At 70.2% G+C, this 57671-nt stretch carries 46 protein-coding genes (1 of these 46 running past the window's edge); 29 read left to right on the forward strand and 17 right to left on the reverse strand.

The window, feature by feature from the left end:
• Positions 1 to 96 precede the first annotated feature (96 nt).
• Positions 97 to 774: a DUF4190 domain-containing protein gene (locus tag O2L01_RS19310; RefSeq protein ID WP_270123650.1), complete on the reverse strand. Its 678-nt coding sequence runs from the start codon at positions 772 to 774 to the stop codon at positions 97 to 99.
• 521 nt (positions 775 to 1295) lie between these two features.
• On the opposite strand from O2L01_RS19310, the gene O2L01_RS19315 reads away from it, so the two are divergent.
• Complete coding sequence (locus O2L01_RS19315; RefSeq protein ID WP_270123651.1) at positions 1296 to 2168, forward strand: RDD family protein; 873 nt, start codon at positions 1296 to 1298, stop codon at positions 2166 to 2168.
• Positions 2165 to 3220, forward strand: a complete 1056-nt coding sequence (gene hisC, locus O2L01_RS19320; RefSeq protein ID WP_270123652.1) for a histidinol-phosphate transaminase — start codon at positions 2165 to 2167, stop codon at positions 3218 to 3220. The genes O2L01_RS19315 and hisC overlap by 4 nt, the downstream gene beginning before the upstream one ends.
• Positions 3221 to 3264: 44 nt before the next feature.
• Here hisC and O2L01_RS19325 read toward each other — a convergent pair whose 3' ends face one another.
• Entirely contained in the window at positions 3265 to 3606 is a 342-nt protein-coding gene (locus O2L01_RS19325; RefSeq protein WP_270123653.1) for a helix-turn-helix domain-containing protein, read from the reverse strand.
• Positions 3607 to 3845: 239 nt separating this feature from the next.
• Here O2L01_RS19325 and O2L01_RS19330 point away from each other — a divergent pair, with 239 nt between their 5' ends.
• The 7 genes from O2L01_RS19330 (at position 3846) to pknB (ending at position 13766) form a co-directional block, all read left to right on the forward strand.
• Entirely contained in the window at positions 3846 to 4559 is a 714-nt protein-coding gene (locus O2L01_RS19330; protein WP_205325867.1) for an FhaA domain-containing protein, read from the forward strand.
• 277 nt (positions 4560 to 4836) lie between these two features.
• Positions 4837 to 5322 carry an FHA domain-containing protein FhaB/FipA gene (locus tag O2L01_RS19335; protein ID WP_270123655.1) on the forward strand — a complete coding sequence of 162 codons (486 nt, stop codon included), beginning with the start codon at positions 4837 to 4839 and terminating at the stop codon, positions 5320 to 5322.
• 107 nt (positions 5323 to 5429) lie between these two features.
• Positions 5430 to 6695: a PP2C family protein-serine/threonine phosphatase gene (locus tag O2L01_RS19340; protein WP_270123656.1), complete on the forward strand. Its 1266-nt coding sequence runs from the start codon at positions 5430 to 5432 to the stop codon at positions 6693 to 6695.
• Between the two features lie 54 nt (positions 6696 to 6749).
• The gene (locus O2L01_RS19345) at positions 6750 to 8762 is read left to right on the forward strand and encodes an FtsW/RodA/SpoVE family cell cycle protein (protein ID WP_270123657.1); all 2013 of its coding nucleotides are present in this window, start codon (positions 6750 to 6752) and stop codon (positions 8760 to 8762) included.
• Positions 8759 to 10213 (forward strand): penicillin-binding transpeptidase domain-containing protein, encoded by a 1455-nt coding sequence (locus tag O2L01_RS19350; RefSeq protein ID WP_270123658.1) that lies wholly within the window; start codon positions 8759 to 8761, stop codon positions 10211 to 10213. The genes O2L01_RS19345 and O2L01_RS19350 overlap by 4 nt, the downstream gene beginning before the upstream one ends.
• Positions 10214 to 10435: 222 nt before the next feature.
• Positions 10436 to 11779 carry a serine/threonine-protein kinase gene (locus O2L01_RS19355; RefSeq protein WP_270123659.1) on the forward strand — a complete coding sequence of 448 codons (1344 nt, stop codon included), beginning with the start codon at positions 10436 to 10438 and terminating at the stop codon, positions 11777 to 11779.
• A gap of 70 nt (positions 11780 to 11849) precedes the next feature.
• On the forward strand, positions 11850 to 13766 hold the full coding sequence (gene pknB / locus O2L01_RS19360) for a Stk1 family PASTA domain-containing Ser/Thr kinase (protein WP_270123660.1): 1917 nt from the start codon (positions 11850 to 11852) through the stop codon (positions 13764 to 13766).
• Positions 13767 to 13826: 60 nt separating this feature from the next.
• On the opposite strand, the gene O2L01_RS19365 is transcribed toward pknB, so the two are convergent.
• The 3 genes from O2L01_RS19365 to O2L01_RS19375 are packed head-to-tail and all read right to left on the reverse strand — an operon-like array spanning position 13827 to position 14810.
• Positions 13827 to 14120, reverse strand: coding sequence for a hypothetical protein (locus tag O2L01_RS19365; protein ID WP_270123661.1), 294 nt, complete (start codon positions 14118 to 14120; stop codon positions 13827 to 13829).
• Entirely contained in the window at positions 14104 to 14448 is a 345-nt protein-coding gene (locus tag O2L01_RS19370) for a hypothetical protein (RefSeq protein ID WP_270123662.1), read from the reverse strand. The genes O2L01_RS19365 and O2L01_RS19370 overlap by 17 nt, the downstream gene beginning before the upstream one ends.
• Entirely contained in the window at positions 14445 to 14810 is a 366-nt protein-coding gene (locus O2L01_RS19375) for a hypothetical protein (RefSeq protein ID WP_270123663.1), read from the reverse strand. Before O2L01_RS19375 ends, O2L01_RS19370 begins: the two co-directional genes overlap by 4 nt.
• Before the next feature lie 182 nt (positions 14811 to 14992).
• Between O2L01_RS19375 and O2L01_RS19380 the strand changes: the two genes are divergently transcribed.
• Together O2L01_RS19380 and O2L01_RS19385 are read left to right on the forward strand one after the other, a co-directional pair.
• Positions 14993 to 15841 (forward strand): helix-turn-helix domain-containing protein, encoded by an 849-nt coding sequence (locus O2L01_RS19380; RefSeq protein WP_270123664.1) that lies wholly within the window; start codon positions 14993 to 14995, stop codon positions 15839 to 15841.
• A 32-nt stretch (positions 15842 to 15873) separates the two neighbouring features.
• The gene (locus O2L01_RS19385) at positions 15874 to 16137 is read left to right on the forward strand and encodes a DUF397 domain-containing protein (RefSeq protein WP_270123665.1); all 264 of its coding nucleotides are present in this window, start codon (positions 15874 to 15876) and stop codon (positions 16135 to 16137) included.
• Between the two features lie 244 nt (positions 16138 to 16381).
• Here the strand turns inward: O2L01_RS19385 and O2L01_RS19390 are convergent, their stop codons facing one another.
• From O2L01_RS19390 to O2L01_RS19410, 5 genes are all read right to left on the reverse strand, one after another.
• Entirely contained in the window at positions 16382 to 18169 is a 1788-nt protein-coding gene (locus O2L01_RS19390) for an ABC transporter substrate-binding protein (RefSeq protein WP_270123666.1), read from the reverse strand.
• A gap of 112 nt (positions 18170 to 18281) precedes the next feature.
• Positions 18282 to 19349, reverse strand: a complete 1068-nt coding sequence (locus tag O2L01_RS19395) for an ABC transporter ATP-binding protein (protein WP_270123667.1) — start codon at positions 19347 to 19349, stop codon at positions 18282 to 18284.
• Positions 19342 to 20415: an ABC transporter ATP-binding protein gene (locus O2L01_RS19400; RefSeq protein ID WP_270123668.1), complete on the reverse strand. Its 1074-nt coding sequence runs from the start codon at positions 20413 to 20415 to the stop codon at positions 19342 to 19344. The genes O2L01_RS19395 and O2L01_RS19400 overlap by 8 nt, the downstream gene beginning before the upstream one ends.
• A 4-nt stretch (positions 20416 to 20419) precedes the next feature.
• On the reverse strand, positions 20420 to 21319 hold the full coding sequence (locus tag O2L01_RS19405) for an ABC transporter permease (protein WP_270123669.1): 900 nt from the start codon (positions 21317 to 21319) through the stop codon (positions 20420 to 20422).
• Complete coding sequence (locus tag O2L01_RS19410) at positions 21319 to 22374, reverse strand: ABC transporter permease (RefSeq protein ID WP_270123670.1); 1056 nt, start codon at positions 22372 to 22374, stop codon at positions 21319 to 21321. Before O2L01_RS19410 ends, O2L01_RS19405 begins: the two co-directional genes overlap by 1 nt.
• A gap of 376 nt (positions 22375 to 22750) precedes the next feature.
• On the opposite strand from O2L01_RS19410, the gene O2L01_RS19415 reads away from it, so the two are divergent.
• From O2L01_RS19415 to O2L01_RS19445, 7 genes are all read left to right on the forward strand, one after another.
• Positions 22751 to 24007: an NADP-dependent isocitrate dehydrogenase gene (locus O2L01_RS19415; protein ID WP_270123671.1), complete on the forward strand. Its 1257-nt coding sequence runs from the start codon at positions 22751 to 22753 to the stop codon at positions 24005 to 24007.
• A gap of 184 nt (positions 24008 to 24191) precedes the next feature.
• Complete coding sequence (locus O2L01_RS19420; protein WP_270123672.1) at positions 24192 to 24953, forward strand: phosphocholine cytidylyltransferase family protein; 762 nt, start codon at positions 24192 to 24194, stop codon at positions 24951 to 24953.
• A 1-nt stretch (position 24954) separates the two neighbouring features.
• Entirely contained in the window at positions 24955 to 26010 is a 1056-nt protein-coding gene (locus tag O2L01_RS19425) for an iron-containing alcohol dehydrogenase family protein (RefSeq protein ID WP_270123673.1), read from the forward strand.
• A complete protein-coding gene (locus O2L01_RS19430; protein WP_270123674.1) occupies positions 25997 to 27673 on the forward strand; it encodes an ABC transporter permease in 1677 nt (558 codons plus the stop codon). Before O2L01_RS19425 ends, O2L01_RS19430 begins: the two co-directional genes overlap by 14 nt.
• 132 nt (positions 27674 to 27805) lie before the next feature.
• Positions 27806 to 29902 (forward strand): acyltransferase family protein, encoded by a 2097-nt coding sequence (locus O2L01_RS19435; protein WP_270123675.1) that lies wholly within the window; start codon positions 27806 to 27808, stop codon positions 29900 to 29902.
• Positions 29903 to 30090: 188 nt separating this feature from the next.
• Positions 30091 to 32427 (forward strand): acyltransferase family protein, encoded by a 2337-nt coding sequence (locus O2L01_RS19440; RefSeq protein ID WP_270123677.1) that lies wholly within the window; start codon positions 30091 to 30093, stop codon positions 32425 to 32427.
• Between the two features lie 70 nt (positions 32428 to 32497).
• Positions 32498 to 33094, forward strand: a complete 597-nt coding sequence (locus O2L01_RS19445) for a hypothetical protein (protein ID WP_270123678.1) — start codon at positions 32498 to 32500, stop codon at positions 33092 to 33094.
• Between the two features lie 50 nt (positions 33095 to 33144).
• Here O2L01_RS19445 and O2L01_RS19450 read toward each other — a convergent pair whose 3' ends face one another.
• From O2L01_RS19450 to O2L01_RS19465, 4 genes are all read right to left on the reverse strand, one after another.
• Complete coding sequence (locus tag O2L01_RS19450; protein ID WP_270123679.1) at positions 33145 to 34797, reverse strand: glycosyltransferase family 2 protein; 1653 nt, start codon at positions 34795 to 34797, stop codon at positions 33145 to 33147.
• Between the two features lie 35 nt (positions 34798 to 34832).
• On the reverse strand, positions 34833 to 36797 hold the full coding sequence (locus tag O2L01_RS19455) for a glycosyltransferase (protein ID WP_270123680.1): 1965 nt from the start codon (positions 36795 to 36797) through the stop codon (positions 34833 to 34835).
• A 162-nt stretch (positions 36798 to 36959) separates the two neighbouring features.
• A complete protein-coding gene (locus O2L01_RS19460; RefSeq protein ID WP_270123681.1) occupies positions 36960 to 39047 on the reverse strand; it encodes an acyltransferase family protein in 2088 nt (695 codons plus the stop codon).
• A 216-nt stretch (positions 39048 to 39263) separates the two neighbouring features.
• Positions 39264 to 39857 (reverse strand): hypothetical protein, encoded by a 594-nt coding sequence (locus O2L01_RS19465; RefSeq protein ID WP_270123682.1) that lies wholly within the window; start codon positions 39855 to 39857, stop codon positions 39264 to 39266.
• Positions 39858 to 40024: 167 nt separating this feature from the next.
• On the opposite strand from O2L01_RS19465, the gene O2L01_RS19470 reads away from it, so the two are divergent.
• Positions 40025 to 41050: a glycosyltransferase gene (locus O2L01_RS19470; protein WP_270123683.1), complete on the forward strand. Its 1026-nt coding sequence runs from the start codon at positions 40025 to 40027 to the stop codon at positions 41048 to 41050.
• An 18-nt stretch (positions 41051 to 41068) separates the two neighbouring features.
• Here O2L01_RS19470 and O2L01_RS19475 read toward each other — a convergent pair whose 3' ends face one another.
• Entirely contained in the window at positions 41069 to 42622 is a 1554-nt protein-coding gene (locus O2L01_RS19475) for a glycosyltransferase family 2 protein (RefSeq protein ID WP_270123684.1), read from the reverse strand.
• A gap of 275 nt (positions 42623 to 42897) precedes the next feature.
• On the opposite strand from O2L01_RS19475, the gene O2L01_RS19480 reads away from it, so the two are divergent.
• Together O2L01_RS19480 and O2L01_RS19485 are read left to right on the forward strand one after the other, a co-directional pair.
• Entirely contained in the window at positions 42898 to 46089 is a 3192-nt protein-coding gene (locus tag O2L01_RS19480) for a glycosyltransferase (RefSeq protein WP_270123685.1), read from the forward strand.
• On the forward strand, positions 46086 to 47402 hold the full coding sequence (locus tag O2L01_RS19485) for a glycosyltransferase (RefSeq protein ID WP_270123686.1): 1317 nt from the start codon (positions 46086 to 46088) through the stop codon (positions 47400 to 47402). Before O2L01_RS19480 ends, O2L01_RS19485 begins: the two co-directional genes overlap by 4 nt.
• A 74-nt stretch (positions 47403 to 47476) precedes the next feature.
• On the opposite strand, the gene glnII is transcribed toward O2L01_RS19485, so the two are convergent.
• A complete protein-coding gene (glnII, locus tag O2L01_RS19490) occupies positions 47477 to 48496 on the reverse strand; it encodes a glutamine synthetase (protein WP_270123687.1) in 1020 nt (339 codons plus the stop codon).
• A gap of 299 nt (positions 48497 to 48795) precedes the next feature.
• Between glnII and O2L01_RS19495 the strand changes: the two genes are divergently transcribed.
• From O2L01_RS19495 to O2L01_RS19515, 5 genes are all read left to right on the forward strand, one after another.
• Positions 48796 to 49806 (forward strand): hypothetical protein, encoded by a 1011-nt coding sequence (locus tag O2L01_RS19495; protein ID WP_270123688.1) that lies wholly within the window; start codon positions 48796 to 48798, stop codon positions 49804 to 49806.
• A 205-nt stretch (positions 49807 to 50011) separates the two neighbouring features.
• A complete protein-coding gene (locus O2L01_RS19500) occupies positions 50012 to 50386 on the forward strand; it encodes a hypothetical protein (protein WP_270123689.1) in 375 nt (124 codons plus the stop codon).
• An 83-nt stretch (positions 50387 to 50469) separates the two neighbouring features.
• Entirely contained in the window at positions 50470 to 50847 is a 378-nt protein-coding gene (locus O2L01_RS19505) for a hypothetical protein (RefSeq protein ID WP_270123690.1), read from the forward strand.
• Positions 50848 to 50908: 61 nt separating this feature from the next.
• Positions 50909 to 51463, forward strand: coding sequence for a hypothetical protein (locus O2L01_RS19510; protein WP_270123692.1), 555 nt, complete (start codon positions 50909 to 50911; stop codon positions 51461 to 51463).
• Positions 51464 to 51508: 45 nt separating this feature from the next.
• The gene (locus O2L01_RS19515; RefSeq protein WP_270123693.1) at positions 51509 to 52012 is read left to right on the forward strand and encodes a hypothetical protein; all 504 of its coding nucleotides are present in this window, start codon (positions 51509 to 51511) and stop codon (positions 52010 to 52012) included.
• A gap of 79 nt (positions 52013 to 52091) precedes the next feature.
• Here the strand turns inward: O2L01_RS19515 and O2L01_RS19520 are convergent, their stop codons facing one another.
• Positions 52092 to 54371, reverse strand: coding sequence for a glycosyl hydrolase family 95 catalytic domain-containing protein (locus tag O2L01_RS19520; protein WP_270123694.1), 2280 nt, complete (start codon positions 54369 to 54371; stop codon positions 52092 to 52094).
• 154 nt (positions 54372 to 54525) lie between these two features.
• On the opposite strand from O2L01_RS19520, the gene O2L01_RS19525 reads away from it, so the two are divergent.
• The 3 genes from O2L01_RS19525 to O2L01_RS19535 form a co-directional block, all read left to right on the forward strand.
• Complete coding sequence (locus O2L01_RS19525) at positions 54526 to 55233, forward strand: LPXTG cell wall anchor domain-containing protein (RefSeq protein ID WP_270123695.1); 708 nt, start codon at positions 54526 to 54528, stop codon at positions 55231 to 55233.
• A 285-nt stretch (positions 55234 to 55518) separates the two neighbouring features.
• Complete coding sequence (locus tag O2L01_RS19530) at positions 55519 to 56607, forward strand: hypothetical protein (RefSeq protein WP_270123696.1); 1089 nt, start codon at positions 55519 to 55521, stop codon at positions 56605 to 56607.
• 390 nt (positions 56608 to 56997) lie between these two features.
• A protein-coding gene (locus tag O2L01_RS19535) for an NCS2 family permease (protein WP_270123697.1) crosses the window boundary here: on the forward strand, positions 56998 to 57671 show its beginning. It continues 700 nt past the right edge of the window; the window shows 674 of its 1374 coding nt (coding positions 1-674); it begins with the start codon at positions 56998 to 57000; its stop codon lies off the right edge, out of view.

The raw sequence follows: 57671 nt of genomic DNA on the forward strand, positions 1-57671 counted from the left end.
CGTCGCGGGCTTGCGCCGCGGGGCCTGGGTGCAGGCCGGCCCACGCCCGCGGCCGGGCCGGGCGCGATCGCGCCCGGCCCGTCCCGCATCGCTGCATCAGAACAGCGGTGCCGCGTCGTAGTCGATCGGCCCGCTGCTCGCGCCGATGAGCACGTAGATCAGGCAGAACGTGAAGAACGAGACGATGCCGAGCACCAGGCCGGTGATGGCGAACGGCTTGTTCGTGGCGAGGCCCTTGTTCGCGCGGGCCCACCCGACGGAGCCGAAGACGACCGCGAGGACGCCGAGCGGCCACGTGAACGTGTTGAGCACCGGGATGAACGAGAGGACGATCGCGACGACGCCGCAGATCAGGGCGGCGGTGCCGAGGCCGTTCTTCGGCTCCTGGCCTTGCAGCGGCCCGTCGGCGTTGTACGCGGGCGGCGGTGGCGGCGGAGGAGGGACCGCGCCGCCGGAATAGGGGCTGTAGCCGCCGCCGGCGGGCGGGGGTCCGGCCGGTCCGGCGCCGGGCGGCGGGGGAGCGGGCGGGATGCCGCCGAACGGCCGGTCCGCGGGCGCCTTCGGGGTCTCGCCGGGCGTCTCGCCGTGCGTCGGCCGCGGCGTGTGCTCGGGGTCGACGCCGGGCGGGCTCCAGCCCGGCTGGGGGCCGGAGGGGGCCGGGCCGGGCTGGTTCCCGGAGAACGGGGTCCCGCCGTCCTCGGTCTCCTTGCCGTTGCGGTCCCCCTCGGGCGGTTCGGGTTCGGATGGCCCCGGGGTCGGCGGGTACGTCGTCATGGCGGCCTCCTCGTCTGGCGTGGGCGCTCGGCCCCGATGTCCCGCAAGGTAGACCAGATCCCACCGGTCCCGTGGGGATTCACGGGAACCGATGGCCTCACTGCACCCCCCGGTTCCCGATTCGAGAAGTCTGCTCGGATTTTTTGCGCTTAGGGGTTTACTACCCGTCAGTAGACGGGTAGAAATGAGTTACGGATCCGGAAGGACTTCCCGGGGACACGGTCTCCGCAGATCGGAAGGATTCGTGCACCGCCGCCGAGCACCCACGTGCGACCTGAGCCGTCGGGAGGCACAGCGGGACCAGCCACCTAGGGGCCAGTCACCGCTATTAAAGACTTCACGCTTGGTAACTCGGTCGGAAGTGCAGTACGTTGCGAGCGGCCCAGTCGAGGCAGTAACCGACTGGGCCGTGTCGTTGTCCGCGGCACGATCCCCGGCGACGGTCCGCCGCCGCCGCGGGCCGAAGCGGCTGTGGCCGAACTGACTGGGAATGTCGAGGCGAGGCTGCAAGAATGGCCTCGATGACCACGATCGAACCCGGCTGGTACCCGGACCCCGCCGACCCGGCCACGCAACGCTACTGGGACGGCGAGGCCTGGGCGGGCAAACCCGTCCCCGCCGACGCCGAGCCCCCCGCCGAACCCGAGCCGGTCGATCCCGAACCGGAACCCCTCCCGCCCACCACTCAGGACGTTCCCGTCGAGACCCTGCCGGTCGACCGCCGCTACGGCGAGGGCCCGCCGCCGCGCGTCATCCAGCGCGTCCCCGGCGCCGTGCAGCCGCCCGACACCGTCCCGATCCGCTCCCTCGGCGTCACCGTCGGCTGGATCACCCGCCACGACGTCACCCGCATCCTCGGCGGCCGCGTCCTCGCCCACCCCGGCCAGCGCTTCGTCGCCCGCCTCGTCGACCTGCTGTGCATGCTCGGCCTCAACGCGGTCGTGAACGGCTACTTCATCTACCAGATGATGCAGACCTTCTGGCCCTACTTCCTCGACGTCGCCACCGCCGCCGAGCCCGGCGACGTCGAAGTCCCCTCGCGCCTCTCCGACGAGCTCTGGATCGTGCTGCTCATCGCGCTTGGCCTGTGGTTCGCCTACGAGGTCCCCGCGACCCTCAACACCGGGCAGACCCTCGGCAAGCGCCTCATGGGCATCAAGGTCGTCTCGCTCGCGCCCGTGGACCTCGGCTGGGGCCGGCTCCTGCTGCGGTGGTCCTACGCCGCGCTGCCGCTCATCTGCTTCCCCTTCGGCGCGGTGCTCTGGATCCTCGACGGGATATGGTGCATCCGAGACCAACCCTTCCGCCAATGCCTCCACGACAAATCCCCCGGCACCGCCGTCGTCGAGGTCGGCAGCGAGAAGGCCGACCCTGAGAAGGAGCCCTCACGATGAGCGATCCTCTGCGTGAAGACCTCGAATCCATCCCTCGCTACGTTCCCGGCAAGGCGATCCCCGATGCCGTGAAGCTCTCCAGCAACGAGGTGCCCTACGGCCCGCTTCCCGGTGTGGTGGAAGCGATCACGGACGCCGCCGAGACCGTCCACCGCTACCCCGACCTCGGCGTCGTCAAGCTGAGGGGCGTGCTCTCGCAACGGCTCGGACTCCCGGTCGAGCGGATCGTCACCGGCACCGGCTCGGTCGCCCTCATCGGCCACCTCATGCAGGCGATCGCGAAGCCCGGCAGCGAGGTCGTCTACTCCTGGCGCTCCTTCGAGGCCTACCCGATCGCGGCCACCATCGCCGGGATCACCAGCGTCCAGGTGCCGAACACCGCCGACCACCGCCACGACATCGACGCGATGATCGCCGCCGTCGGACCGGACACGCGCGCCATCGTGATCTGCAGCCCCAACAACCCGACCGGCCCGGCCGTCACGGCCGACGAGCTCGACCGGGTCTTCGCCGCCGTCCCCGAGGACGTGCTCGTCGTCATCGACGAGGCGTACCGCGAGTTCGTGACCGACCCGGCCTGCCCGGACGCGATCGAGCGCTACGCCGACCGCCCCAACGCGGTCGTCTTCCGGACCTTCTCCAAGGCGTGGGGCCTCGCCGGCCTCCGCGTGGGCTACATGGTCGCCCGGCCGGGCGTGGCCGACGCGGTGAGCCGCTGCGTGATCCCCTTCGCAGTCAACGCGGCCGCGCAGCGGGCGGCGCTCGCGGCGCTCGAAGCGGAGGGCGAGATGCGCCGCCGGGTCGCACTGGTGACCTCGGAGCGCAAGCGGACTGTCATGGCCGCAAGGGAACTGGTGCCGGACGTGCCGGACTCGCAGGCGAACTTCTTCTGGCTGCCCTTGGGGGAGCGCGCGGTCGAGTTCGCCGCGCACTGCGAGCAGCGCTCGATCCTGGTGCGGCCCTTCGCGGGCGACGGGGTTCGGGTCACGGTCGGTCTGCCCGAGGAGAACGACGCGATGCTCGAGGCGCTGCGCGCGTTCGTGGAGCGGTAACCGGATCAGAGAGACCGGGCGCCCCACCGGCGCCCGGCTCCGTCCTACTTCGAGGCGGCGCGCTCGTTCTCGTCGACGAACGCGTCGTACATCTCGGCGAGGGTCTGCTTCTGCTTCGAGGTGAGCTCGCGGTCGGTGGCGATGGCCAGCGGCATCGCGGAGCCGTTCTCGGAGGCGGTGAAGTTCGCCCGCAGGTACATGATCGGGGTGGTCATCCGCAGCGCCAGCGCAAGCTGCCGCAGGACCGCGCCGCTGGGACGGCGCACGCCGCGCTCGCCCTGGAGGTAGGGGTTGGAGACCCCGGCGGAGTCGGAGAGCTCACGAGTCGCAACGTGGGCGCGTTTGCGCACGTCCCGGACGAATGAGCTGAAGTCGCGATCTGTCACCCGCGTCACCCTACGCGCCTTCGGCGGGGACCGCCACCCGCCCCTGCCTGGGGGTTCCAGCATTCGGTACTACCAGCCGACACGGCACTCACCCGATCAGACGATATGAATCGGACTCGGGGAAGGGTTGCGTCTCAACCGCTCGCCGCCGCTGGAAGCCAGCCGATACCATCGGGAGACGACGCGGCTATTCAAGGGAGCGTCACGGTCCGGATGGCGTCTGACGAGGAGGAGAACCGGTGAGCGTTCTGCAACGCTTGGAGAAACAACTGGAGGGCCTGTTCGAGGGCACCTTCAACAAGATGTTCAAGGGCGTTGTGCACCCGGTCGAGATCGCCAGCGCCATGCAGCGCGAGGCGGAGACCCACAAGGCGGTCCTCGCCGGCGGGCGCGTGCTGGTGCCGAACCGCTACGTCATCGACCTCTCCCCGCCCGACCACGACCGCCTCGCCCCGTACGCGGCGGCGCTGGCGCAGGAGCTGGCCCAGTCCCAGGCCGAGTTCATCGGCGAGAACGGCTGGACGGTGTACGGCGACGTCATCGTCGAGATCGAGCGCGGCGAAGGCCTGGACACCGGCATGTTCCGTGTGACCGCCGAGGTCGCGGCCCTGAACGAGGGCATGGACCAGCCGGTCTCCGGCGGCGGCTACGGCCCCGCGCAGCAGCAGGCCCCCACCGGCCCGGTCCTGGTGACGGCCGACGGCCGCCAGTTCACCGTGGCCCACGGCGCCACCATCATCGGCCGCGGCGAGCAGGCGCAGATCCGCCTCCCCGACGTCGGCATCTCCCGCCGCCACGTGCGCGTCGACTTCGACGGCCGCCAGGTGTCGGTCACCGATCTCGGCTCGACGAACGGCACCCTGGTCAACGGCCAGCGGATCGCCACGGTCTCGATGCAGCCCGGCGACGTGATCCAGATCGGCACGACTTCCCTGACGCTCCAGGCGGGTTAGCGACTCCGACACGTGACGCCCCGGTCCGATGGGCCGGGGCCGCGTGCATTCCGGGGTCGGGAAGCGGTGCGGGCTCCGGCCGCCGCAGCGAGGGCGGTTCGTGGCGGACTGCGGCTTCTGCGCCCCGTCCCACGACGGTCGCACTGCTCCGCAATGGTCCACGGCCCCATGCCGGTAGCGGTGGGATGACCGGCTCCGTTCGGCGGCTCGTCTCGGAGGCCGTGCCACCGTGGGCTACCGTGTCTGGGACCGATCGTTCAGTCGCTGGGAGCGCCGAATGCCTGAGATAGTCCAGACCGTCGCCCGGTTCGGGTTCCTCGTGCTGCTGTGGCTGTTCGTGTTCGCCGCCGCCCGGACGATCACCCGGGACCTGCTCGCCCAGCGCCGCCCCGCGACCGCGGGCCCGGCCGCCGGGCCCGTCTCGGCCCCGCCCGCCGCGGGCGGCCGCGGCGCCCGGCCGCAGGCCCCGCAGGCCGCGCAGTGGCTGGTCGTCACCACCGGCGAGCTGCAGGGCCGCCGGTTCGTGCTCTCCGGCCAGCCCATCTCGATCGGCCGCGCCCCCGACTCGACGATCGTCATCCGCGACGACTTCGCCTCCAACCGGCACGCCCGCGTGCGCCCGCAGGACGGCCAGTGGGTGGTCGAGGACCTGGGCTCCACGAACGGCACCTACCTGGGGCGCGCTAGAGTCACTGCACCCACGCCGGTCCCGCTCGGGGTGCCCATCCGGATCGGGCGTTCCTCCTTCGAGCTGCGTCCCTAGCAGTGCCGGGAACCAGTGAGTCCCCGACTGCATGCTGGACAAGGGTTGAGAGAGGCGGCGATGTCGACATCGAACAGCGGGCGTGCCCGCGCTACGGCGGTTGATTCATGAGTTTGCACCTGCGATACGCGGCCATCTCCGACCGCGGGGTGGTGAGGCAAGGCAACCAGGACTCGGTGTTCGCCGGTCCCCACTTCATCGCCGTGGCCGACGGCATGGGCGGCATGGCCGCCGGTGACCTGGCCTCGGCCATCGTCATCAACACCGTCGCCCGGCTGGACGTGCCCCCGCCCGCCGACTCGGTCGTGGACGAGCTCGCGGACGCCGTCGCGGACGCCAACCGCGCCATCCGCCGCCAGGTCGCCGACGACCCGCAGAAAGAAGGCATGGGCACCACGCTCACGGCCCTGTGGTTCGACGGCGAGTGGTTCAACCTCGTGCACATCGGCGACTCCCGCGCCTACCGGCTGCGCGAGGGCGGGTTCGAGCAGATCACCGTCGACGACACGTACGTGCAGATGCTCGTCGACGAGGGCCGCATCACCGCCGAGGAGGCCGAGCGGCACCCGCAGCGCTCCCTGCTGCTGCGCGCGCTCGGCGCGGCCGAGGTCGAGCCGGCGTTCCAGACCATCAAGGGCGTCCCGGGCGACCGGCTCGTGCTCTGCTCGGACGGCCTCTCCGGGCCCGTCTCGGACGCGGACATCGCCCGCACGCTCCAGAACGCCGCGACGCCGCAGGAGGCCGCCGAGACGCTGGTGCAGCAGGCGCTCGACGCCGGCGCGCCGGACAACGTGACGGTGCTCGTCGCCGACGTCGTGACCGAGGACCCGGGGGAGCAGCGCCAGTTCATCGGCGGCGCCGCCGCTGACGCGCGCCTCGCCGAGTCGGACACGGCCGTCCTCCGGGCCGTCAAGGAGGCGGAGCACGAGGGCGAGGCCGAGGGCGACGCCGAGTCGGAGGCGCAGCCGAAGGCCCGCAAGCACGGCCGGGTGTGGCGCACGATCCTCGCCACGTTCATCGTGCTCGCCCTCGTCGCCGGCGGCGGCGTCTGGTGGGCGCGCACGCAGTACTTCATCGGGGTCTCCGAGGCGGGCAACATCAGCCTCTTCCGAGGCCTCCCTTTTGAGGTGGCGGGATACCGGTTGGCGTGGCTCGACATCGAGTCCGACCGGCCCGCCGCCGACGCCGTGGACTCGGTCGAGTCCGACCTCGAGTCCGGGATCACCGTCGACGGCCCCTCGGCCGCCGAGGACGAGTTCAGCGCCCTGGTCGACCCGGACGCCGGGAACGAGAGCCTGGACCCGTTGTGCGCCACCGCAGCAGGCGAGACCGAGGCGGTCCCGGCGGCTGCAAAGGACTGTCGCGACGACTGAGCGTGGCCGATATAGGCTCGCATCGCAAACCGGATTGAGACGCAAGGGGAACTGATGGCCCAGCCGATGTCGGCGACCGCCCGGCCGGCGGGACCGTCCGAGCTGCCGCTCACCCCGCTGACCGGGATGCCCAAGCGCATCTTCCGCGAGATCGTCATGCTCGTCATGGCCGGCGTCGCGGTGTTCCTCTTCCAGCTCTCGATCGACGAGGCGGTCAACGGGAAGACCACCTCGGTCACCTTCATGCTGCCGCTGCTCATCTTCATCGTGTCGATGTGCGCGTGGGCCGCCGTGAAGTTCCTCGCCCCGTACGCCGACCCGCTGTTCGTGCCGATCGCGGCGTTCCTGACCGGCATCGGCATCGTCTACATCAGACGCATCGACCTCACGGCGATGACCGACGACCCGCTCCCGCCGGACGCGGGCGTCTTCGCCGGGCAGGGCGGGCGCCAGCTCATGTACTACATGGCCGGGGTCGTGCTCCTGACGGTGTTCCTCGCGGTCGTCCGCAACCACCGCATCCTGCGCGGGTACGCGTACATCCTGCTGTTCGCGGGCATCGCGCTCGCGGCGCTGCCGGGCTTCCTGCCGTACTCGATCTCGGGTTCGGGCGGCTCCAAGAACTGGATCCGCCTGGGCAGCTTCTCGATCCAGCCGAGCGAGTTCGCGAAGCTGATGCTGCTGATCTTCTTCGCGGTGTACCTGGTGCGCAAGCGGGACATGCTCTCGGTGGCGGGCAAGAAGGTCCTGGGGCTGCAGCTGCCGCGCATGAAGGACCTCGGCCCGATCGTCATCGTCTGGGCGGCCAGCCTCGTCATCCTCATCATGGAGCGCGACCTCGGCACCTCGCTGCTGCTGTTCAGCATCTTCCTCTCGATGCTGTACATGGCGACCCGCCGCGCCTCGTGGATCGTCATCGGCCTGACGATGTTCTTCGGCGGCTGCATCGCGATCTACCCGTTCTTCAGCCACCTCCAGACCCGCGTGGACATCTGGCTGGACCCGTGGGACCCGGTGAAGGTCTACGAGACGGGCACGTCCTGGCAGCTCGTGCAGGGCCTGGTCGCGATGAACTCGGGCGGGCTCCTCGGGAACGGCCCGGGCTCGGGCAACCCGAACATGATCCCCGCCTCCGAGTCGGACTTCATCCTCGCCGCGATCGGCGAGGAGGTCGGGCTCCTCGGGCTCACCGCGATCCTGCTGCTGTACGCGATCCTCGTGCAGCGCGGCTTCAAGACCGGCCTCATGTCCCGCGACCTGTTCGGGACGCTCATGGCCGGGGGCCTGGCGTTCCTGGTGGCGTTCCAGCTCTTCGTGGTGTTCGGCGGCGTCACCGGGCTCATCCCGATGACCGGCCAGACCACGATGTTCCTCGCCGCGGGCGGCTCCTCGCTGGTCGGCTCGTGGCTGCTCATCGGGTTGTTCGTGCGCGTCTCCGACGACGCGCGCAAACCCTGGCAGGCCTCGTTCGGGCTGCAGAAGACCGAGGCCCCGCCGGAGTTCCTGGCCGAGCAGGCCGCCAAGCGCGCCGCCGAGGAGGCCGAGAAGGCCCAGCTCGCCGGCGTCATGGACTCCGGCCCGATCCCGGGCGGCGACCAGCCGACCGAGCTCATCATCCCCGGGCACCTCCAGGGCGGCGGCCCGACCAAGGGCACCATGGAAGAGGACGTGCTCAGCCCGCCTCCTCCGGTCTCCGGCCCGCCGATGTCCGGACCACCCGTGTCCGGCCCGCCCATGTCCGGACCTCCCGTGTCCCCGCCGATGTCGCCCCCGCCGGGCGGGCCGACCGGCCAGCCCGGGAACCCGACCATGCGCGGCCCCCAGTACCCGCCGATGTCGCCGCCCCCGCCGCCCGGTTCGGCGTACGGCAGCCCGCCTCCCGGCAACCCGACCCGGCCCGCCCCGCAGACGCCGCCACCGCCGCCGGCCTCCGCCTTCGATCCCGGCCGAGGCGCGCCCGGCGGCGCACCTGACGACCGCCGCCCGCAGCCGCCCGCTTCGGCGTTCGACCCCTGGCCGCAGCCCCCGAACGGCAACGACGACAAGAGGAAGGAGGGCGGCGAATGAATCCCGCCCTGCGCCGCACGGGCGTCATCGCGCTGATCCTGCTGTGCGCCCTCATGGTCCAGTCGACCTGGGTGTCGTTCTTCCACCACGACGACTACGACGGCCTGCTCAACGCCCGCACCGTCGTCGCCGAGTACGAGGTCCCGCGCGGCCAGATCCTCGCCGGGGACACCGTCATCGCCCAGTCGATCCCCACCGACGGCGGCACCTACGGCTACAAGCGCGACTACCCCGAAGGCGACTACTTCGGCAACGTCACCGGCTACAAGTCGATCAACTACGGCGCGAGCAACCTCGAGGCCAGCGAGAACTCGCTGCTCAACGGCACGAGCTCGCTCCTGGCCTTCGACGACTTCTGGGCGACCCTCCTCAAGGAGAACAAGCCCGGCGGCAACGTCGTCACCACGATCGACCCGGACCTGCAGAAGGCCGCGTACGACGCGATCGCCGACACCGGCGTCAAGGGCGGCGCGGTCGTGATCGACCCGAAGACCGGCCGCATCCTCGCCCAGGCCTCCTACCCGGGCTGGAACCCGACCGAGGTCTCCTCCAACAACGGCGACGTCGCGGAGCCCGCCAAGATCGCGCTCGACGAGTCCGGCGACATGCTCGACCTCACCCGCCAGGAGTTCTTCCCGCCCGGCTCGACGTTCAAGACGCTCGTCTCCGCCGCGTACATCGAGAACGGCGGCAAGGCGAGCGACATGGTCAAGGCCGGGAACGGCTACACCGCCCCGGACACGAACCACGAGATCACCAACTCCTCCAACCAGTGCCCCAACGAGGAGTACACGCTCGAGGAGGCCTTCGCGCTCTCCTGCAACACCACGTTCTCGCGGATGTGCGTCGAGGACCTGAGCGTCGAGCAGATCACCGAGATCACCGAGGCGTTCGGCTTCGGCGAGGAGTACGAGACCCCGCTGCCGACCGTGGGCTCCCGGACCGGCGACCTCTCCGAGAAGGCCTTCCGCGCGCAGGCGTGCATCGGCCAGCAGGAGGTCCGCGAGACCGTCCTGCAGAACGCGGTCATCGCCGCGACCATCGCCAACGGCGGCGAGCGGATGGCCCCGCAGATCGTCTCCGAGCTCACCGACTCCGAGGGCAACACCGTCCAGAAGTTCGCCGAGGACGACCTCGGCCGGGCGATCGACCTCGACACCGCCCAGGAGCTGCAGATCCTCATGGAGGCCGTGGTCGACCACGGGTCCGGCAGGGACGCGCAGATCGACGGCTACACCGTCGGCGGCAAGACCGGCACCGCCCAGCACTCCGAGGACGGCGAGAACCCCGACCCCGATCACGGCTGGTTCCACGGCTGGGCCATGGACAAGGACGGCGAGCCCGCCGTCGCCGTCTGCGTGTTCCTCGACTCATACGGCCAAGGCGCTTCGGCGAAGGCCGCCGACATCTCGGGCGCTCTCATGCAGCAGGTCCTGGAAGGCGGGGAATGACCGCGATCGACCGGTAATCATTGCGGCAAAGACACAGTTTCCTCACGATCCCCTGACACAGCAACCGGACGGCACACCCGTGCGTGGATCTTCGGAGAGGTCGGAGCCGGGTGTCGCGCGCCAGTGCCGCCGCCCGACGAACCTGGAGCTGGGCGGCCTGCCAGTAGACTGAAGCGCCGATCCCCCGGAGGCTGACCCCTCCCGACGAAATGAGGAGACGCCGTGTTGAGCCCCGAAATGCTCCTCGGGCAACGCTATCGCCTACGCGAGCGCATTGCCGTGGGCGGCATGGGCGAGGTCTGGCGGGCCGAGGACACCGTGCTCGAACGCACCGTGGCCGTCAAGGCGATGCTCCCCGCGCTCCTGAGCGAGCCCGGTTTCGCCAAGCGATTCGCCGCCGAGGCGAAGACCGTGGCCGCGCTCACCCACCCCCACATCGTCAACGTCCACGACTTCGGCAACGCCGACCTGCCCAGCGGCGAGACCACGGCCTACCTGGTGATGGAGTTCATCGAGGGCAAGTCCCTCGCCGACCTCATCGCCGAGCGCGGCCGCCTCGACGCCCGCGAGCTCATGCCGATCATCGCCGCCACCGCCGAAGCCCTCCAGCAGGCCCACGAGCGCGGCATCATCCACCGCGACATCAAGCCCGGCAACATCCTGGTGCGCGACAGGGACGGCCAGGCCGTCCTCACCGACTTCGGCATCGCCCGCTCCGGCGCCTCCGGCGACCTCACCGCCACCGGCTCCGTCATGGGCACGGCCTCCTACATCGCCCCCGAGCAGGCCGAAGGCACGGGCGTCCTGCCCGCCTCGGACATGTACTCGCTCGGCGTCGTCGCCTTCCACGGCCTCACCGGGCACCGCCCGTTCCAGGCCGAGAACCCCATCGAGCTCGCGCTCCACCACGTGCGCACCCCGCCCCCGCCGCTCCCGCCGGACATCCCGCCAGGCGTGCGGGCCTTCGTCGAGCGCTCCCTGGTCAAGGACCCGCACCAGCGGTTCGCCAGCGCCACCGAGATGGCCGCGCTCGCGCGCATCGCCGTCGACGCCAACCCGATGTCGACCTCCGTCATGCCGCCGGTCGGCCAGCTGCCGCGCCGCGCCGGCGTGGTCAGCATGGGCGGGCCGCCCGCGGGCGTCGCCGACCCGCGCACGGCCGCGCCGCAGATGTCCCCGTACCCCCCGCACCAGATGGCACCCGGCGGGCAGGTCCCGCCCCCGTCCACGCCTCCGGGCATCGACCTGGGAGCCGCGACGCCGCCCCCGGCGTCCAATCCCGGGAGCCAGCGCCGCCTGCTGATCGTGCTCGCCGGTGTGGTGGCGCTCGTCCTGGTGGGCGGTATCGTTTGGCTGCTGATCGCGCTCAGCGGCGACCCCGGCGGCGGTGATCCCAGCGGCGGTGGCGACGACGACACCACCCCGACGACGTCCGAGCAGGGCCAGAGCGACGACGAGGGCTCCGAGGACCCGGCCACCACCGACGAGAACCCGGGGCAGCAGACCGGCGACGGTCCGGGCGTGGGCGACTGCATCGGCGCCAACCCCAGCTGTGACGACCAATAGCGGGCTTTCGGGCCTGTTGTAGCGATTAGAATCAAGCCGCGATGAACGGAACACGAGGACGTAAAACGCGATGACGACAGAGCCCCGCCTGCTAGGCGGCAGATACGAGATCGGCGAGGTCGTCGGCTACGGGGGGATGGCTGAAGTCCACCGTGGCCGCGACCTGCGACTCGGCCGCGACGTGGCGGTGAAGCTGCTGCGGGCCGACCTCTCTCGCGACGAGTCCTTCCTCATCCGGTTCCAGCGCGAGGCCCAGAACTCGGCGTCCCTCAACCACCCGAACATCGTCGCGGTCTTCGACACCGGCGAGGACGCCGGCATCCCGTACATGGTGATGGAGTTCGTCAACGGCCGCACCCTCAAGGAGGTCCTCCTCGCCGAGGGCCGTTTCGACGCGGCGACGGCCTGCGAGGTCGTGGCCGACATGTGCTCGGCCCTGGACTTCAGCCACAAGCACCACATCATCCACCGGGACGTGAAGCCCGGCAACGTGATGCTCTCGGACACCAACCAGGTCAAGGTCATGGACTTCGGCATCGCCCGGGCCCTGGCCAGCGGCCAGGCGACCATGACCCAGACCAGCGCGGTCATCGGCACCGCGCAGTACCTCTCGCCCGAGCAGGCGCGCGGCGAGACCGTGGACGCCCGCTCGGACGTGTACGCCGTCGGCTGCGTCCTCTACGAACTCCTCGTGGGGCACCCGCCGTTCACCGGCGACAACCCGGTCTCCGTCGCGTACCAGCACGTGCGCGAGGAGGCCCGGCCGCCTTCGGAGCTCAACCCGAACGTGCCGGCCTCGGTCGACGCCGTGATCATGAAGGCGCTCGCGAAGAACCCCGAGAACCGGTACCACTCGGCCGGGGAGATGCGCGAGGACCTGATCCGCGCCGCGCGCGGGCAGGCCGTCATGGCCCCCGCGGTGATGAGCGCGGGCGACCGGACGCAGATGCTCGCCGGGCCCGACTCGACCGCGCCGATCACGCCGATCGCGACCTCGTCGAGCAAGCGCCGCCCGTGGCTGATCGCCCTGGGGGTGATCCTCGCGCTCGTCGCGGTCACCGCGGCCTCCTGGGGCATCATGAAGATGCTCGAGCAGCCGGAGACGGTGAACGTGCCGAACGTGGTCGGCGAGGCCAGGGCGGACGCGGAGCAGACGCTCAAGGCCGAGGGTTTCGTGGTCACCTTCAAGGAGCAGGTCGCGGATGACCCGACCAGCACCGACATCGACCACGTCATCGACCAGACCCCTGACGGGAACTCCGAGGCCGAGAAGGGGGACACGGTGGAGCTCACCGTCATGGTCGCCCCCGACAAGGTCGCGGTCGAGGACGTCGTGGGCGACCAGGAGGACGACGCGACGAAGACCCTCGAGGACCAGGGCCTCACGGTCAACATCGTCAAAGAGGACAGCACGAAGCCGTCCGGCGAGGTCCTGACGCAGGATCCCGAAGCGGGTACCGAGGTCGCCCTCAAGACCGAGATCACCCTGACGGTCTCCTCGGGCGGCCAGGCCACGGTGCCGAACGTCATCGACACGACCGTCGACCGGGCCACCGAAGTCCTCAAGGGCGAAGGGTTCGAGGTCGAGGTCGTGTACGGCAACGAGGGGACCACGACGGGCGTCGTCTACGCGCAGAACCCGGGCGAGGGCTCGACCGAGGCGGAGGGCACCACGGTGACGATCACCGCCCAGGGTGTCGTCATCACCTGGGACGCGACCACGACACCGGCGGCGTTGCAGACGACGCTGCAAGGGCTGGGGCTCACCGTGACGCTGGACGGCGACCCCGCCGCGACGACCATCGAGTCGGTCACGAACGAGGACGGGCAGATCACGAGCGGCATGGCCGTCGCGCCCGGTTCGGCGGTGACCATCACCGCCGCCGGTGAAGACGGCGGCGGCGGAGGCGACGACGACGCGACTTCGGAGACGCCGACCGAGAGCTGCGGCCCGCTCGACCCGCCGTCCTGCGAGAACGGCGCCTAGCGCAGGCGAACAGAGTGAAAGGCCCCAGCCGGTTCACCGGCTGGGGCCTTGTCGCGCTTGTCATCGGCGGGCGATGGCTCGGGCTCGCTTCTCGACGGTGGGGCGCATCTGGTCGGTGCGCCAGGCGGGGTGCCAGTCTTCGTCGCCGCCGGGCGGTTCGGTGAAGACGGCGATCAGGCGTGGTCCGGCGGTGGTCTGCTCGTCGGAGGTGAGCCGGTGGAGTGCCGGGTCGGCGGTGCTGCGGTAGACGGCGAGGCGGATGCGGTCGTTCATGCCGATGTCGTGGAAGAAGGCGGCGAGGAAGCGCCAGTCGGGCGAGTCGGCGGTGGTATCGCGCTTACGCGGTTCGATCATCAGTGGCTCCCAACGGTTCCGGTCCTGCGGCCATGGAGGCGGGGTTGCCGATGATGCGCTCGGTGTAGCGGTTGAGGAAGAAGGCGGTGAGGCGGCGGCGGTCGGTGTCGGACCATTCGCGGGCGCGGTCGTTGTTGATGGTGAGCCGACCGGTTCCCGAGCCGATGGATTCGATGCGGCCGATGTTCGCGGGCGTGTCGGGGTAGAGCTGGCGGAGCAGGATCTGGCCGGGGTCGGCGGCGTGGAGGTAGCCGGTGATGACGCGGAGGCCGAAGACTTCGGTGCCGATCTTGGTGATCGGGCTGTCGGCGGTGTCGGATGCGGTCATCGCAGGGCCCCCGCGAGCTCCGGGATGCCAAGGGCCGCAAGCGGGTTGGTGGAGGGCACGCGGCGCGGGTGCGGCCTGGGCCTACGGCGGTGCCGGGCCGGGGCGGTGCGGCGGAGCCGGAGGTCGTCGGTGGTGAGGCGGCCGGAGTCGAGCGCAGCGGCGATCCGGGTACGGGTAGCCGTGTAGAGGAAGAGTCGAGCGGCGGACTCGCGGGCGGTGCAGCTGTGTCGGTTCCCGGTTTCGCCGCACCCTTCGCAGCGGAGGCGGCCGAGCCCGAGCCGGGTGCGGTAGCGCTGGTGCAGTTGGAGGTCGATCTTGGCCCGGGCGGGGGCAGGGTCGACGGGTACGCTGATAAGACCCACGAGAAGCCTCGCTTTCTCTGGAGTGCGCGGCCCACCGACTCTCGCCAAAGAATCTCGGTGGGCCGCTGTCTATGTGCGGTAAGAGCGACCCTACGACACGGTCGATTCTCATGCAAGTTGCACGCCACCCTTTTGGGTGACAAGAATTTGCTGACGGGCGCTCGCGATGGAATACTCGTCGCATGACTGAGCTGCGAAGCCCCACGGTCAAACGACGCCGCATCGCCAAGGAGTTGGCGCGACTTCGAGAACAGGCCGGATACAACCGCTCTGCGGCGGCGAAGGCGCTTGACATGAGCCCGGGCAATCTGGGGCGCATCGAGAACCGCGAGATCACTGCAAGACCAGTGGTGGTCCGAGCGATGCTCGCCCTGTACGGCGTGACCGGCGAAGACGCCGAGGTTCTGGTCGAACTCGCCCGCGGCGCGCAAGAGCGGGGTTGGTGGCAGAACTACGGAGATGTCCTGCCGGACTGGTTCAGTTTCTATGTCGGTCTCGAAGAGGAAGCCGCTTCGATAGCGACCTACGAATCAGAGATCATGCCCGGCCTGTTCCAGACCGCTGACTACGCCCGCGAGATCTTTCGCTTGACCACGGAAGACAGCGACATCGAAGCGAAGATCGACGCGAGACTGCGCCGCCAGCTGATCCTGACTCGAGACAAGCCGGTGGAGGTCGCCGCTGTGCTCAATGAAGCGGTCCTGCTCCGGCCGGTGGGTCGCAACTCTCAGTTCCGGAGACAGCTGGAACACCTCGCGGACCTTACTGAGCTCCCCAATGTCACGGTCCAGGTCCTGCCGTTCTCGGCGGGAGGCCACCATGCGATGACCGGCCCGTTCATGCTCATCAAGTTTCCAGATGCACTCGATGAGCCGATCGTCTACCTCGACAACTTCACCCGAGGTCAAGTCCTCGAAGAGCCAGAACACTTCACCGCTTATCAGGATGCTCATGCCAGGCTGCGAAAACAGGCACTCACACCCAAGGCGTCCCTCGATCGCATTCGCACCATCATCAGTAACATCAGCTGAGAATCAACCGAGCCTGACTTGAGGGTGCTGACATGAAATCTTCAGTTCAATGGCGAAAGTCCAGCTACAGCGGCACGGGCAACTGCATCGAGGTGGCCTGCATCCATTCCGCTCCGTGGCGGAAGTCGAGCCGTAGCGGAGGGAACGGCAACTGCGTCGAGGTGGCTCCTGTGGCCACGACCGTCGCGGTCCGGGACTCGAAGCTCCCCACCTCTGGGGACTTCCCGCACCTCCTCCTCGACACCGACACCTGGACCGGCCTCATCGCCGCCATTAAGACCGGCGACATCGCCTAGTCACGGCGCGTCAAGGTCTTTCGCCTTGTCCCGCTTGCCTTTCCCGAATGCAGCAAGGCCCCGACCATACGGTCGGGGCCTTGCTTCTCTCGTTCGCCGCGCTGACCCGCCTCGGTCGTGCGCGGCTCCGGGCCGGGGTTGCGGGCCCGGTCCGAGCTCGTTGTCCCCTCCAGATCGAGGGGGCTCCCCGGGCGCGAGCAGGTCGCCCGGGGAGCGCGGGACCACGGTCCCTCAGGGGCGCAGCCTAAACCGGCTCGATGCCGCCCTCGAGAATCCGGACCATGATCGGGTTGTCGAAGTAGATGTCGTTCAGTTCGTAGTCGCCCGGGTCGACCGCCTTCACGCGCTTGCCCTCGACCGCGTACGAGACGCGCTGGTTCAGGAACAGCGGCAGGCGCGGCAGGGTCTCGTTGAAGACGATGCCGAGGATCTTGTTCGCCGCAGCCTGCTCCTCCTCGGTGCCCTGCTGGGACTGCCGGTACAGCTCCGCCACGTTCACGGTGCCCTGGGTCGCGGTCTCCACCGCGTCCACCGGCACACCCATGCCCATGGCGTCCGCGGTCAGGCCGTTGTCGGTGAACCAGGTCATCTGCCAGGCGCCGTAGACATAAGGCACGAACGGGTTCGCCCACTGGCGCACCGCGATGTCGAAGTCGCCCGCGCCCCAGATGCCCCACGGGTTGTCCTCGGGCACGTTCTCGTAGGCGACCTTGATGCCGAACTGCGTCAGCTGGTCCGCCGCCTGCTCGCCCGAGAGCGTGAAGTCCGTCCAGCCCTCGACGCCGATGATCGTGTACTCGGCGAGCGAGCCGTCCGGCTTGTGCCAGCCGTCCGACTCCTGCTTCCAGCCCGCGCCCTCGAGCAAGCTGGTCGCCTTCGCGTGGTCGACCGAGTAGAACTCCAGCTCGACGTCGTCGAACAGGCCCTCGGCGTGCGGGTCGGCCAGACCCGTGTAGGTCTTCGGCAGGTAGTAGCCGCCCTGGCCCTTGGCGATCTCGCCGATCTGCTCGGTGTCGAGCACGTACAGGAACGCCTTGCGCACGTCGACGTCCGCGAACTCCGGGAACCGGGCCTGGTTGAGCATCAGCCCGATGCCGTCGTAGCCGGGGGTCGAGAGCTCCTTGAGGCCGTCGACGCCCGCGATCGTCTGGCGGTCGGTCGCGCCGAGCACCTGCGTCGAGTAGTCCACTTCGCTCGAGAGCAGCAGCTGCACCGAGGTCGCGTTGTCGCCCTTCTGGATCTCGAAGGTCTCGAACTTCACCTGGTCCGCGAAGAGCCCGCCTTCGTGCACCTCCATGGTGATGACGGTCTCGCCGATGTCCTTGAACTTGTAAGCGCCGCAGGTGATGAACCCGCCCTCGGCGTCCTTGAAGTCCTCCGCCGCGATCTTCTCGGCCAGCGCCGACTGCTCCGGGGAGCCCTGGATCGCGCCGGCCGCGACCAGCGCCTCGGCCTCGTCCGTCCACTCGCCGTAGCGGGCGTACGGCAGCACCTGCACCTTGAGCGCGCCGTGCTCGACGCCGGGGAACGCCGCCGAGTACTGCACCGTGACGGTCGTGTCGTCGTCCGCGGTCACAGACTCGATCTGGTCCCAGCCGACCGTGCCCTGCGGGGCGTTCAGCTTCTGCAGGTAGATCGTGCCCTTGACGTCCTTCGAGGTGACAGGGTTGCCGTCGGTCCACTTGATGCCCGAGCGGAGCTTGATCGTCAGCGTCTTGTCGGTCAGGTCCACGGACTCGGCGAGCTGCGGGATCCACTCCTGGGTCTCCCAGTTGAGGACCGCCGGGCGGGGGATGAACAGCTCGGCGTTCGACGCCGGCACCAGGAGGGCCGCGTTCGGCAGGGCCGCGTTGTAGTGCTGCGTGGTGATGTCGAACGGGTAGACGTAGACGAACTTCCCGGAGGCGCCTTCGCCGTCCGAGCCCTTGGCCTGGCAGGCGCCCAGGACGCTTGTGGTCGCCACGGCGCCCGCGCCGAGGCCGACCGCCTGCATGAGCCGACGTCGGCTGAGCTCGAATTGCTGAGAGGTCATCGCCAATTCCTTTCGTAACAAGGTCTTTCGTGGTGCCGTCTTGCGACAGCGGGCAGTGAGTGCGGTGAGGATGAGGAGTGGATGGGACGGAACGAGACGAGAGGCCTTGGGGTCATAGGGCCGACTCGGTCTCGGGGCGCCGTGAGCCGGGCACGGCGTCGAAGGTGAGCGTCGCGTCAGGTGTCGCCCGCTGGAGATCGCGGTGCACCACATGGCACGAGAGCTTCCTTCGGGAAGGAGTGGCCTGCAGGGGCGGCTCGGCCGCGTCGCACAGGCCCGGTTCGAAAGCGGGGCAGCGAGGATGGAACGCGCACCCGGCCGGCAGGTCGCGCAGGCTCGGGATCTCGGCCGAGCGGAGCTGCTCCGCCGAGCGGTTCGCCTTCGCCAGGTCCGGGTCCGGCTCGCACACCGCGCCGATGAGGGCCTTGGTGTACGGGTGCTGCGGGTTCCCGATGACCTCCGGGGTCGGGCCGTGCTCGACGACCTTCCCCAGGTACATGACCGCGATCTCGCCGTCCCACGCGAAGTACTTCGCGACGGCCAGGTCGTGGGTGATGAACAGGAAGCCGACGTCGAGCTCGTCGCGCAGCCGCCCAAGAGTATTGAGGAGGCTCACCCGGATCGAGACGTCCAGCATGGAGGTCGACTCGTCGCAGATGAGCAGGTCCGGGTTGAGCGCGAGCGAGCGCGCGACGTTCACGCGCTGGCGCTGGCCGCCCGACAGCTGGTGCGGGTACGAGTCCAGGTAGGACTCGGGGGGAGTGAGGTCGACGAGCTGCAGGAGCTCGGCGGCCTTGGCGCGGGCCTCGGTGCGGTTCTTGACGATCCCGTGCTTCTTGAGTCCCGCGCTGAGCGTGGAGAAGACGGTGCGGGTCGGGTTGAGCGCGGCGTACGGGTCCTGGTGGATGTACTGCACGGCCCGGCGGTACTGCCCGCGTTCGGCGGCCGTCATCTCCGCGAGGTTCTTGCCGCGGAACTCGACCGTGCCCGCGGTGGGCTTGGTCAGACCGGCGGCCGCGCGGGCGGTCGTGGTCTTGCCGCAGCCGGACTCGCCCACGAGGCAGAGCACCTTGCCGGGCTTGACCTCGAGGTCGACGCCGCCGACGGCGGGCACGGGGCCCTTCTTCGTCTCGAAGACCTGCTCCATGCCGGAGAGCTTCAGCAGAGGCGCGTTAGACATTGGCGCTTTCTCCTTCAACGAAGCTTGCGAGTTGATCAGTGGCGCTGCGCGCGAGCCGGACCTGGTCGTGGTGGAGGCAGGCCACGGAGTGGTCCATCCCCGAGGGGCGCTCGGTGAGGAGCGAGAGCGGGACCCGGTCCTGCTTGCAGGCGTCCGTGGCGAACGCGCAGCGCGGGTTGAACGCGCAGCCGTCCGGCATCGCCTTCAGGCTCGGCGGGTAGCCGGGGATCGACTCGAGCGCGGGCCGGTCGCCCTTGACGGGCATGACCGCGTTGATGAGCCCGGCCGTGTAGGGGTGCTTCGGGTCGTAGAAGATGTCGCGGGCCGAGCCGGTCTCGATGATGCGGCCGGCGTACATGGTGGCGACCCGGTCGGCGAGCTCGGCGGCGAGGCCGAGGTCGTGGGTGATGAACACCATCGTGAACCCGAACTTCTTGCGCAGCTCGTGGAGCTGCTGCACGATCGAGCGCTGCGTGAGCAGGTCGAGGGCCGTGGTCGGCTCGTCGAGGACGAGCACCTGCGGGTCGAGGGCGATCGCGAGGGCGATGAGCGCGCGCTGCTTCATGCCGCCGGAGAGCTCGTGCGGGTAGGACTGGAGCACGCGGTCGGGGTCGAGCCGCACGGTCTCCAGGAGCTCCCCGGCGCGGGCCTCGACGGCGGCCTTCGTCCACTTCTTGCCGTCCGCGTGGTCGCGGAGGGTGTCGGCGAAGTGGTCGAAGATCCTGATCACGGGGTTGAAGGCGTTCATGGCGCCCTGGAAGACCATCGCGGCCTCGTTCCAGCGGAAGCGGCGCAGCGGCTCCTTCTTCATCTGGAGCAGGTCGGCGCGGGAGCCGTCCTTGAGCCGGTACGTCAGCGAGCCGGAGGTGATCTCGCCGAGGTTCGGGAGCAGGCGCAGCAGGCCGAGGCCGAGCGTGGTCTTGCCGCAGCCGGACTCGCCCACGAGCGCCAGGGACTGGCCCTCGTACAGGTCGAGGTCGATGCCGCTGACGGCGGTCACCGACTCCTTCCTGCCGGTGCGGTAGGCGATCGAGAGGTCGCGGACGCTGAGAATCGGGTCGCTCATGCTCTTACCTTTCTCGCAGTCGCGGGTTGAGGGCCTGGTCGAGGCCGCGGCCCATGGTCACCAGGCCGATCGTGAAGAGCACGATCATCAGCAGCGGCGCGAGGACGAACGGCATCGCGACCGGGTTGAGGTAGAAGTTCTGGCTCCACGACTGGTGGATCATCAAGCCCCAGTTGGGGGTTCCGGAGGGCATGAGGCCGAGCACGTAGAGGCCCACGATCGCGTAGATCGCCTGGTTCACCGCGATCACGAAGTTCACGAAGATGAACCCGGCCATGTTCGGCAGGATCTCGCGGAAGACGATGCGGGCGGTGCCGAGGTCCTGCAGCCTCGCGGCCTCCACGAACTCGCGTTCCTTGAGGGACATGACCTGCGCCCGGATCGAGCGGAAGAGGAAGGCCCACATGGTGGAGCCGACCACGAACGCGATGCCCCATGCCGGGATGTCGTCGAAGAACGCGACGACCGCGAGCATGAGGAGGAACTGCGGGATGGTGACGGTGACGTCGGTGAGCTGCAGCAGGACCGCGTCGATCTTGCCGCGGAAGTAGCCTGCGGCCGAGCCGAACACGACGGCCACGAACACGGCCATGAGTGCGGCGAGCGTGCCCACCCAGATCGGTTCGGCCCCGGAGTTCACCAGGATCGTGAACGTGTCCTTGCCTTCGTACTGGGTGCCGAGCCAGTGCGCAGAGGACGGTTCGGTCCAGATCTGCGTCGTGTCCGTGGGGTTGTCCTGGTTCACCACGAGGGGCCCGACGAAGGAGAACAGCACGATCCCCAGGACCAGCACCGTCCCGGCGAAGCCGGCGGGGGAGCGGGTCAGCCCCGTCCACACCCGGCCGAAGAACGTCTCTCCGAACTGCTTGCGCGGCTTCAAGATCGCCGCATCCACGGTGCTCATCAGGCGTCCTGCCCTTCGGACTTGATGCGGGGGTCGATCTTGACGAGCACGAGGTCCACGATCAGGCTCGCGATGACCACCGAGGTCGCGAGGATGATCACGGCGGCCTGCACGACCGGGTAGTCGCGGTCGGCGATCGCGCTCATGAGCATCTGGCCGACCCCGGGGTAGTCGAGGATCTGCTCGATGACGATCGAGCCGCCCACGAGCATCCCCATCTGCAGCGCGATCTGCGGCACGACCGGCAGGAGCGCGTTGCGCCCCACGTAGCCGCGCGAGATCCGGCCCGGCTTGAGGCCCCTGGCGCGCGCCACCGTCACGTAGTCCTCGGTGAGCACTTCCGTCGTGGCGGCCTTCATGTTGAGCATGAACGAGCCGGTCGCGGTGAACGCGAAGGCGAGGATCGGCAGGATCGCGTGGAAGGCCGCGTCGCCGAGGAACACCGGGTCGAACCCGGGCTCGACGCCGGCGGTGATGCGCCCGCGCATGTCGAGGAACGGCAGGATCCCGAGGACCGTGTAGCCGAGGACGACGACCGCGGCGATGAGGATGTAGTTCGGCACGCCCGTCAGGAACGAGCCGATCGAGGTCATCGCGTGGTCGAAGCCCGAGCCGCGCCGGTAGGCCATGGCCATGCCGACCGAGACGCCGATGACGACCGCGAGGACCACGCCCGCGCCCACCGAGAACAGCGTCCAGGGCAGGTACTCCATGACGTGCTCGAGGACCGACTTGCTCGGGTTGGTGAGCGAGTTGCCGAGGTCGAGGGTGACCAGGCCCTTGAGGAAGTCCAGGTACTGGCCCCACGCCGACGCGTCCGGGTCGTAGTTGACGAGGTTCTGGGCCGTGGCCAGCGCCTGGTCGTGCGACATGCCGGCGCTGTTGAGCCGCCCGGCCATGATCTCGATCGGGTCGCCGGGCATGAAGTGCATGAGGAGGAAGGTGATCGTCGAGACGAGCCAGATCACGAACACCGACTGGAGGACGCGGCGGAAGGCGTAGGACGTCCACACGCGCCGGACCACGGTGGCGGCGGTGCGGGGCGGCGTGCCCACGGATGACAGAGCTGATTTACGGCTCGCAAGCTTCGCCGTGGGTGGAGCGGCAGGTGCGGTCACCTCGGTGCACTCCTTCGTGCGCTAGTCGGGGCCCGGTTCGGGAACGAGCCGGTGATCCTCGGACGACGGGGGGCGAAACAAATTGGAAAGATTGTTTCTAGTTAAAGAAGCTACCCGTCGTGACCCGGGGCACGCCAGCCTTGAGACGGAATCGTTATCCGTGCGCCCGGCTTGTGACCATCGACTCCCGGGCCCGGGCGCGGCCTTCCACGGTAAAGCCAGTACGCTCGTACTGTTAGGGGCGCGAGCTCCGGCGCCCTCGTAGGCGCAGTCAACCCAGGCGCAGGTGAGCGCAAGGAGAGGTAGCGAGACTATGGCGAAGATCAAAGTTGCGAACCCGGTCGTCGAGCTCGACGGCGACGAGATGACCCGCATCATCTGGAGCAAGATCAAGGACGAGCTGATCCACCCCTACCTGGACGTGGACCTCAAGTACTACGACCTCTCCATCGAGCACCGCGACGCCACCGACGACCAGGTCACGGTCGACGCCGCGAACGCGATCAACCAGTACAACGTCGGCGTCAAGTGCGCCACCATCACCCCCGACGAGGCCCGCGTCGAGGAGTTCGGCCTCAAGAAGATGTGGCGCTCCCCGAACGGCACCATCCGCAACATCCTCGGCGGCGTGGTCTTCCGCGAGCCGATCATCATGAGCAACGTGCCCCGCCTCGTCCCGGGCTGGACCAAGCCGATCATCATCGGCCGCCACGCCCACGGCGACCAGTACAAGGCCACCGACTTCAAGGTCGACCGCCCCGGCACCCTCACCGTCACCTTCACTCCGGCCGACGGCTCCGAGCCGATCGAGATCCAGGCCGCCGAGTACCCGGAGGGCGGCGGCGTCGCCATGGCGATGTACAACTACAAGAAGTCCATCGAGGACTTCGCGCGCGCCTCGTTCCGCTACGGCCTGGCCCGCGACTACCCGGTGTACATGTCCACCAAGAACACCATCCTCAAGGCCTACGACGGCATGTTCAAGGACGTGTTCCAGGAGATCTTCGACAACGAGTTCAAGGCGGACTTCGACGCCAAGGGCCTCACCTACGAGCACCGCCTCATCGACGACATGGTCGCCGCGGCCATGAAGTGGGAGGGCGGCTACGTCTGGGCCTGCAAGAACTACGACGGCGACGTCCAGTCCGACACCGTCGCGCAGGGCTTCGGCTCGCTCGGCCTCATGACCTCCGTGCTCATGACCCCCGACGGCAAGACCGTCGAGGCCGAGGCCGCGCACGGCACCGTGACCCGCCATTACCGCGCCCACCAGCGCGGCGAGAAGACCTCGACCAACCCGATCGCCTCGATCTTCGCGTGGACCCGCGGCCTGGCCCACCGCGGCAAGCTCGACGGCACCCCCGAGGTCACCGCCTTTGCCGACGAGCTCGAGAAGGTCGTCATCGACACCGTCGAGAGCGGCAGGATGACCAAGGACCTCGCGTCGCTGGTCGGCAAGGAGCAGGAGTGGCAGACCACGGACGAGTTCCTCGACACCCTGTCGGAGAACCTGGCCAAGAAGATCGCTGCCAAGTTATGGCTCGCGAGCTTCGCCGAGAGTGCGAAGTAGTGCGTAACCGGGCCGTCCGCGGCTCGTTGTAGAGGGAAGCGGTGAACGCTCCGGCGCGATCCGCCCCTTCCCAGTTGGAGGCCCCGGCCGACGTGTGCAGGCGCACACTCGGCAGGGGCCTCCCCCCTTTCGGGACTTGTAAACTAGGCGGGTTCACAGCCGTCGATCGGAAGGCCGCAAACTCGTGAGAGGCGTCATCCTCGCCGCCGGACAGGGGCAGCGCCTGCGCCCCGACACCGACGCGCTCCCCAAGACCCTCCTGCCGGTCACCGGGACGGAGACGATCCTCGACACGATCGTGCGCGGCCTCGCCGAGGTCGCCGTCACCGACCTCGCGATCACCGTCGGCCACGCCGCCGAGAGGATCCGCGAGCACGCCCCCGTACTCGAGGACCGGTACGGCGTCACCGTCCAGATCGTCGACAACGACAAGCCGCACTGGAACAACGCGTACTCGCTGTGGACCGCCCGCGAGCACTACAAGGCGGGCGCCCTGCTCGTCAACGGCGACACCGTGCACCCCACCAGCATCGAGCGGAACCTCCTCGCGGCCGCGGAGACCGATCCCCGGCTCCTCCTCGCCCTCGACGACCACAAGACCCTCACCGACGAGGCCATGAAGGTCCGCGTCGGCGAAGGCGGCGTCGAGCTCATCCACAAGCAGCAGCCGATCGCGACCGCCGCGGGCGAGTACATCGGCGTCAGCCTCATCCCCGCCGGGCTCGCCGCCGACCTCACCAAGGCCCTCGAGGCCACGTTCACGCGCGACTCGACCCTCTACTACGAGGACGCCTACCAGCTCCTCGCCGAGGCCGGCCAGATCGGCACCGTCTCGACCGGGCCCGTGGCCTGGACCGAGGTCGACGACCACGCCGACTGGGCCGCTGCCAAAGAGATCGCGAAGCTTGCGGAGCGATCCCGGCAGCAGAGCGCGAAGGGCCTGTAGGTTGCCGACCTTCGCGCGCACCGTCTTGGCGCCCATCACGGTCGAGGTCTCGGCCGGAGCGCTGAAACGGCTCCCCGAACTGCTCGCCGACGCCCGGATCTCCTCGGGCGGGCGCGTCGCGGTCGCCCTCGGGCCCGGCCTCGGCGAGAGCATCGCCGCCGAGCTCGACCACCTGCCCGACGCCACCGTGCACACCGTCACCCCCGGCAGCCTCCACAGCGCCAAGGAGCTCACCAAGAGCCTCCGCGACGACCACCGGGTCGACGCGCTCGTGGGCATCGGCGGCGGCAAGCTCCTCGACACCGCGAAATGGGCCGCGTCCGACCTCGGCCTGCCCATGGTCTCGGTCGCCACGAGCCTCGCCCACGACGGCCTCGCGTCCCCCACCGCCTCGCTCGAACGCGACGGCGTCTCCGTCTCCTACGGGGTCCACCCGCCGCTCGCGGTGCTCGCCGACCTCGACTTCATCCGCCAGGCCCCCGCCCACCAGCTGCAGTCCGGCATCGGCGACGCGCTGACGAACCTCTCGGCCGTCGCCGACTGGCAGCTCTCGCACGAGGTGAACGGCGAACCCGTGGACGGCCTCGCCGCCGCCATCGCCCGCACCGGCGCCGAAGCGGTGCTGCGCCACCCGGGGACCATCGCCGACGACGCGTTCCTGGCGACCCTCGCGGACGCGCTGATCCAAGGCGGCCTCGCCTCCAGCATGGCCGGGTCGTCCCGGCCCTGCTCGGGCGGCTGCCACGAGATCGCGCACGCGCTCGAAGCACTCCACCCCGGCCTGGCGTCCCACGGGGCGCAGGGCGCGGTAGGAGCATTGGTGTGCACCTGGCTGCGGGGCGACAAGGCCCTGTTCCAGGAGCTCTCCGCCGCCATGCGGCGGCACGGGCTGCCGCGCACCGCAGATGAACTCGGGTTGAACATCGCGGAGCTCGCCACAGCGGTGGCCTACGCGCCGAGGACCCGGCCAGGCCGTTATACGATTCTCGAACATCGTGAACTGGACTCGGTGGCGCTGGAGCGACACCTGACGGAGATGATGCATGAGCTCGATTAGCCCGCACCCCGACGGAGTCTCCGGCCCAGCCGGGAACAACGACGGGAGCCCGGAGAACTCCGATGCGGCCGCCCCCCAAGGCGGCTTCGGTCCCGGGCCTTCGGCCGCCCCCGCGGGATACCCGCCGGGAGGCTTGAGCTCCGGTTCGGCGGCTTTCGCGAGCCCGCCGCCGTCCGCCGCGCCCGGCATCACCCCGGGCCACCCGGGCGCCGGCCACGCCCCGCCGCCTCCGGCGCAGGCCCCGCAGCAGGGCTACGGCGGCCCCGCGCCCTACGGCGCGGCCGCCGGCCAGCAGCAGGCGTACGGTGCCCCCGCGCACCACCAGAGCCCGGCACCGCAGCACCCCGGTTACGGTGCGCCCCAAGGGCAGCAGCCCTACGGCACACCGCCGCCGCCCCCGCCGCACGGCCCCGGCCAGCCGCAGCAGCCGTACGGCGCGCCGCAGCCGCACGGGCCTGGTCAGCCGAACCCGTACGGCCAGCCCGCGCCGGGCGGCCACTACCAGCCGCAGCAGCCCCCGCCGCCTCCGGCGACGGCACCGGCGCCGCACGGCCAGACGCCCCCGCCGCCCGCGGCGGCCCCCCCGCACCCGGGCCAGCAGTCCGGCCAGCAGGCCCCCGCCTCGCAGGTCCCGCAGGCGCCCTACGCGACTCGCGCCGAACCCGGCCGCGACATGCCGATGGCCGGGGCCTCCCCGATCCGCCGCAACCTCGACGACACCGCCGAGCTCCCGGCGTTCCTCGACTCGGCCCGCAGCGACGAGGGCCCGGGCACCGGGGCCATCCGCATCAAGCAAGAGGCGGAGGTCAAGCCGCTCAAGCGGAAGTTCCCGCTCACGACCGGCTTCACCGCGCTCATGCGCCACCGGTACGCCCTGTCGGTCCTGGTCCGCCGCGACCTCGCCGTCAAGTACCAGGGCACGGCGATGGGGTACATCTGGTCCCTCATCGAGCCGCTGGGCCTCACGCTCATCTACTGGTTCGTGTTCGACCTCGTCTTCGGCGGCGGCAAGGCCATGCCGGAGGACGCGAACGGCAACCAGGCGGGCTACCTGCTCTTCATCGTCTCCGGCATCTTCGCCTACCAGTGGTTCAGCTCCGCGGTCAACGAGGGCGCGAAGTCCCTCAACGGCCAGGCGGCCCTGATCACGGTCATGAAGGTCCCGCGCGAGGTCTTCCCGGTCTCGAAGGTCTTCGCGCGCTTCGCCGAGTACGCGGTCGGCTTCCCGATCCTCCTGGGCGTCGCCATCTGGCAGGGCGGGACCTTCGGGCTCAACCTCCTGTGGCTGATCCCGGCGATCCTGACGCAGACGATGCTCCTCGCGGGCATGACCTTCGTCCTCGCGGGCGCCAACGTCCTCTACAAGGACGTCTCGCGCTTCCTGCCGCTGATCATGCGCGTCCTCTTCTACGCCTCGGCGATCATCTACCCGGTCACCAAGGTCTCCGATGCGGACGCCATGCAGGAGAACCCCTGGCTGTTCGACATCTTCTCGTCGAACCCGCTCATCGGCATCTTCTCCATGCACCGCGCGGTCTTCATCCCGGCGCTCGCGCCGAACACCTTCCAGCTCTGCGTCTCGATCGGCGTCTCCGCCTTCCTGATGTTCTTCGGCCGCTGGATCTTCTACCGCCTCGAACCCCGCGTCCTCAAGGCGCTCTAGCGAACCCGAACGGCCCCGGTCTGCAGCCCAGACCGGGGCCGTCCGCGTCCCCGCCGCAACGTCAGGACTTTTCCTCGCCTTCGGTACGATTGCCGCGGATCCGGCCCCGAGACCCGATGGAGAACGCGCCCCATGAGCGACACGCTCCTGCTCCCGCGCGTCACCGCCGGCGCCTCCGCACCGCGGCCCCGCTGGGACGGCATGGGGTTCAGGCCCGACGTCCAGGGCCTGCGCGCGATCGCCGTCGGCCTCGTCCTCGCCTCCCACGCCGGGCTCCCGCACACCGCGGGCGGGTACGTCGGCGTCGACGTCTTCTTCGTGCTCTCCGGGTTCCTCATCACCTCCCTGCTCGTCAAGGAGGTCTTCGACACCGGCCGGATCTCCATCGCCGGGTTCTACGCCCGCCGCGCCCGCCGCATCCTGCCCGCCGCGAGCGCCGTCACGGTCGCGACCGCCGCCGGGGCCTGGCTGTTCTTCCCGGTGACCCGCCTCGACGCGGTGCTCCAGGACGCCCTCGCGGTCATCGCCTACTACGTCAACTACCGGTTCGTGGCCGAGCAGTCGGAGTACCTCAACGCCGACCAGATGCCCTCCCCGTTCCAGCAGTTCTGGTCCCTGGCCGTCGAAGAGCAGTTCTACGTCGTGTGGCCGCTCCTGCTGCTCGCCCTGCTCCTCTGCGTCCGCCGCAGCCCGCGCCGCCTCGTCGCCGCGGGCATCGTGTTCTCGGCCGCGATCGTCGCCGCGACCCTCGCCCTCTCGGTGCTCGTCACCGCCCAGTCCCAGGCCACCGCGTACTACGCGGCCCACACGCGCGCTTGGGAACTCGCGGCCGGCGCGTTCCTCGCGCTGATCCTGCCCCAGCTCAAACGGCTCCCGCAGGCCCTCGCGTGGCTCCTCGGCATCGGCGGCCTCGCCGCGATCCTCGCCTCCGGGCTGCTCTACACCGAGACGACCCCGTTCCCCGGGTACGCGGCCCTCGCGCCGGTCCTCGGCACCATGGCCGTGATCGCCGCCGGCTCACCGCCCGGCCGCAACCCCGTCTCGGGGCTGCTCGGCACCGGCCCGTTCCAGTTCTTCGGCAAGATCTCCTACAGCCTCTACCTCTGGCACTGGCCGGTCCTCGTCCTCGCCCCGCTCGCCCTCGACGTCGAGCCCACACTGCGGCTCAACCTCGTCCTCCTCGTCGCCACGGTCGGCATCGCCCAGCTCAGCTACGCGTGGATCGAAGAGCCCGCACGGAACTGGAAGCCGCTCAAGACGAGCAGCACCGCCGGCATCGCGGCCGGCCTCGCCTGCGCGCTCCTCTCGGCCGCCCTCGTCCTGACGCTCGTCCATGTGTTCCCCAAAGCCGAACGCGACGGCGCCGGCGGCGCCATCGCGCCGGTCGCCGCATCCGACCTCACCGCCGCCCTCCAAGCCGGCCTCGAGACCGACACCGTCCCCGCCGACATCGCCCCGCCCCTCGCGGACATCGCGGACGACATGCCCGTCGTCTACCCCGACGGCTGCCACCTCGAATACGAGCAGACCGACCTCCCCGACGGCTGCGTGTACGGCGACCCCGACGCCGACACCCTCGTCGTCCTCGCCGGCGACTCCCATGCCGCCCAATGGTTCCCGGCCCTCGAAGCGCTCGCCGAACGCGAGGGCTGGAAACTCCTCGACCGCACCAAGAGCTCCTGCACCTCCGCCCTCGTCCACGTCGGCAGCACCCGCACCGACGGCGAGTACACCGAATGCTGGGAGTGGAAGCAGCACGTCGCCGACGAGATCGACGAGCTCAAGCCCGACCTCGTCGTCTACGGCAGCACCGACAACTACGGCATCATCGGCGCCGACGACCCCGCCCAGGCCTGGGCCGACGGCTGGACCGCCACCCTCGACCGCACCACCGCCGCCGCCGCCCACACCGCCGTCCTCACCGACACCCCTTGGGCCACCGGCGAAGCCGCCCCCGACTGCCTCGCCCTCCACCAGGACGACGCCTCCCGCTGCCTCGACGAGAACCCGTACGCCTTGAACCACCTGGAATTCCGCGAGGCCGGACGCGCCGCCCAAGAGGCCACGGACGCCCAGGTCATCGACACCGAACCCTGGTTCTGCATCGACGATCGCTGCCCCCTCATCGTCGACGGCATCGCCGTCTACCGCGACAAGCACCACATCAGCACCCCCTACTCGCTCTACCTCACCGACGTCCTCGGCGCGGCCCTCCCCGACCTCTCCTGAGGACGACGCCCTTGGGGCCCAAGCAGGACAGTGCCTCGGGTGCGATATCGGTAGGATGAGAGCCGCGGCTCCGCAACAGGTGTGCCCGGAACGCCGAGCAGGCCCACACTGCTCCGCACGCCGGATCAAAGCGCCTAGGATGGGGCGACCCGACGCGCCCCGGCACCCCTAGACGGAGACCCTGCACCATGACCTCGCCCCAGACCCCAAGGCCACCGCACAGCGCCGCCCCGGGGCCCGGGGTCAACGAGGAGACCCTCCACCTGCCGACGACCACGGTGGGCAGCATGGCCGCCCCGCAGACCGGAGCGCCGTCGAAAGGCCCCGTGGCCGGCATGCCCGCCGCCGGCGCGCCGCAGCGCACCGCGCCGAGTCCTTACCCGCAGCGGCCCGCCTTCCAAGCGCCCCCGCCCGCGCCCTCGCAGGCCGGCGTCGGCGGCCACCCGAGACCCGCCGCCCCCGCTCCCGCGCGCGTCCCCGTCCACTGGGAAGGGGTCGGCTTCCGCCCCGACATCCAAGGGCTGCGGGCCGTCGCGGTCGTCCTGGTGCTCCTCTCGCACGCCGGATTCGGCTTCGCCGCAGGCGGCTACGTCGGCGTCGACGTGTTCTTCGTCCTCTCGGGCTTCCTCATCACCTCGCTGCTGGTGAAGGAGGTCTTCGACACCGGCCGGATCTCCCTCGCCGGGTTCTACGCGCGCCGCGCCCGCCGCATTCTGCCCGCCGCGAGCATCGTCACGATCGCCACCGTCGTCGGCGCCTGGCTGTGGTTCCCCGTCACCCGCCTCGAAGCGGTCATGCAGGACGCGTTCACGGTCATCGTGTACGTCGTGAACTACCGGTTCGTGTCGGAGCAGACCGAGTACCTCAACGCGGACCAGATGCCCTCCCCGTTCCAGCAGTTCTGGTCCCTGGCGGTCGAAGAGCAGTTCTACCTCGTCTGGCCGCTGCTCCTCATCGGACTGATGTTCCTGGCGGGCCGGTCCCCGCGGAAGTTCGTCGGAGCGGGCGTCGCCGCCAGTGCGGCCGTCCTCGCGATCTCGCTGGTGCTCTCGGTGCTCGTCACCCAGCAGTCGCCGCCGACCGCGTACTACGCGGCGCACACCCGCGCCTGGGAGCTCGCAGCGGGCGCGATCCTCGCGCTCTCCTTGCCCACGTGGAAGAAGACCCCGAAGGCCGTCGCCTGGATCCTCGGCATCGGCGGCCTCGCCATGGTGCTCGCCGCGGGCTTCCTCTACGACGGCGGCACCCCGTTCCCCGGCTACACCGCCATGCTGCCCGTCATCGGCACCATGCTCCTCATCGTCGCCGGCACGGGCGCCACGGGCCACCCTGTCGGCAGGCTGCTGAGCACCGGCCCGTTCCAGTTCGTCGGCAAGATCTCATACAGCCTCTACCTCTGGCACTGGCCGATCCTCATCCTGCTGCCCCTCGCCGTCGGCGCGGAGCCCTCGATCCTGCTCAACGTCGTCCTCCTCCTCGGCGCGATCGCCTTGGCGCAGTTCACGTACCAGTACATCGAGGAGCCGGTCCGCAACGCGCGCCCCCTGAAGGCCAGCAACCTGTGGGGCCTCGCCGTCGGTGTGGCCTGCTCGGTTGTAGGCATCGCCATGATCGTGACCCTCACGGTCGCCTTCCCGCGGAACCCGGTGGGGGAGTCGGCCGACCCGAGCGAACTCGAGCAGGCCTCGGATCTCAGTTCCCTCGAAACGGACCTCACCGCGGCCCTGAGCCTCAGCTCGGTCCCCGAAGACCTCACACCCTCCCTCATCGACGTCGCGAGTGACCAGCCCGCGATCTACGACAATGACTGCCACCTGCGCAAGGTCGAGTCCGCGCTGCCCGACGGCTGCGTGTACGGCGACCCGGAAGGCGCGAAGACGGCCATGCTGTTCGGCGACTCGCATGCGGCCCAATGGTTCCCGGCGCTTGACCGGATCATGGAGGACCGGGGGTGGCGGCTGGTCGCGCGCACGAAGAGCGCCTGCACGCCCGTGTCGGTGTCGGTCGAGGACCAGGAAACCGGCGAGTACTACGAGCAGTGCGACGACTGGCGCGGCAACGTCCTCGACGAGATCGACGAGACCGCGCCGGAAATGGTGATCCTCGGCTCAGCGGAGACGTCGAGCCTGGTCGGCGTGGACGACAAGACGCAGGCGTGGCTGGACGGATGGCAGACGACCCTCGACCGGATCGGCGAGGCGGGCGCGCAGGTTGTCGCCATCGCAGACACGCCTTGGTCCGAGGAACCGGTTCCGGAGTGCATCTCGATGCACCTGGACGAGTTGCAGGAGTGCAACATCGCCGAGTCCGAGGGGATCAAGCTGCCCGACCGCCGCGCCGCCGCCATCGAGTTGCAGGAGGAAGCGGGGGCGGTGGTGATCGACCCGCTCCCGTGGTTCTGTACTCAGGGGACCTGCCCCGTGATCGTCAGCGATATCCTGGTCTACAGGGACGCCCACCATATGACCACCCACTACGCCGTCACGCTGGAGAGCCTCCTCGAAGCCGCGCTCCCCGACCCGTGACGGCACGGGACGCCCGCCCCCGCATCCCCCGGGCGGCGTTCGAGCGCCGTATCGGTTTGAAAGGAACATCATGAGGAAAGTCGTGCCACTCATCGGCGCAGCGGCTCTGCTGCTCGCCGGATGTACCGGCCAGGGCGACGGCGGCGACCCGCCCGAGTCCGCGGAATCGCCCTCGACCCAGGTGTGGGACGAGCCGGCGGCCGTCGAGGCCGCCGCGCCCACTGGGTTCGCACTCGTCGAGGGCGAGGAGCGGACCGACCTGCTCGCGGAGAACGCCGTCACCCAGTCCTTCGGGCTGACCGGCGATGAGTTCACCAGCGACCGCCTCATCGTGACCAGCTACGTGATCGACGCGAAGACTTCGACCGCCGACTACGACGCGCAGGTGGACGTTGTGCTCGCCTACGACGAGACGCGCGGGTTCACCAGTGAGGACAACACTCACTACCCGGCCCTCGTGCACCGTCAGGACGGCCTGCAGCGCTACACGGAGTTCCCTGTCGACGACGGCGACGCCGAGCGCCCGCTCATCAAGCAGAACAACTACTACGTGTTCTCCGGCAACCGGGTCGTGCAGATCACCTGCCAGTGGCGGTACCACTTCGAGGACATCCGCACCGCATGCATGGAGCTCACCCAGACCTTGGCGTTCCCCGAAGACTGGTAGCGTCCGCCGGCAGTTCGCGGCCGACGGCGCTGGGCCGTCGGCCGCGGAACTCACTCGCCCAGCATCCGGCGCAGGCGGCCCTTGGCCCGCTGCGCGAACGACTTCTTCCCGCCGTCGTACCGGCGCCATTCGTCCGCGGCCTGCTGCCAGTCGCGCGCAGCCCGCTCCCAGTCCTTCGCTTCGTTGCGCGCCGCGTTGCCCGTCTTGTTCCACCGGCTCACACGCCGGCGCAGCTCGTCCTCTTTGGCTTCGAGCCGCTTGATCGAGGCCTCGAGTGAGCCGACCCGATGCAGCAGTTGCGAAGGCGCCTCGACCGGCTCCTCCCAGTCCGCGAACCATGCCGTGCCGTCCGCCCACCACAGGCCCCAGGACTCCTCGACAGCGGTGTCCAAGTCCTCGTCGGGCCGTCGGGTCTGCAGTGCCCGGGCCAGCGCGGCGGTGCGATCCAGGACCGCGCAGGGCCGCTCGCCCTGTTGCGCGGCGGAGAGGCACTTGACCCGTCCGACCCGCTCCCTGTCGGCCAGCGCCAGCACCTCTCCGAGCCCGTTCGGTCGCAGCACCGTGCCCGGGGCGAGGGTGAGTCGGAACGGCGCCGGCGCCGCCGTCGCCGCCACTGACTCCACATAGGAGACACGGGGGTCGCCGGAGAAGACCTCGCGGATGAGCCGCAGGTCGAGCTGTGGGTCGTCCAAAGGCCGCACCCGCCCGTCCTTCAGCGTCGACCACGGCCCGACCAGCGCCACGCGGGCCTCAGCGTTGTCGGCCAGCACGGATGCCGCAGAGGCCGTGGCCATCTCGAACGAGACCTCGCTCGCGTCGATCACGACCTCCACATACGGGACGGTCCATGCGATCCCCGGGTGGGTGCGCAGATGGCGCAGGGTCGGGACCCGGTTCGCGACGAACGGCTGCCGGTACCGCTTGCCTTCGTCGCGCCGCGACTGCAGCTGCGACAACCCGAGGTGCCATGCGCGGGCGCCCGCGTCGGGGATGAACACCGCGCCCGCCTGCGCCTGCCGGTAGCCCAGTTCGGTGTCGCTGCCGAGTTTCAGGTCGGTGTCCATGCCACCGGAGCGGTCGTACAGGGCCTTGGTGAACGAGATCGTGGCGCCGTTGGTGACGGTGTAGGCGCGCAGTTCGTCATCGAGCAGCCTGTCGGAGCGCTCGAGCAGCGCCACCTCCCAGCTCTGGCCGGTCCCGCGGTCGCCGAACAAGGTCTCGACGGTGTCGGCCTCGACGGCGGCGCGCACCTGCTCCAGGTCGAGGTCGTCCGCGTCGATCTCGACGAAGCCGAGATTGCCGATGACCACGCAGTAGTCCGCGGTGTGGTGCCACCGGGCGTGCGCCTCGACGTGGGTGCGGTCGGGCAGGATGTCGGAGTCGAGCCTGAGGATGATCGGGCCCTCGGCCGTCGCGATGCCTGCGTCGACGGCGCTGGCGACGCCCCATGCGCCTTCGTGGTTGCCGATGAACCGGGTGCGCTCAGGGCGCAGCTCGGGCATCCGGAGCGGCGGCTCGCTGCCGTCGTCGACCACGATGACGTCGAGGAGGTGCGGCGGGTACGTCTGGGCGGCGAGGGCCGCGAGCGTGACGTCCAGTTCGTGTTGGGCGCCGTAGGCCGGCACCACGACGGAGACCGTCAGCTCGGGCGTCCAGCGGCCGCATTCGGGGGCCCGCAGGCTGTCGTAGCGGTTGCGCTTCACGCGTCGCTGAGGTGCTGGGGCGGGGACCGGTTGGTTCATCGCGGGGCGACCGTGCCTTTCTGGGCGTGCAGGTGCTCTTCGAGCGTGTCAGCGGCGATGGCGGGGCCGAGGTCGGTGCCGTGCCATTGCCGGTCGTTGTTGCGCAGGAATGATGCGGGCGGGGCGATCCAGGTGTGCCCCTGGGTCCGGCGTGAGACGAGGAAATTGAAACCGTGTGTGCAGTAGACGCTGCCGCCCCGGTGCTGCACGTCCTGGAGGAGCCCGCGGTCCTCGCTGGTGCGCAGGGGCCGGTACCCGCCGAGCTCGATCAGGTCGTCGCGGCGCAGGAGCATGGTCGCGCCCGAGACGTGCACGGCGAACCGCTCGCTGCGTCCGGGTCGCTTGTGGATGGTCAGGTCCAACGCTTCCAGGTGCACGAACTCGGGTTGGGTTCCGACCAGGTCGGCGCCCGAGTAGCGCGCGGCGAGCAGCAGGTCGGGCACGTGGTGGGGCCCGTACCAGTCGTCGTCGTCGAACTTGGTGACGTACTTTCCGCCGGCGGCGGCGAGCCCCGCGTTGAGCGCGGTGCCGAACGGGGCCGAGGAGGGCACTTCGACGATCGTCAGGGGTACCTTCAGTTCCGCTGTGGCGCTGCGCACTTCGGGGTCGCTCGCGGCGATGCCGTGGAGCACGAGGACGAGCTCGACGTGGTCGTGGCGCTGCGCGTCGATCTGCGCGAACGCGGCTTTCAGGAAGGTCTGGCGCCGGGTGCAGAGGATCACCGAGACCGTTTCGGGGCCGGTCGGGTCGGCGGGGAGGCCTGGCGTTCGACGGGAGGAGGCGCCGTGTGCGGCGAGCGCGGACCGGCGCAGCCGGACGCTGTGCAGCTCCCGCAGCAGCGGGTCCTCGAGATCGGTGGCGTCGTACCGGTCGATGCGGTCGAGGAGATCGTCGCCGACCGCCTTCGCCCACTCGGGAGTCCTGCCGTGGGTGACGAGCGGGACGCCGGCGGCGGCCAGCCCGGCGACGGCGGCGGCCCCGGCGACGGTGCCCGGGTGGGAGTTCCAGTCGACGGCGACAGAGCGGAGGCCGCGGCAGCGTTCGATGTCGGTATCGGTCACCGCGCCGGACGAAGGAAGGGAGAACGCGCCGGCGGTCGTCGAGTGCACACGCCATCCGCGGCCGTCATAGGCCAGTACCGCGTCGTCGGCGGTCGCGTCCCAGCGGAATCCGATCGGGTTGACCGTCGATTCGTCGACCGGGGGGAGGTGGCGAGGGTCGGGGTCCTCGTGGACGGGCTCGCGGGGGTGGGGGAAGACCGCGCCAGGGCGCGAGTGCGGCGCCGGCACTTCGACGAGGCGGGCGTGGCCGTCCCAGTCTGGGACGGCCGCCGCGGGTATCGAATGCAGGACGATGTCGGCGCTCGGATAGGCGTCGAGTTCCGAGTCTTCACTGAGCGGGGCGAGGACGCGGCCCCAGGTTCCGGCCCCCCACTGCACTGCGGCCTCGCCGACCAGGCCGACGCGGGGCGCCTGCTGCCGTGCCAGGGGTGTGCGGCGGCCGCCGCAGGCGCGGACCAGCGAGGCAAGGTCCGCGGGCTGGTCGAGGATCGTCTCGATGGACCAGCGGCCGGACCGGTCCCGCCTGATGCGCTGCTCGGTCATGGTCTGCCAGGGTCGGGTGGGCGGCAGCGTGATCGAGGTGGGCCGGCTCGTCTCCGCCATCGCGGTGACCTCGATGTAGAGGTGGCGGGCCGAGGGCAGGTGTGCGGCGTAGTGCCGCGCGCGTACGAGGTCGGTAAGGGTGCGGGCGATCAAGATTGCGGGGCCAGGGAGTTGCCGTACGGCGTCGTCGCCGAGCGGAGCTCCGGGGAGCGATGCCAGTGTGCAGAGGACCGCTGGGTCAGGGGTGAACGGCGCCAACGATGCGGTGCCGTCGTCGAACCCGATGACGCCGACGAAGGAGGGGGCGTGCTGCAGCAGCGCACGCAGGCGCGTGCTGAACGGAGGGTCGCTGATCACATGGTCGCTTTCGGATGGTGTCGGGCGCCGCGGCGGGTCGGGTGTCGCCTGCGGGCCCTGATGCGGGGCCGGCGGCCCCGTGCCGCCCTCCGAGCGGGAAGGCGGCGCGGGGAGGTCCGTATAGGAACATGGTAACTGCCGGTAGCGAGGTGCACGGGCACGTCACCACCCGGTGGCCTCCAGCACCGCCTCGCCGGCGAACGGCCCCATCGTCGCCGAGTACGTGGCGGTGAGGTGGGAGTGGTCGCGGTACGTGCGGACGTTGCCGATCACGGCCGGGCATTCGCCGTCCGGGCAGATGTACGGCGTGAGGTCGTCGAACACCACGTTGCCGGGGAGGTCCTCGTAGCGCTCCTCCGGCGGTGGTTCGACCTGGCTGAAGTCGACCGGGGTGACGCAGCCTTCAGGGCCGTGCAGTTCCATGCATTCGGGGAGGTTCTCCTCGAGGCGCGGGATGTCGCGCAGCGCGAGGACCTGGATGCCCTGCTCGTCGAGTTGGCGCCAGCGCTCGGCGAACCCGTCGTAGACGCTCTCGCTCTCGGCGAACGACCGGGAGGCGAGCGTCACGACGAGGTCCGGCTTGATCCGTTCGATCTCGGCGGCGGCCTGCTCGTTCCAAGAAATGCAGGAGTCGTTGACGTTGCCCTCGTCGTCGTAAGGGGTGTCGGTGGTGAACTGGCACCCGTCCTTGGTGATGGACACCAGGTGCCACCCGTGCTCCTCCGATGCGGATTCGAAGGCCGGCACCCAGTGGGCGATTCGGGAGGCTCCGACGAGGAGCACCGTCTGATCGCTGGCGAGGTCGCCGAACTCGCAGACGATCGCGTCGGGGCCGTCCATCTGGGCATCGCAGCCCTGGTCGTACAGGGCGGGCAGGTCGAGTTCGTCGGTCAGCGGCGGGATGAACTCGGCCTCGGGGAGCGAGGCGGCCAGCTCCTCGTCGGTGAGGACCGCCGCGCCAGGATAGACGTCGGTGTCCTGCGCGGCTTCCTCGGCAGCGCCGGCGAGGCCGGCGTCCCGCTCCAGGACGCGCTGGTACGCAACGTAGGTGCCGGTCACCACCGGCGCGAGGAACAGGACCGCGAGCGCGAACGCCCATGCGGGGCTGGTCTTGAACCTCGGGAGGTTCGCGATCTTCTGCTGCACGATCCATGTGGTCGCGGCGGCGAGCGCGAGCGAGGCGAGTAGGACGTACGCACCGCCGCGCCAGGAAGCGTGGTCGCGTTCGGCGACCTGAAGGTACATGAGCAGCACCGGCCAGTGCCAGAGGTACAGCGCGTAGGACCAGTCGCCGACCACGGTCAGCGGTTTCGCCGTGAGGAGACGGTCGACGGACACGGGCGAACCGGTCTGGCCCGCGATCATGATCGCGGTGGCGGCCAACAGCGGCCAGAACGCGATGTACCCGGGGAACATCGCGGAGACGTTGAAGAGCGCCCCGCAGGCGAACAGAGCGATCAGGCCGCCCCAGCCGAGGACGATCCGGACACGGACGGAGGGGTTGAGGTACGGCAGTACGACGGCGAGCATGCCGCCGAAGGCGAATTCCCACAGCCTGGCCCCGGTGTCGAAATAGGCCCAGGGCTGGTTCGCGGCGGTCTGGAGGACCGAGTACGTGAGCGAACCCGTGAACACCATCGAGCATGCGGTGAAGACCAGCCACTTCGGGTCGGCGCCGAACCGGCGCACCGCCAGCAGCACCAAGCCCATGAGGGCCAGCCACACGAAGTAGAACTGCCCTTGGATCGAGAGCGACCAGAAATGCTGGAGTGGACTCGTGCCCTGGTCGCGGGTCAGATAATCGACCGATTTCTCCGCCAGCAGCCAGTTTTCGTAGTAAAGCGCCGACGCGAACGATTCCTTCAGGATCTCGGCCCAGCGGGACGGCGGCATCCACAGGTAGGCGGCCACGAGGACGCCTACGAGGACCACGGCGACCGTGGGCAGCAGACGGTGGGCCAGCCGGGCGAGGAACCGGAGAGGTTCGATCCGGCCCTTCCGCTCGATGGAACGCAGGAGGGAACCGGTGATCAAGAAGCCGGTGAACAGGAGGAACACGTCGACGCCGCCGGAGACGCGGCCGAACCAGATGTGGTAGACGGCGACGAGGAGGACGGCGACGGCGCGGAGGCCCTGCAGCTCAGGGCGGAACGCTCGATGCTGCGGCTCCGGTCGCTGACGCCGCGGCGGGCCGCCGCGCTCTGTTGCCGCAGCCGGAGAAGCGGCGTCTCGCACGATGCTGAGCTGCATCGTCTCGTCCACACCGCGGGATGGGGCGTCGTATCGGGTCATCGGGGAGTGTCGGGCTTTCTGCAATGGAGGTGGCGGGCCCGCTGGGGATCGGGTCTGCGGCGGGGAGAGCGTTGCGGCGAAGCAGGTGCGCCGGAGGAGAGGCGGCCGTCGGTCGTCGCGAGGCGAGAATATCAGTGCAGGCGATGGTGCGGTGTTGTTGCTGGTAGAGGTGGCTTAGGAAGTGATGCCCGGGTCGGCGACGCCGGTGTCCTCGGGAGAGGACGCGTTGTGCGCGATGTCCCATTCGGCCACGGCCCCGTCGAGGTCGCCTTCGGCGCCGATCCATTCGAGGACCTTCGGGAAGTCGGTCTGCGCGGTCTCAAGGTGCACCGTCATGGACTCGCGGTCGCGGAGGAACTCCTCGATGTTTGCTGTGACTGTGGCGACATAGTCGCGGCAGACCTCGATGCGCCGTTCGAGCGGCCAGTCCTGGACGCCCATGACGATCCCATGGCCGTAGCTCCTGATCGACGAGGCCTTGAACGGGGAGTCCCAGCGGGCCAGATGCGACTGGGCCACCGCTTCCGGGTCTCGGAGGAGGTGCACGTACTTTGTCGCGCGGTGGTCGTACCGTTCGGCGAGCCGACCCAGGAACCAGGAGAGCCGGTTGTCGACTTCGATGTGGTCGTCGGGGAAGTCGAGCCGGTCCGAACCGACGAGCCTGGCCCGCGATTCGTGCCCGACGCTGAAGTTGTCGAGGTGCTCACAGGCTCGGGCGAAGGTCACCGATCCGCAACGACCAGTGCAGAGTACGAAGACATTGGTCATTCAGACAGTCTGCCATGGACCGTGCACGCATCGAAGTGCGCCGATTCGGGCCCTCGACCGACGGTTCGTCTCGATCGGCGGGTCTCGGCCGGAGGGGGACGCTGCGGCGGAGAGTCGGTACGATGTGGACCCGCCTCGGCACCGATTCCCCTTGAGAAGAGCGCATCATGGGCATTCGCACCCTCTTTTCCCGATCGCGCGGCAGCGCCGCCCGCGACAGCGCCGGTTCCGGCCGCTCGAATGGCTTCCTGCACGTTGCGGCCAGCAGGTTCGAGATCGGAGTGTTCAACGAGCAGTGGCTCGAATACCGCTGGCAGTTGTTCGAGACGCTCGCACTGCCCTCGCTCGACGCCCAGACCGAGAAGGACTTCGTGTGGGTGCTCGGCGTCGACCGCGACATGCCGCAGCAATTCCGCGAGCGCCTCGACGGCCTCGCCGCGACCCGGCCCTACCTGCGGCTGCTCGAACTCGAGCTGCTCGACGACTTCGAACCGCGGTTCCAGCGCTGGTGCGCTGAAACCGCTGCGGCGCAAGGCGCCCCATATGTGCTGACCACCCGGATCGACAACGACGACGCCGTCCGCTCCGACCTGTTCGGCGAGATCCAGCGGGCCGCACGTGGCCTCCTCGAAAGCGGCAGCTCACTGCCCGCGGCGATCACCGCGACGTCCGGGTACCAGTGGGTGCCCGCGACCGGCCAGGGGTTCCGCGCCTACCACCACAGCCACTCGATCGGCACCTCCCTGCTCGAGGCCGCGGCCGAGTTCACCTCGGTCTACGGCAAGAACCACCGGCGCCTCCCCGACTGGGTGGTCGAGCGGGACGGCTCCGTGCAGCACCTCGGCGGCGACACCCGCTGGTGGCTCTACGCCACCACGGCGACCTCGCTCGTGCTGCTGCGCACCGGGAAAGGTTTGCGGGACGGCACCATCGCGAACCCCGGCGCCCACGAGATCGACGACGAGGCGCTCCGCTCCTTCGGCGTCACCGAAGCCGGGCGGCTGCGCTCCATCGAGGAGCCCGCGCTCGTGGAGCACCACCTCGAACTCGTCGACGAAGGCAAGCGCGTCGACCGCGCCATCAAAGGCGTCCGGGCGGAGCTGCGGAAGGAGCCGACGGGCCCGGCACTGCAGGCGAAGCACCGGGAACTCCACGACCGGCGCAAGGAACTCGCCCGCGCCTGGGTCGCCTAGGACCGGGTCGCCCAGGACTCAGCCGAACAGCCGGCGCAACCTGCCCGCGGCCCGTCGCGGCAGCGACCGCTGCACCGGTGCAGGCGTCGCGCCCTCGAGACGTGCCAAGGCCGCCTTGAGGTCCGCGATCTCGCGGCGGCGCGCCTCGGCCTTCGAGTCCTCGGTCAGGAACCACGCGCCCGGCTCGGCCCGGCCGACACCCCACACCGCATCCAGCACCGCGTCCAGGTCTTCCCCCGGCTCGCGCAGACGCTCGGCGCGAGCCAGCGCGGCGGTGCGGTCCAGCCGCACCCGCAGCGGACCGACGCGGCTGGGCACGGCGGTCTCGACCCGCCCGAGACGCCGCTCGTCCGCGAACCGGACCAGGCCCTCGACGCCGTCGGGGCGCGGGACCGCACCGGGGGCCAGGGTCAACTGGAACGGCACCGGAGCGACCGTCGCAGGCGTCCTCTCCAGGAACCGGACCCGCGCGTCGCCGCGGAAGGTCTCGCGGATGAGCCGCAGGTTCAGGAGCGGGTCCTCCAGCGGCGCGACACGTTCCTCGGTGAGCGACGCCCACGGCCCGGTCAGGACCACCTCGATGTCGGCGGGCGCCCCGGAGAGCACCGCGTTCACCGTGGCGCGGACCGGCTCCAGCCGAGCGCCGTCGGCGTCGACCACGACGCGCACGTACGGGGTCTCCCAGGCCCGTCCCGCCTCGGCGCGCAGATGCCGTAGCGACGGGATGCGGTTGGCCGCGAACGGTCGACGGTACCGCTTGCCCTCCTCGCGGCGGGCCTTCATCTGCGACATCCCGAGGTGCCATGCCGTCGCTTCGGCGTCGGCCGTGAAGAACGCCCCCTGCTGGGCCATCCGGTAGCCCAGGTCCGTGTCGCTGCCGAGGGGCATCGTGGCGTCCGTGCCGCCGCAGTCGTCGTACATGGCGCGGGTGAAGGAGATGGTCGCCCCGTTCGCGATCGTGAACGCCCGCACCGGGTCCTCCACCACGCCGCCGGACTCCTTGACGAGCGCGACCTCCCAGTCCTCGCTCACGTCGCGGCCCGCGAACAAATTCGCGACCCGACCCGCCCCGACCGCCTCGCGCACCCGCCCGGGATCGAGCGGGTCGGCGCCGAGATCGATGTCGACGAAGGCGAGCTTCCCGATCACCGCGAAGTAGTCGCCGAACTCGTGCCAGCGCGCGTGCGCCTCGACATGGTGCGCCCCCGCGACCACATCCGAGTCCAACCGCACGATGAGCTCACCTTCCGCGGCGGCGACCCCGGCGTCCACGGCGGCGGCGATGCCCCACCGGCCCGGCCGGTTCGGCACGATCCGCGTCGCGGCGGGGCGCACGTCGGGCAGCCGCAGCGGCGGCTCGCTGCCGTCGTCGACGACGACCGCCTCGAGCAGGTCCGCCGGGTACGTCTGCGCCGCCAGGGAGGCGAGCACCAGGTCGAGCTTGTCCTGGCCTCCGAACGCGGGCACGACGACCGAGACCCGTTTCGTGGGGGTCCATTCGCCGAGGCGCGCGGGGGTGAGCGAGCCGCTGTCGTTCCGGAAGGCGCGCAGCGGCGGGGTCGGGTTCTCCATGATGAGCAGAGTTTACTTCCGGTCCTGGTCCGCCCCTGTGCGCGAGGGTACGTGCGCGTGAACCCGCGGCAGTCGGTTGCTGACCTCGGCTATGGTCTTCTGCGGGGGCGGCGCGAGGCACGCAGGTGCCACCGCGAGGGCCCCTGGCGCGTGTCATCGGTTGGGACGATGAAGCGGTCCCGGACGATCCCGCCGGGACCCCGGCACCCGCCTCCGCGACACCGCCGCCACCGCCGCCACGTCCAACGGTGGGACCATCCCCCTGCATAGGAACAATGACCACGAACTCCCGCTCCCGGTCCTCCGCCCAGCCTCCCGAGCACCTCTTCGGCACTGCGCTGGCGGACGCCGCGCTGCCCGCGATCGCCGGCAGCGCGATCCGGGGCGGCTCGCTCCTGGGCCGGTCGATCCTCGCCTCCCGGGCGGCCGACGGCGCCTCCGACCCCGCCGCCGCGCTCGCCGGCACCCGGCCCGACGCCCTCCGCGAGCTCGCCCGCGCCCTCGCCCAGCGGCCCCTCGCCGACGACGACACCGCACTGGCACTCGCCCTCTACGACCGGGCGCGTGAACTCGACCCTTCCGGGGGACCCGACCTGCACCGGGCCCTCCACTTCCGACTCGCCGTCTGGAAGGCCGCTTCGCAAGACACCGGCTTCCTGGAGCAGGACGATCGCGTCGCGAGACTCCTCGAGTCGGCCCCCGAAGACCACGCCGCCGCCTACGCCGCCGAAGCCGCACGCGGTGACGAGCAGGCCTGGTTCACCGCGTTCCGCCGCTTCGCAGACTGGGACGACGTCGTGCTCGCCGACGACGACGCTGCGCTCCCCCTCCTCGACCGGCTCCGCGCCGCACCGGGCGTCCCCGGCACTGTGGACGGTCCGCTCATCTCGGTCGTCATGACCTCCCACCGGCCCGGACCCGAGCTCATCACCGCCGTCCGGTCCTTGATGGACCAGTCCTGGCGCAACTGGGAACTCCTCCTCGTCGACGACGCCTCCGGTCCCGACCACGACCCGATCCTGCGTCAGGCCGCCGCGCTCGACGGGCGCGTCACCCTCCTCGCCCAGAGCGCCAACGGCGGCACCTACCGCGCCCGCAACCGCGCCCTCGCCAAAGCCGAGGGCGAGTTCACCGCCGGACTCGACTCCGACGACTGGGCCCACCCGCGCTGGCTCGAAACGCTCGCCGCGCCGCTGCTCGCCGACGCCGGCGCCGTCATGGCCGCGAGCATCGGCATCCGCGCCACCGGCGACCTCCGCCTGTTCACCGGCCCCGCTCAGAGCCTCGCCAAGCTCTTCTCCACCCCGATCCTCTTCCGCACCAGGCCGGTACGCGAAAAGCTCGGCTACTTCGACGTCACGCGCAAAGGCGCCGACACCGAGTTCCGCCTGCGCCTCCAGAAGACCTTCGGTGCCCGCCGCTGGGTCCGCTTGGAGGCCAAGCACACCGTGGTCCGCCAGAGCCCCACCTCCCTCTCCGGCGGTGAAGTGGGCGAAGGCTGGATGCACCCGCTGCGCGCCGCCTACGAGGCGGGGTTCCACCACTGGCACCGCCAGATCCAGTCCAAACGCGCCAAGCCGTATCTGGCCGACGCCGCCCTCGACCGGCCCTTCCCCGCACCCGGCCCGCTCTTGGGCGCGAAGCGCACCACTGTGGCCGACCGCGTCTACATCGGCGACTGGCGCTATGACGGGCCGCAGCAGCGGGCGATGCTCGCCCTCCTCGAAGACGACGCCGCCGCCGGCGTGAAGGTCGCGATCGCCCACTACGAGAGCTGGACCGCGATCGCCGACCGGTACGTGCCAGTCGGGAACGCGGCGGTCCGCCGGGCCGCCGCCGCAGGCGCCGAATGGGTCGACCTGCGCGAGATCCGTGCTGAAGGGGCGCTGGCCGCCGACGAGGCGATCGCCGCCGCCGTCGCGTTCGACTTCCCCGACGCCGGGATCGGGCCGATCGACGTCATGCCGCCCGCCGCGGAAGAACCGAAGGCGCCGGTCGGGCGCACCTCGCCCGCCCGCGCCGCCGCCGGCCGCGCCCGCTCGCTCGCCGGACGCCTCAAGCGCCTGCCGCGCAAGCTCTTGCGCGGCAAGAAGGCCGCGCTGCGGCGCGGCCTCGGCAAGGCCGCCGGGAAACTGCGGGTGCTGCGCGCCCGCGTCCGCCCGACCGAGCAGGACCTGCTCGGCGTCCCCACCGCCGAGCAGCGCCGGTCGCTGGCACTGTGGACCGACCGCCTCAACGTCGGCTGGTCCGCAGAGGCCAGAGCCCATCTGGGCGGGCTCGCCCGCTCGGAAGCGGAGCTCCCGGCGCTGCGGATCGCGGCGATGGAGGCCCTGGTCGACTGGCACGAGGCCGACGACCGCGCCGAGCGGCGCCACCTCGAGCTCGACGTCGTGATCGTCTCCAACTTCCACCTGCCCGGCGGCTCCTCCTCCTCCAATGCGGAGGAGATCCAGGCGTTCCGGCGAGCGGGTCTCAAGGTGGGCCTGCTGCACTACCCGATCTACGACTGGCCGCTGGTGCGGCCGGTCAACGACAAGATCCAGCGACTGCTCGAGGACGACGGCGTCGAGTGGATCACCGCTCATGACCGGGTCGACTGCGACCTGGCGATCGTGCGGTTCCCGCGGATCATGATGCGGCCCATGGACGACCTGCCGGACCTGCGGCCCCGCCGGACGGTCCTCGTGGTCAACCAGACCCCGTGGCACTACTACGGTCCGAAGCTCGGCCGCCGCCTCACCTGGGACGTGCGCAGCGTGCACCGCAATCTCACGGACTGGCTCGGCGAGCACACCTGGTACCCGCAGGGCCCGGTGGTCCGCGAGGCCCTGCTGCACGACCACGCCGAGGAGATCGAAGGCATCGACCTCTCGCCGGACTACTGGTACGCGGTGCTCGACGCCGCGCAGTGGCGCCGCGAGGGCCGCCGCCCGGGGGCGGGCCCGATCCGCATCGGCCGCCACACCCGCGACCACGCCCACAAGTGGCCGGAGACCCCCGAGCAGATCCTGGCCTGCTACCCGGGTTCGGAAGACTTCGAGGTCCACGTGCTCGGCGGCGCGAACGCCGCCAAGGCACTCCTGCGGCGGCTGCCCGAGAACTGGACGGTGCTTCCGTTCGGGTCGGTGCAGCCCAGGGACTTCCTGCATCGCATGGACGTGCTCGTGTTCTTCATCGCCGACTCCAGCGAGGAGGCGTTCGGCCGAACCCCGCTCGAGGCGATGGCGGTGGGGCTGCCCTGCGTGCTGCCGCGCAGTTTCGAGCCGCTGTTCGGCGACGGCGCGGTCTACTGCGAACCCGAGGAGGTCGAGGCCCGCGTGAGGGAGCTCATGGACGACCCGGAGCTGTACGCCGCGCAGTCGGCGCGCGCCGTCGACCGCGTCGAGCGGCGCTACTCGTACGATGCGCTGCTGGACCGGGTCGCGACCCTCGGCGTCCGTGTCCCGACCGCGGCGGACCTGCGGTGACGGCCGTGGGAGAGCACCGCGTCCCGCCGCTCGGCCCGATTCCCGGGAGCCGCCGCCGAGCCCTGCGCAAGCTCACCGGCCGGCTCGAGCACGGGTTCTCGACCGAGGCGATGCCGGAGCTGCGCCGCCTGCTCGGCTCGCCCGAGGAGACCGCCGCGACGCGGCTCGAGGCGGGCGCGGCCCTGCTCGATTGGCAGGAGCGGCGCCGCCGCGGCCGCGCCTCGGCCGCACGAGTCGACCTCGACATCGTCATCGTCTCCCACTTCGCGCTGCCGGGCGGCAATTCGACGGCCAACGCCGAAGAGATCAAGGCCTACCGCGAGGCGGGCCTCAAGGTCGGCCTGTTGCACCACCCGGTGTTCCACTGGGACGTCTCGCGGCCGCTGAACGACAAGATCGCGGGCCTGGTCGACGGAGCGTCGGTGCGGCTTCTGAACGCCTGGGACCCGGTCGCGTGCGCCTTGCTCATCGTCCGGCTCCCGACCGTGGCGCTGCGACTGCGAGACGACCTCCCGGCGATCGACGCCGCCCGCACCGTGCTGATCGTCAACCAGACCCCGTTCAAGTTCTACGGCCCCGAAGGGGGTGTCGAGGAGGCCTGGGACGCCGAGCGGGTTCTCGCGAACCTGAACGCCTGGGTCGGCCCGCACACCTGGTTCCCGGTGGGCCCCATGGTCCGCCGCTCACTGCTCGACCACCACGCCGACGTGGTCGCCCGGACCGACCTCGCCGCCGCGGACTGGACCGAATGCCTGGACCCGGCCCTGTGGCGGCGCGACGCCCCACGGCCGGCGGACGGCCGCATCCGCATCGGGCGCCACTCCCGGGACCACCCCCTCAAATGGCCCGAATCGCCTGAGCGCCTACGTGAATGCCACCCCGCCGACGATGACTTCGAGGTCCACGTGCTCGGCGGCGCCGGCACTGTCGCCGAACGGCTCGGCAGCATCCCCGCGAACTGGACGGTCCACGCGTTCGGCGCGATGGACGCCCGCGAGTTCCTGCACGGCATCGACGTCTTCGTCTACTTCATCGCAGAGGAGGGCCGCGAGGCCTTCGGCCTGGCACCACTCGAGGCCATGGCCGCGGGCGTGCCGGTGGTCATGGACCCCCGCTTCGAGCCCTTGTTCGGTGCGGCGGCGCGGTACTGCGAGCCCGGCGAGGTCGCCGCGACCGTGCGCGCCCTCATGGCCGACCGCGAAGCCTATGCGGCGCAAGTGGAGCGGGCGCACCTGATCGTGGACGAGCGGTTCTCGCACGCCGCACTCCTGCGCCGCGTGGCGGCCCTGGGCGTGCCGGCCGCCGGGCACTGAGACAGCACTGCGAAAGGGGCGCCGCGCGGATTGCGCGGCGCCCCTTTCTCGTTGAGCTCGTTCGGCTCTCGTGGCTAGACGAGGCCCTTCTTCTCCAGGGCGGAGCAGACGGTGTCGACGATCTTGCCGGTCACCAGGTAGGGGTCCATGTTCGCGTTGGGGCGGCGGTCCTCGAGGTAGCCCTTCTTGTCCTTCTCGACCTGCCACGGGATGCGGATCGAGGCGCCGCGGTTGGAGACGCCGTAGGAGAACTGGGTGTAGTGGGCGGTCTCGTGGGCGCCGGTGAGGCGGTCCGCGATGCCGTCGCCGTAGACGGCGATGTGCTCGGCGGGCTTGTCGTCCTGGCCGAGGGCCTCGCACGCGGCGATGATGGGCTCGTAGTCCTCGCGCATCGCCTTGGTGGAGAAGTTGGTGTGGCAGCCGGCGCCGTTCCAGTCGCCCTTGGCGGGCTTGGGGTCGATGGTGGCGGAGACGTTGAAGTCCTCGGCGGTGCGGTAGAGCAGCCAGCGCGCGAGCCACAGCGAGTCGGAGACCTCGAGGGCCGACGCGGGGCCGACCTGGAACTCCCACTGGCCGGGCATGACCTCGGCGTTGATGCCGGAGATCGGGAGGCCCGCGGCGAGGCAGTTGTCGAGGTGCTTCTCGACGATCTCGCGGCCGAAGATCTCGTCGGCGCCGACGCCGCAGTAGTAGCCGCCCTGGGGGGCCGGGTAGCCGCCCTCGGGGAAGCCGAGCGGGCGCGAGCCCACCATGAAGGTGTACTCCTGCTCGATGCCGAACCAGGACTCCTGGCCGGCGTACTGCTCGGAGAGCTCGGCGGTCTTGGCGCGGGTGTTGGTCGGGTGCGGGGTGAAGTCGGTGTCGAGGACCTCGCACAGGACCAGGATCGAGTCGCCGCCGCGGATGGGGTCCGGGGTGACCTTGACGGGGCGCAGCACGCAGTCGGAGGAGTGGCCCTCGGCCTGGTTGGTGCTGGAGCCGTCGAAGCCCCAGATCGGGGGCTCCTGGCCCTCGTCGAGGATCTTGGTCTTGGAACGCAGCTTGGCCGTCGGCTCGGTGCCGTCGATCCAGATGTACTCGGCCTTGATAGCCATCAGGTAGGAGCCCTTCAAACGGTGACGCGGTCCAGCCTGGCTCGATCCGCGCCGCAGAGCAGGCGAGCCGTGAAGCTGTGCTGCCACGCTCCCAAAAAGCAATTTCTCGTTCGTTGAAGTCGTGTAAACAGTCTGTTAACCGCTGCTGTGCGTGAGCAATGAGACGCTGTGAGTCCGGCTCACCCTATTTTCGGGGATAAAATCTGTTTCACCCCGTATCCCCGATCAGTCCCTTTTCGTTCTAACAGTTGCGAGCGGCGAGAACGCTCGCGCTCAGGTTCAGGACGACGGGGGAGACGATGGGACGCATCGCCGGAGGCAGCGAGGTCACTCGCCGCGCCAGCGTGCTCCGATTCCTCCTCGGCGCCGCGCTCACCGCATTCGGCTCCCTGCTTCTAGGGGCCTTCGCGATGGCCGCATCCGCTTGGGCATCAGACGATTCCACACCATCGCAGGGCCTTGCCGCGATGACCGACCCCCTCTCCGCAGAGGTGTCCGACATGTCGCGCCTGGCCGCGCGACTGGTCCCGCAGAACCAGCAGGGACATCGGACTCCGGCGGCGCAGGGGGAGGTCTCGGGGCTGGTGTCGGGCCTGGAAGAGCCGGTGGGATCCCTGGTGGACGAGACGGACGGGGCTGTTCGCACTGCGTTGCAGGGCGATGCCGTGCCTGGCCTACTCGACTTGGATGACGAGTCCGTCGGAGACCGCACCGCTGAAGTAGTGGCACCGCTGGTGGGAAACCTGGTGAAGGGAACGGCCTCCATTGCGGACGGCCCGGCCCCCGCGGTGCCCGGTGTCTACGAGACTGTCGCGCCCTCGACCGATCCGGTCGACGTACTGGCGCGACTGGTGACCGATGGCCTGCGCCTCGACGACGGGACGACGCCCGGGAGCGTCCCCGTCGGTGCCGCAGGACAACCGAGCTTCACCTCGCTTGCAGCACAGCAGGTCTCCGATGAGGTGGCGGCGTCGCTCCAAGGAGCGGAAAGCGGCCGGCCGGCCGCCGCCGCCGAGTGCTCCGCCGAACACGAGCGGAGGGCGGACCGATCCACCGTCGAGGACGTGCGCGGCGTGCCGCGCACCTGGGCCAGACCGTGGCTGTACGACGGCCCCGGACTGCCTGACCTGAAGATCATCCCCGGTGGGGCCTCAGGCTCGACCGTTGGTATCAGCGTCGACAGCGGCCACACCGCTGTCTGCGTCTCCCCGTCCGCCGCGGGGGAAGAGGTGTCACTCTCCCGCACGGTGATCGGGGAATTGGGGCGGCCGTTGGACCGCGCCGCCGAGCTGTCCGTCGCCCCAGACTAGGGCCTCCGCGCGTCGGTGCGCGGGGAACTTGAAGTCCGCCTTCAAACTCTCCCTCCGGTTGCAGTGCATGGGGTCTCGATCCCACACCCTCCGGCGCTCCGACGCGCGGAAGCCAGTCGCACCACCCGCCTCCGAACGGGGCGGGAAAGACGATCCAAGTCGCCCGGGACCTCCGGGCGCACAACCCAGAAGGAAATCGCAACTCATGCGCAAGGTTCTCACTGTCGCCGCCGTCGCCGCCGGCGCTGCCGCTCTCTCCGCCGCCCCCGCCCTGGCGGGCAACAACTCCGGTGTCGACGCCGGGCCGGTCAGCCTGGTGAACATCGACGCCTCGAGCGCCGCCCACTGGCAGATCTGCGGCCAGAACGTGCTCGCCCAGTCCTTCGCCCAGGACTGCGACAACCGCGACCACATCGGCGAGGGCCCGCAGTCCGGCGTCAACGCCGGCGAGGTCTCGCTCGCGAACCTGGACGCCGCGTCCGCCGCCCACTGGCAGATCTGCGGCCAGAACGTCGGCGTCTCGCCGTCGCTCGACCAGATGTGCAAGAACTACGACCACATGCCGGCTTCCGCCGAGTAGCCACTGCGGTCGTCAAGACCCCGTCGGCCGGTCGTTTGGTCGGCCCGACGGTTCCAGAAAGTACTTCGAAACGGGGGAAATTCATGCGCAAGTCCACCTACGTCCTCGCCGCCGCCGCCGGCATCGCCGCGATCGGTGCCGCCGCTTCGCCGGCGCTGGCCGAGAACTCGGGCGTGACTGCCGGTCCGGTCAGCCTCGTGAACGTCGACGCCTCGAGCGCCGCGCACTGGCAGATCTGCGGCCAGAACGTGCTGACCCAGTCGTTCGGCCAGGTCTGCGACAACCGCGACCACATCGGCGAGGGGCCGCAGTCGGGCGTCACCGCCGGTGACACGTCCCTGGGCAACCTGGACATCTCGGACGCCGCCCACTGGCAGATCTGCGGCCAGAACGTCGGCGTCGCGCCGTCGCTCGACCAGCAGTGCCTGAACTACGACCACATGCCCAACACGGCGCAGTAGGTCGGTCTTCGGGGCGGGCCCGCCGGGCCCGCCCCTCCCAACTCGAAAGGAAACACACTCGATGCGCAAGACCATCGCAGCCGCGGCCTTCGCCGCCGCCGGTGTCGCCGTCCTCGGTGCGGCCGCTCCCGCCATGGCGCAGAGCTCGGGCGTCAACGCCGGGGCGGTCAGCCTCGTCAACATCGACGCTTCGGACGCGGCCCACTGGCAGATCTGCGGTCAGAACATCCTGACCCAGTCGTACGACCAGAACTGCGACAACACCGACCACATGGGCGACGGCTCGAGCTCCGGCGTGAACGCGGGCGACGTCTCCGGCGTGAACGTGGACGCCTCGGACGCGGCGCACTGGCAGATCTGCGGCCAGAACGTGCTGACCCAGTCGTACTTCCAGGACTGCGACAACCGCGACCACATCGGCGACGGTGCGGACTCCGGTGTGCAGGCGGGCGACGTGACGCTCGGCAACCTCGACGCTTCGGACGCGGCCCACTGGCAGATCTGCGGCCAGAACGTCGGCGTCTCGCCGTCGCTCGGCCAGCAGTGCCTGAACGCCGACCACATCCACGACGACGGCGACATGCCCGACAAGGGCGACGACCAGGGCGACTACTAAGTCCTTGGGCTTCCTCGGGCTTGGTCGCGCGGTAAGTAGATGAAGATGCGAAACACCACCATGGTCGCGGCCTCGGCCGTAGCCGCCGCCGCTGCGGCGGCGATCTCGGGCGGAGCCGCCTCGGCGTCCACGCCCGACTGGCTGACCGTCGCCTCCGTGGACTCTGAGCACGAGACGATGCTGCCCGCGGTGTGCGAGACCGGCGAGACCGGCGCGCTCACCGACACCGCGTGCGAGAGTCTGCTCGGCAGCGACACCGAGGGCGAGGCCGAGACGCTCGGCCAGGAGGTGCCGGAGTCCCCTGGGGGCTACGGCATGCCGTCCCTCGCGAACGTCGATCTGCGGGACTTCGCCAAGTGGCAGGTCTGCGGCATCGCCGTGGCGAGCCCGGCGGCACCGGCCGAGTGCGACAACTCGATCCCGGGCCCGAAGGAGCCGGTGGGACCCGGAAGCGGGATCTCCCTGGTGAACGCGGAGACCGCCGGAGCGTTCGATTGGTCCGTCTGCGGCATCGCCGTGGGGCAGACCGGTGAGGCGACCGACTGCTGACCAGTCGGGCCTTTCATACCCAAGCGGCCGGAGCCTGTTGGCTCCGGCCGCTCCCTTGCGTCCTTAGTAGTGCGCTTTTTTAGTACGTGACGCTCCAGCGCTGGCCCTGCGCGAGGCGCACGGCCTCGCCCCGGACGATCACCGCGGTGTCGCAGGAGGACACGAGCTCGAGCGCGGTGACCTCGCCGCCGCTCCAGGCGAGGCGCTCGATCGTGACGCCGCCGCGGGCCCGCAGGCCGCGGACCTCGCCTTCGGGCCAGGCGCTCGGCAGCGCGGGCAGCAGTTCGAGGACGGGCGCGCCGTCCTGGGTGCGGTGCGACTGGACGAGCATCTCGGCGATCGCGGCGGTGGTGCCGAAGTTCCCGTCGATCTGGAACGGCGGGTGCGCGCACAGCAGCGACGCGTAGACCCCGCCGTCGGCGTACTCGACGCCTTCGCCGCGGAAGCCCACGGGCGTCAGGAACTCCCCGAGCAGGCGGTGGGCGCGGTCGCCGTCGCCCAGGCGCGCCCACAGCGCGGTCTTCCACGCGAGGGACCAGCCGGTGCCGGCGTCGCCGCGCGCTTCGAGGCTCTTCTTCGCGGCGTCGAGGAGTTCGGGGGAGTCGGCGAACGAGTCGCCGGGGTAGACCCCGTACAGGTGGGAGACGTGCCGGTGGTGCGGCTCGGACTCCTCGTGCTCGGCGGCCCATTCGAGGAGTCGCCCGTCGGCGCCGATCTTCGGCCCGGCGAGGCTCGGCATGGCCTCCTTGATGCCCTTGACGAGCTGGAGGTCGTCGCCGTGCAGGGTCTCGGCCACGACGTCGGCGGCTTCGAGGACGAACGCGAACAGCTCGCGCACGAGCGTCGCGTCCATCCCGGTGGACTCGTCGACCGCCGAGTTCCCCTGGGGGGTCACGAATTCGTTCTCGGGGCTGGTGGCGGGGCTCGTGACGAGCGTGCCTTCCCTGCCCTCCGAGAGGCGGTCGAATGCGAACCGGGCCGCGCCGAGGACGACCGGCAGGCGGTCGGCCAGGAACTCCTCGTCGCGGGAGAAACGCCAGCGCTCGGCGATGTGCATGGAGAGCCACAGGCCGGCCATGGGCCAGTTCTGCCAGCACGCCCGGTGCTGCACCGGCGTGGTGAGGCGCCAGTAGTCGGTGTTGTGGTGGCAGCACCAGCCGCCCGCGTCGTAGAGGCGGCGCGCGGTCTCGACGCCGGTGCGTGCGAGGTCGCCGACGAGGTCGAACAGGGGCTCGTGGAACTCCGGCAGCGCGCAGGTCTCGGCGGGCCAGTAGTTCATCTCCACGTTGATGTTCGTGGTGTAGTCGCAGTTCCACGGCGGGGTGACGTGGTGGTTCCAGATGCCCTGCAGGTTCGCGGGCTGGGTGCCGGGCCGCGAGGAGCCGATGAGGAGGTAGCGGCCGAACTGGAAGGCGAGCACGGCGAGGTCCTCGTCCTGGCCGCCGGCGGCGCGGCGGTGCAGGCGCTCGGCCGTGGTCGCATTGTCCGCAGCAGTGTCCACAGGGGCCTGTGGACGGAGGTCGAGGGCGACGCGGTCCATGACCTCGCGGTGCGCGGTGACGTGCGTGTCGAGGAGGGTCTGCCAGCCGTCGGCGGCGGCCCGCTCGGCTTCGGCGCGGGCGGCCTCGAGTGCCGCCTGCTCGTCGAAGTCGGAGCGGAGGGCGACGTAGACCTCGATCTCGCGGCACCCGGTGAAGCGGTGGCCGCCGTCGATCTCGGTGACTTCGCCGTCGGTGCGGAGCCGCGTGCTGAGTCCGAGGCGCCGCACGCCTTCGGCTGACGAGTAGTCGGCGACGCCGCCCGCGACGCTGATGGGCGCGAACCCGGTGAACTCGAATCCCGTTGCGCTGGAAGCGGATTCGCCGCCCTCGTGGGGCCATTCGAAGCGGAGGTCGAGATCGAAGGGGTCGTCGGCGGTCCACCGCAGGGCGATGACCTGGTACGCGGCGGAGGCGAAGGCCTGGTGGGCGACGCGGCCGCGCACGATCGCGGCGACGCCGTCGCGCAGGTCGAGTTCGCGCCGTTCCCCTGCCGCAGGGTTTTCAGAGGCGCTGCCGGTGTGCGTCGCGACGAACGCGCCGGCGGGCTGGTACGCGTCGCACTCCTTGCCGGTCATGCCGGTCACGAGCTGGTCGGCGGCGAAGTAGTCGCCGCGGCGGACCGCTTCGGCGGCCTGGGCGGCGAGACCTTCGGCGCCTTCGGGAACACTCCAGGATCCGTCGCCCGCCCAGAAGCCGTCCTCGTTGAGTTCGATGCGCGGGCCCCACAGCATCGCGCCGATGCGGCCCTCCCCGATGGGAAGGCCCTCGTGCCAGGCGCCGGGGGCGGTGTCGTAGGTGAGCTTCAATGCTGCAGACATACGTAGATCCTATAGGATCTACGATCTCCGGGGCAGGCTCGACCCTTCGTTACCGTATCGAGCTGCAACCCCGCCCACTCCGGCCGCGTGATGAGAATGCCCATCATGAATCCGGCACATTCTCTTCCTGGCAGATGAAAAAGAGAGCAACCCAGTGGAACTCAAGCACTCCCTCAAGCAGGCCGGTCGCTTCGGCCTCTCCGCCGCGGCGGGCCTCGTCGGCTCGCTCGCCCTCGCCTCGGCCGCGCAGGCCGCGATCGTCACGATCCCCATCAACCCCGGCAATGTGCCCACGACCGCCGAGGACTTCCAGAACTCCTGCGACAACCTCCCTGACGGCCAGGGAGTCGGCGTCGACGGCTGGGTCTTCGTCCTCCCGGCCGCCGCGGGCGCCGAAGGCAACTTCATCTCGGTCACCGCGACCTTCGAGGACGCCGAGGGCGTCGAGCACGTCCTCAGCACCGACGGCGACGGCGGCATCGTCTCCGGCTCGGGCGACAACAAGGCGTACATCACCGCGCCGCTCGGCTGGACCCTGGTGGACGCCGAAGCCGACGTCGAGGACCCGGACGAAGGCGCCCAGTTCAACCTGACCCACACCTGCCCGGGCACCCCGGGCGAGGAGGAGTCCAGCCCGGTCGAGCAGCCGTCCTCGCCCGGCGAGGAGACCACGTCCCCGGGTTCGGAGACCCCCGGTGAGAGCGGCACCCCCGGCGAGGAGTCGACCTCCCCGGCCGGCTCGTCCCTGCCCACCACCGGCGCCCCGCTGACGATCGCCCTCGTCTCGGCCGCCGCGCTCGCCGCCGCCGGCGCCGCGGCGTTCATGTACCTGCGCCGCCGCCGCGAGGCCCAGGACTGGTAGTCCGCCAACGCGATCCGGGACCCACGGCCCGGACCGCACCCCCTCGATGAGACGACGCCCCCGGGTCCCGACCCCGGGGGCGTCGTCGTGTTCGCCCCCCTTTGATACATCTCCGCAGGTCAACCGTTCGGCCGAGCCCGCAGTCATCCGAAAGAGACGCAACTTGCCCGCACTCGGCCGCGTGAAAGGAGTGCCCATCCTCGAATACGGCTGCGCCGTAGACGAAACGGTCGAAACCGGCGCGTTCGACCGCTCTGACCACTCCCCGATCACGGAGACGACCCTGTGAAACTCACACGCCGCCACAAGACCCTCGCCGCCGCGGCCGGCGCGGGTCTGGCGGGATCCATCGCGCTCGCGTTCGCCCTTCCCGCCCTCGCGGCGGACTACAAGACGATCCCGATCAACCCGGGCAACGTGCCGACCACGGCGGAGCAGTTCTCGACCCACAGCTGCGACCAGATCCCGGGCGACACGGCGGACTGGCTCGACGGCTGGGTGTTCGTGCTGCCGTCTTCGGTTCCGGCCGAAGGCAACTTCAAGTACATCGAAGCGGTCTTCACCGACGAGGACGGCAACGTCCTGCGCTACAACACCGACGACGACGGCGGGATCGTCAGCGGCAGCGGCGACAACAAGGCGTACATCGTGACGCCCGCTGGGCTGACCCTCATCGACGCCGACGCCCAGGTGGACCTCGACGAGGTGAAGGACAAGTACAAGTTCAACCTGACCCACGCCTGCCCGGCGACCGAGGACGAACCGGGGGAGGAGACGACGACCCCGGCCGAGGAGCCTTCCAGCCCTGGGGAGGAGACCACCACCCCGGCTGAGGAACCGTCCAGTCCTGGTGAGGAGACGACGACTCCGGCTGAGGAGCCGTCGAGTCCCGGCGAAGAGACCACCACCCCGGTCGAGGAGCCTTCCAGCCCTGGGGAAGAGACCACGACTCCCGTCGAGGAGCCGTCCAGTCCGGGGCAGGAGACCACCACCCCGGCGGAGGAGCCGTCGAGCCCCGGCGAGGAGACCACCACCCCGGTCGAAGAACCTTCCAGCCCGGTCGAGGAGACCACGTCGCCTGCCGAAGAGCCGTCGAGCCCCGATGAGGAGACCACCTCCCCGGCCGAGGAGCCCTCCAGCCCTGACGAGGAGACCACCACTCCGGGCGAGGCGACCACCAGCCCCGGCGAGCAGTCCTCCAGCCCGGCAGCGTCGACCTCGACGCCGCACCAGCCCTCGACCACGCCGGTAGCCTCGCTGCCGACCACGGGCTCCCCGCTCATCTGGGTCCTCGCCGCGGCCGGCGCGCTCCTGGTGGTCGGCGCCGTGATCCTCGTCTTCATGAGCCGTCGCAGCAGCACTGAAGAGGCGTAGCGGCCGTTACCGAACTGTTATGCAACCGGTCGTGTCGCCGCCGCGTTTAGCAGTTGTCTCAAGGCAGGAAGCCCGATTCGTCGGGTAGAGGCACTTCGACTACCGCCCGCTGCTTGACGGTGCGGTCCTTGTCGAGCCCCCGGAATCCTGCCACCGGGGGCTCGACCCTAAGTCGACGCCCCGGAGCCGTCCCCCCCTTGGCTCCGGGGCGTCGCTTGTTTTCCTCGTCATATCGGGCGCGTAAAACTCACATTCGCGGGGCCCGAACACTTTCTTCACCGCGCCGGACCCGGTACATTACCGGCAGGTTCAGTACCTGCCCCGTTACCCTGTTTCCCGAGGTGCCCGCTGCCCGGCATCGCACCGCGCCCGCACAGGAGTGCCCGTCACATGGCAACCGACGCCACAGAAGAGAAGAAGGACGCGCCGCAGCCCGGCAGCGTCGACAAGTTCTTCGGGATGACCGAGAACAAGACCAACTGGAAGCGCGAGGTCCTCGCCGGGACCACGACCTTCCTCGCGATGGCGTACATCCTCGCCGTCAACCCCGGCATCCTCAGCTTCGCGCTGACCGCCGAAGGCTTCGACGCCCCCAACCCGGGCGCGGTCTTCACCGCGACCGCGCTGGCCTCCGCGCTCGGCTGCCTGGTCATGGGCCTGTGGGCCCGCTACCCGATCGCCACGGCGCCCGGCATGGGCCTGAACGCGTTCTTCGCGTTCACCGTGGTGATGACGCTCGGCATCCCGTGGCAGACCGCGCTGACCGGCACGCTCGTCTCGGGCGTGCTGTTCTTCATCCTCGCCGTCACCGGTGCGCGCGAGGCGATCGTGAACGCGATCCCGACGCAGCTCAAGCTCGCCGTCGGCGCGGGCATCGGCCTGTTCATCGCCTTCATCGGCCTGAAGGGCGGCGGCGTGGTCGCCGCCGACCCGGCGACGTTCGTGACCATCGGGGACTTCTCCGACGGCACGGTCCGCCTCACCGTCTTCGGACTCCTCGTCACCGCCGTGTTCATGGTCCTGGGCTGGAAGGGCGGCGTCTTCTACGGGATGCTCGCCACGCT

The sequence above is a fragment of the Glycomyces lechevalierae genome, from assembly GCF_027622945.1.
Lineage (GTDB): Bacteria > Actinomycetota > Actinomycetes > Mycobacteriales > Micromonosporaceae > Glycomyces > Glycomyces rutgersensis.

What these genes read in the sequence shown, in the direction of transcription:
- O2L01_RS19370 (WP_270123662.1), bottom strand. Translation starts at nt 14,448, where the DNA reads ATGACCGCATCCGACACCGCCGACAGCCCGATCACCAAGATCGGCACC.
- pknB (WP_270123660.1), top strand. Translation starts at nt 11,850, where the DNA reads ATGACGACAGAGCCCCGCCTGCTAGGCGGCAGATACGAGATCGGCGAG.
- O2L01_RS19365 (WP_270123661.1), bottom strand. Translation starts at nt 14,120, where the DNA reads ATGATCGAACCGCGTAAGCGCGATACCACCGCCGACTCGCCCGACTGG.
- glnII (WP_270123687.1), bottom strand. Translation starts at nt 48,496, where the DNA reads ATGGCTATCAAGGCCGAGTACATCTGGATCGACGGCACCGAGCCGACG.
- O2L01_RS19415 (WP_270123671.1), top strand. Translation starts at nt 22,751, where the DNA reads ATGGCGAAGATCAAAGTTGCGAACCCGGTCGTCGAGCTCGACGGCGAC.
- O2L01_RS19435 (WP_270123675.1), top strand. Translation starts at nt 27,806, where the DNA reads ATGAGCGACACGCTCCTGCTCCCGCGCGTCACCGCCGGCGCCTCCGCA.
- O2L01_RS19440 (WP_270123677.1), top strand. Translation starts at nt 30,091, where the DNA reads ATGACCTCGCCCCAGACCCCAAGGCCACCGCACAGCGCCGCCCCGGGG.
- O2L01_RS19465 (WP_270123682.1), bottom strand. Translation starts at nt 39,857, where the DNA reads ATGACCAATGTCTTCGTACTCTGCACTGGTCGTTGCGGATCGGTGACC.
- O2L01_RS19335 (WP_270123655.1), top strand. Translation starts at nt 4,837, where the DNA reads ATGCCTGAGATAGTCCAGACCGTCGCCCGGTTCGGGTTCCTCGTGCTG.
- O2L01_RS19475 (WP_270123684.1), bottom strand. Translation starts at nt 42,622, where the DNA reads ATGGAGAACCCGACCCCGCCGCTGCGCGCCTTCCGGAACGACAGCGGC.
- O2L01_RS19390 (WP_270123666.1), bottom strand. Translation starts at nt 18,169, where the DNA reads ATGACCTCTCAGCAATTCGAGCTCAGCCGACGTCGGCTCATGCAGGCG.
- O2L01_RS19515 (WP_270123693.1), top strand. Translation starts at nt 51,509, where the DNA reads ATGCGAAACACCACCATGGTCGCGGCCTCGGCCGTAGCCGCCGCCGCT.
- O2L01_RS19500 (WP_270123689.1), top strand. Translation starts at nt 50,012, where the DNA reads ATGCGCAAGGTTCTCACTGTCGCCGCCGTCGCCGCCGGCGCTGCCGCT.
- O2L01_RS19400 (WP_270123668.1), bottom strand. Translation starts at nt 20,415, where the DNA reads ATGAGCGACCCGATTCTCAGCGTCCGCGACCTCTCGATCGCCTACCGC.
- O2L01_RS19520 (WP_270123694.1), bottom strand. Translation starts at nt 54,371, where the DNA reads ATGTCTGCAGCATTGAAGCTCACCTACGACACCGCCCCCGGCGCCTGG.
- O2L01_RS19480 (WP_270123685.1), top strand. Translation starts at nt 42,898, where the DNA reads ATGACCACGAACTCCCGCTCCCGGTCCTCCGCCCAGCCTCCCGAGCAC.
- O2L01_RS19340 (WP_270123656.1), top strand. Translation starts at nt 5,430, where the DNA reads ATGAGTTTGCACCTGCGATACGCGGCCATCTCCGACCGCGGGGTGGTG.
- O2L01_RS19380 (WP_270123664.1), top strand. Translation starts at nt 14,993, where the DNA reads ATGACTGAGCTGCGAAGCCCCACGGTCAAACGACGCCGCATCGCCAAG.
- O2L01_RS19315 (WP_270123651.1), top strand. Translation starts at nt 1,296, where the DNA reads ATGACCACGATCGAACCCGGCTGGTACCCGGACCCCGCCGACCCGGCC.
- O2L01_RS19470 (WP_270123683.1), top strand. Translation starts at nt 40,025, where the DNA reads ATGGGCATTCGCACCCTCTTTTCCCGATCGCGCGGCAGCGCCGCCCGC.
- hisC (WP_270123652.1), top strand. Translation starts at nt 2,165, where the DNA reads ATGAGCGATCCTCTGCGTGAAGACCTCGAATCCATCCCTCGCTACGTT.
- O2L01_RS19505 (WP_270123690.1), top strand. Translation starts at nt 50,470, where the DNA reads ATGCGCAAGTCCACCTACGTCCTCGCCGCCGCCGCCGGCATCGCCGCG.
- O2L01_RS19445 (WP_270123678.1), top strand. Translation starts at nt 32,498, where the DNA reads ATGAGGAAAGTCGTGCCACTCATCGGCGCAGCGGCTCTGCTGCTCGCC.
- O2L01_RS19460 (WP_270123681.1), bottom strand. Translation starts at nt 39,047, where the DNA reads ATGCAGCTCAGCATCGTGCGAGACGCCGCTTCTCCGGCTGCGGCAACA.
- O2L01_RS19350 (WP_270123658.1), top strand. Translation starts at nt 8,759, where the DNA reads ATGAATCCCGCCCTGCGCCGCACGGGCGTCATCGCGCTGATCCTGCTG.
- O2L01_RS19430 (WP_270123674.1), top strand. Translation starts at nt 25,997, where the DNA reads ATGAGCTCGATTAGCCCGCACCCCGACGGAGTCTCCGGCCCAGCCGGG.
- O2L01_RS19310 (WP_270123650.1), bottom strand. Translation starts at nt 774, where the DNA reads ATGACGACGTACCCGCCGACCCCGGGGCCATCCGAACCCGAACCGCCC.
- O2L01_RS19495 (WP_270123688.1), top strand. Translation starts at nt 48,796, where the DNA reads ATGGGACGCATCGCCGGAGGCAGCGAGGTCACTCGCCGCGCCAGCGTG.
- O2L01_RS19395 (WP_270123667.1), bottom strand. Translation starts at nt 19,349, where the DNA reads ATGTCTAACGCGCCTCTGCTGAAGCTCTCCGGCATGGAGCAGGTCTTC.
- O2L01_RS19510 (WP_270123692.1), top strand. Translation starts at nt 50,909, where the DNA reads ATGCGCAAGACCATCGCAGCCGCGGCCTTCGCCGCCGCCGGTGTCGCC.
- O2L01_RS19385 (WP_270123665.1), top strand. Translation starts at nt 15,874, where the DNA reads ATGAAATCTTCAGTTCAATGGCGAAAGTCCAGCTACAGCGGCACGGGC.
- O2L01_RS19405 (WP_270123669.1), bottom strand. Translation starts at nt 21,319, where the DNA reads ATGAGCACCGTGGATGCGGCGATCTTGAAGCCGCGCAAGCAGTTCGGA.
- O2L01_RS19345 (WP_270123657.1), top strand. Translation starts at nt 6,750, where the DNA reads ATGGCCCAGCCGATGTCGGCGACCGCCCGGCCGGCGGGACCGTCCGAG.